At 70.4% G+C, this 57,357-nt stretch carries 48 protein-coding genes (2 of these 48 running past the window's edge); 29 read left to right on the forward strand and 19 right to left on the reverse strand.

Annotated elements, in window-relative coordinates; translation table 11 throughout:
• Both LXT21_RS36645 and LXT21_RS36650 read right to left on the reverse strand, forming a co-directional pair.
• Positions 1-608, reverse strand: the 5' portion of a protein-coding gene (locus LXT21_RS36645; protein ID WP_254042883.1) for a GNAT family N-acetyltransferase. 208 nt of this gene lie to the left of the window's left edge; only the first 608 of its 816 coding nucleotides appear in the window; its start codon is at positions 606-608; the stop codon falls past the left edge of the window.
• Positions 609-699: 91 nt separating this feature from the next.
• Positions 700-2,568 carry a vWA domain-containing protein gene (locus tag LXT21_RS36650; protein WP_254042884.1) on the reverse strand — a complete coding sequence of 623 codons (1,869 nt, stop codon included), beginning with the start codon at positions 2,566-2,568 and terminating at the stop codon, positions 700-702.
• 229 nt (positions 2,569-2,797) lie between these two features.
• Between LXT21_RS36650 and LXT21_RS36655 the strand changes: the two genes are divergently transcribed.
• From LXT21_RS36655 to udk, 4 genes are read left to right on the forward strand one after another with little or no spacing between them, the layout of a single operon-like run.
• Positions 2,798-4,651: a hypothetical protein gene (locus LXT21_RS36655; protein ID WP_254042885.1), complete on the forward strand. Its 1,854-nt coding sequence runs from the start codon at positions 2,798-2,800 to the stop codon at positions 4,649-4,651.
• 5 nt (positions 4,652-4,656) lie between these two features.
• The gene (locus LXT21_RS36660) at positions 4,657-5,520 is read left to right on the forward strand and encodes a phosphatase domain-containing protein (protein ID WP_254042886.1); all 864 of its coding nucleotides are present in this window, start codon (positions 4,657-4,659) and stop codon (positions 5,518-5,520) included.
• A 48-nt stretch (positions 5,521-5,568) separates the two neighbouring features.
• On the forward strand, positions 5,569-7,266 hold the full coding sequence (locus tag LXT21_RS36665; RefSeq protein WP_254042887.1) for a DUF692 domain-containing protein: 1,698 nt from the start codon (positions 5,569-5,571) through the stop codon (positions 7,264-7,266).
• An 11-nt stretch (positions 7,267-7,277) separates the two neighbouring features.
• Complete coding sequence (udk, locus tag LXT21_RS36670; protein WP_074956956.1) at positions 7,278-7,916, forward strand: uridine kinase; 639 nt, start codon at positions 7,278-7,280, stop codon at positions 7,914-7,916.
• 3 nt (positions 7,917-7,919) lie between these two features.
• Here udk and LXT21_RS36675 read toward each other — a convergent pair whose 3' ends face one another.
• Positions 7,920-8,954: an alpha/beta fold hydrolase gene (locus LXT21_RS36675; protein WP_254042888.1), complete on the reverse strand. Its 1,035-nt coding sequence runs from the start codon at positions 8,952-8,954 to the stop codon at positions 7,920-7,922.
• A gap of 51 nt (positions 8,955-9,005) precedes the next feature.
• Here LXT21_RS36675 and LXT21_RS36680 point away from each other — a divergent pair, with 51 nt between their 5' ends.
• The gene (locus tag LXT21_RS36680) at positions 9,006-9,920 is read left to right on the forward strand and encodes a hypothetical protein (protein WP_254042889.1); all 915 of its coding nucleotides are present in this window, start codon (positions 9,006-9,008) and stop codon (positions 9,918-9,920) included.
• 39 nt (positions 9,921-9,959) lie between these two features.
• Here the strand turns inward: LXT21_RS36680 and LXT21_RS36685 are convergent, their stop codons facing one another.
• Positions 9,960-12,161, reverse strand: a complete 2,202-nt coding sequence (locus LXT21_RS36685; RefSeq protein ID WP_254042890.1) for an outer membrane protein assembly factor BamB family protein — start codon at positions 12,159-12,161, stop codon at positions 9,960-9,962.
• Positions 12,162-12,259: 98 nt separating this feature from the next.
• Here LXT21_RS36685 and LXT21_RS36690 point away from each other — a divergent pair, with 98 nt between their 5' ends.
• The 6 genes from LXT21_RS36690 to LXT21_RS36715 all read left to right on the forward strand — a co-directional run bounded on the left by LXT21_RS36690 (position 12,260) and on the right by LXT21_RS36715 (position 19,074).
• Positions 12,260-14,389, forward strand: coding sequence for an HTH domain-containing protein (locus LXT21_RS36690; protein ID WP_254042891.1), 2,130 nt, complete (start codon positions 12,260-12,262; stop codon positions 14,387-14,389).
• A 67-nt stretch (positions 14,390-14,456) separates the two neighbouring features.
• Positions 14,457-15,371, forward strand: a complete 915-nt coding sequence (locus LXT21_RS36695; protein ID WP_254042892.1) for a HEAT repeat domain-containing protein — start codon at positions 14,457-14,459, stop codon at positions 15,369-15,371.
• On the forward strand, positions 15,349-15,999 hold the full coding sequence (locus LXT21_RS36700; protein WP_254042893.1) for a hypothetical protein: 651 nt from the start codon (positions 15,349-15,351) through the stop codon (positions 15,997-15,999). Before LXT21_RS36695 ends, LXT21_RS36700 begins: the two co-directional genes overlap by 23 nt.
• Positions 16,000-16,101: 102 nt before the next feature.
• On the forward strand, positions 16,102-17,133 hold the full coding sequence (locus tag LXT21_RS36705) for a biotin--[acetyl-CoA-carboxylase] ligase (protein WP_254042894.1): 1,032 nt from the start codon (positions 16,102-16,104) through the stop codon (positions 17,131-17,133).
• Between the two features lie 31 nt (positions 17,134-17,164).
• Positions 17,165-17,935, forward strand: a complete 771-nt coding sequence (locus LXT21_RS36710) for a type III pantothenate kinase (protein ID WP_254042895.1) — start codon at positions 17,165-17,167, stop codon at positions 17,933-17,935.
• The gene (locus LXT21_RS36715; RefSeq protein ID WP_254042896.1) at positions 17,932-19,074 is read left to right on the forward strand and encodes a hypothetical protein; all 1,143 of its coding nucleotides are present in this window, start codon (positions 17,932-17,934) and stop codon (positions 19,072-19,074) included. The genes LXT21_RS36710 and LXT21_RS36715 overlap by 4 nt, the downstream gene beginning before the upstream one ends.
• A 108-nt stretch (positions 19,075-19,182) precedes the next feature.
• Here the strand turns inward: LXT21_RS36715 and LXT21_RS36720 are convergent, their stop codons facing one another.
• From LXT21_RS36720 to ald, 4 genes are all read right to left on the reverse strand, one after another.
• The gene (locus LXT21_RS36720) at positions 19,183-20,946 is read right to left on the reverse strand and encodes a response regulator (RefSeq protein WP_254042897.1); all 1,764 of its coding nucleotides are present in this window, start codon (positions 20,944-20,946) and stop codon (positions 19,183-19,185) included.
• Positions 20,947-21,124: 178 nt separating this feature from the next.
• Complete coding sequence (locus LXT21_RS36725; RefSeq protein ID WP_267145439.1) at positions 21,125-22,006, reverse strand: anti-sigma factor family protein; 882 nt, start codon at positions 22,004-22,006, stop codon at positions 21,125-21,127.
• 22 nt (positions 22,007-22,028) lie between these two features.
• The gene (locus tag LXT21_RS36730) at positions 22,029-22,670 is read right to left on the reverse strand and encodes a sigma-70 family RNA polymerase sigma factor (protein ID WP_254042899.1); all 642 of its coding nucleotides are present in this window, start codon (positions 22,668-22,670) and stop codon (positions 22,029-22,031) included.
• Between the two features lie 244 nt (positions 22,671-22,914).
• Complete coding sequence (ald, locus tag LXT21_RS36735; RefSeq protein ID WP_223749974.1) at positions 22,915-24,039, reverse strand: alanine dehydrogenase; 1,125 nt, start codon at positions 24,037-24,039, stop codon at positions 22,915-22,917.
• Positions 24,040-24,243: 204 nt separating this feature from the next.
• Between ald and LXT21_RS36740 the strand changes: the two genes are divergently transcribed.
• Positions 24,244-25,548, forward strand: coding sequence for a radical SAM protein (locus LXT21_RS36740; protein ID WP_254042900.1), 1,305 nt, complete (start codon positions 24,244-24,246; stop codon positions 25,546-25,548).
• 74 nt (positions 25,549-25,622) lie between these two features.
• On the opposite strand, the gene LXT21_RS36745 is transcribed toward LXT21_RS36740, so the two are convergent.
• On the reverse strand, positions 25,623-26,483 hold the full coding sequence (locus LXT21_RS36745) for a response regulator (protein ID WP_254042901.1): 861 nt from the start codon (positions 26,481-26,483) through the stop codon (positions 25,623-25,625).
• A 170-nt stretch (positions 26,484-26,653) separates the two neighbouring features.
• On the opposite strand from LXT21_RS36745, the gene LXT21_RS36750 reads away from it, so the two are divergent.
• Genes LXT21_RS36750 through LXT21_RS36775 form a run of 6 tightly spaced genes read left to right on the forward strand, consistent with a single transcriptional unit; the run spans position 26,654 to position 33,923 of the window.
• A complete protein-coding gene (locus LXT21_RS36750; RefSeq protein ID WP_254042902.1) occupies positions 26,654-27,136 on the forward strand; it encodes a chemotaxis protein CheW in 483 nt (160 codons plus the stop codon).
• Positions 27,133-27,522: a Frizzy aggregation protein FrzB gene (locus LXT21_RS36755; protein WP_254042903.1), complete on the forward strand. Its 390-nt coding sequence runs from the start codon at positions 27,133-27,135 to the stop codon at positions 27,520-27,522. Before LXT21_RS36750 ends, LXT21_RS36755 begins: the two co-directional genes overlap by 4 nt.
• Before the next feature lie 5 nt (positions 27,523-27,527).
• Positions 27,528-28,784 carry a methyl-accepting chemotaxis protein gene (locus LXT21_RS36760; protein ID WP_254042904.1) on the forward strand — a complete coding sequence of 419 codons (1,257 nt, stop codon included), beginning with the start codon at positions 27,528-27,530 and terminating at the stop codon, positions 28,782-28,784.
• A gap of 39 nt (positions 28,785-28,823) precedes the next feature.
• Positions 28,824-31,100 carry a hybrid sensor histidine kinase/response regulator gene (locus LXT21_RS36765; protein WP_254042905.1) on the forward strand — a complete coding sequence of 759 codons (2,277 nt, stop codon included), beginning with the start codon at positions 28,824-28,826 and terminating at the stop codon, positions 31,098-31,100.
• 34 nt (positions 31,101-31,134) lie between these two features.
• On the forward strand, positions 31,135-32,139 hold the full coding sequence (locus LXT21_RS36770; RefSeq protein ID WP_254043001.1) for a chemotaxis protein CheB: 1,005 nt from the start codon (positions 31,135-31,137) through the stop codon (positions 32,137-32,139).
• Entirely contained in the window at positions 32,133-33,923 is a 1,791-nt protein-coding gene (locus tag LXT21_RS36775; RefSeq protein ID WP_254042906.1) for a CheR family methyltransferase, read from the forward strand. Before LXT21_RS36770 ends, LXT21_RS36775 begins: the two co-directional genes overlap by 7 nt.
• Positions 33,924-33,950: 27 nt before the next feature.
• Here the strand turns inward: LXT21_RS36775 and LXT21_RS36780 are convergent, their stop codons facing one another.
• Both LXT21_RS36780 and LXT21_RS36785 read right to left on the reverse strand, forming a co-directional pair.
• Positions 33,951-34,271, reverse strand: a complete 321-nt coding sequence (locus LXT21_RS36780) for a polyhydroxyalkanoic acid system family protein (protein WP_254042907.1) — start codon at positions 34,269-34,271, stop codon at positions 33,951-33,953.
• 107 nt (positions 34,272-34,378) lie between these two features.
• A complete protein-coding gene (locus LXT21_RS36785) occupies positions 34,379-35,842 on the reverse strand; it encodes a deoxyribodipyrimidine photo-lyase (RefSeq protein WP_254043002.1) in 1,464 nt (487 codons plus the stop codon).
• Positions 35,843-36,024: 182 nt separating this feature from the next.
• On the opposite strand from LXT21_RS36785, the gene LXT21_RS36790 reads away from it, so the two are divergent.
• On the forward strand, positions 36,025-37,257 hold the full coding sequence (locus tag LXT21_RS36790; protein WP_254042908.1) for a hypothetical protein: 1,233 nt from the start codon (positions 36,025-36,027) through the stop codon (positions 37,255-37,257).
• 69 nt (positions 37,258-37,326) lie between these two features.
• A complete protein-coding gene (locus LXT21_RS36795) occupies positions 37,327-38,472 on the forward strand; it encodes a DUF1015 family protein (RefSeq protein WP_254042909.1) in 1,146 nt (381 codons plus the stop codon).
• Positions 38,473-38,527: 55 nt separating this feature from the next.
• Here the strand turns inward: LXT21_RS36795 and LXT21_RS36800 are convergent, their stop codons facing one another.
• The 4 genes from LXT21_RS36800 to LXT21_RS36815 form a co-directional block, all read right to left on the reverse strand.
• Positions 38,528-41,794, reverse strand: coding sequence for a fused MFS/spermidine synthase (locus tag LXT21_RS36800; RefSeq protein WP_254042910.1), 3,267 nt, complete (start codon positions 41,792-41,794; stop codon positions 38,528-38,530).
• Between the two features lie 148 nt (positions 41,795-41,942).
• A complete protein-coding gene (locus LXT21_RS36805; protein ID WP_254042911.1) occupies positions 41,943-43,106 on the reverse strand; it encodes a hypothetical protein in 1,164 nt (387 codons plus the stop codon).
• Position 43,107: 1 nt separating this feature from the next.
• Positions 43,108-43,944, reverse strand: coding sequence for a hypothetical protein (locus LXT21_RS36810; RefSeq protein ID WP_254042912.1), 837 nt, complete (start codon positions 43,942-43,944; stop codon positions 43,108-43,110).
• Positions 43,941-44,885, reverse strand: coding sequence for an ABC transporter ATP-binding protein (locus LXT21_RS36815; RefSeq protein ID WP_254042913.1), 945 nt, complete (start codon positions 44,883-44,885; stop codon positions 43,941-43,943). The genes LXT21_RS36810 and LXT21_RS36815 overlap by 4 nt, the downstream gene beginning before the upstream one ends.
• Positions 44,886-45,134: 249 nt before the next feature.
• Here LXT21_RS36815 and LXT21_RS36820 point away from each other — a divergent pair, with 249 nt between their 5' ends.
• From LXT21_RS36820 to LXT21_RS36850, 7 genes are all read left to right on the forward strand, one after another.
• Positions 45,135-45,344, forward strand: coding sequence for a hypothetical protein (locus LXT21_RS36820; RefSeq protein WP_141331311.1), 210 nt, complete (start codon positions 45,135-45,137; stop codon positions 45,342-45,344).
• A 64-nt stretch (positions 45,345-45,408) separates the two neighbouring features.
• Positions 45,409-46,377, forward strand: coding sequence for a porphobilinogen synthase (gene hemB / locus LXT21_RS36825; protein ID WP_248545661.1), 969 nt, complete (start codon positions 45,409-45,411; stop codon positions 46,375-46,377).
• Positions 46,378-46,451: 74 nt separating this feature from the next.
• On the forward strand, positions 46,452-46,958 hold the full coding sequence (locus LXT21_RS36830; RefSeq protein WP_254042914.1) for a hypothetical protein: 507 nt from the start codon (positions 46,452-46,454) through the stop codon (positions 46,956-46,958).
• A complete protein-coding gene (locus LXT21_RS36835; protein ID WP_254042915.1) occupies positions 46,955-47,596 on the forward strand; it encodes an RDD family protein in 642 nt (213 codons plus the stop codon). The genes LXT21_RS36830 and LXT21_RS36835 overlap by 4 nt, the downstream gene beginning before the upstream one ends.
• Positions 47,581-49,821, forward strand: coding sequence for a D-alanine--D-alanine ligase family protein (locus LXT21_RS36840; protein ID WP_254042916.1), 2,241 nt, complete (start codon positions 47,581-47,583; stop codon positions 49,819-49,821). The genes LXT21_RS36835 and LXT21_RS36840 overlap by 16 nt, the downstream gene beginning before the upstream one ends.
• Positions 49,822-49,926: 105 nt before the next feature.
• On the forward strand, positions 49,927-51,306 hold the full coding sequence (locus LXT21_RS36845) for a DmpA family aminopeptidase (protein WP_254042917.1): 1,380 nt from the start codon (positions 49,927-49,929) through the stop codon (positions 51,304-51,306).
• Between the two features lie 43 nt (positions 51,307-51,349).
• Complete coding sequence (locus tag LXT21_RS36850) at positions 51,350-51,466, forward strand: hypothetical protein (RefSeq protein WP_046713536.1); 117 nt, start codon at positions 51,350-51,352, stop codon at positions 51,464-51,466.
• A 30-nt stretch (positions 51,467-51,496) separates the two neighbouring features.
• On the opposite strand, the gene LXT21_RS36855 is transcribed toward LXT21_RS36850, so the two are convergent.
• Entirely contained in the window at positions 51,497-51,982 is a 486-nt protein-coding gene (locus LXT21_RS36855; protein ID WP_254042918.1) for a hypothetical protein, read from the reverse strand.
• Between the two features lie 102 nt (positions 51,983-52,084).
• Between LXT21_RS36855 and LXT21_RS36860 the strand changes: the two genes are divergently transcribed.
• The gene (locus LXT21_RS36860) at positions 52,085-53,254 is read left to right on the forward strand and encodes an AI-2E family transporter (RefSeq protein WP_254042919.1); all 1,170 of its coding nucleotides are present in this window, start codon (positions 52,085-52,087) and stop codon (positions 53,252-53,254) included.
• Between the two features lie 61 nt (positions 53,255-53,315).
• On the forward strand, positions 53,316-55,082 hold the full coding sequence (locus tag LXT21_RS36865; RefSeq protein ID WP_254042920.1) for a hypothetical protein: 1,767 nt from the start codon (positions 53,316-53,318) through the stop codon (positions 55,080-55,082).
• A gap of 15 nt (positions 55,083-55,097) precedes the next feature.
• Here the strand turns inward: LXT21_RS36865 and LXT21_RS36870 are convergent, their stop codons facing one another.
• The 3 genes in view from LXT21_RS36870 to LXT21_RS36880 are tightly spaced (each overlapping or abutting the next) and all read right to left on the reverse strand, a layout consistent with a single transcriptional unit that may run on beyond the window.
• Complete coding sequence (locus tag LXT21_RS36870) at positions 55,098-55,898, reverse strand: nucleotidyl transferase AbiEii/AbiGii toxin family protein (protein WP_254042921.1); 801 nt, start codon at positions 55,896-55,898, stop codon at positions 55,098-55,100.
• Complete coding sequence (locus LXT21_RS36875) at positions 55,895-57,091, reverse strand: non-canonical purine NTP pyrophosphatase (RefSeq protein ID WP_254042922.1); 1,197 nt, start codon at positions 57,089-57,091, stop codon at positions 55,895-55,897. Before LXT21_RS36875 ends, LXT21_RS36870 begins: the two co-directional genes overlap by 4 nt.
• A protein-coding gene (locus LXT21_RS36880) for an RNA ligase family protein (protein ID WP_254042923.1) crosses the window boundary here: on the reverse strand, positions 57,088-57,357 show its end. 492 nt of this gene lie beyond the right edge of the window; only the last 270 of its 762 coding nucleotides appear in the window; the start codon falls outside the window, past its right edge; its stop codon occupies positions 57,088-57,090. Before LXT21_RS36880 ends, LXT21_RS36875 begins: the two co-directional genes overlap by 4 nt.

Below are 57,357 nucleotides of genomic sequence, written 5' to 3' on the forward strand. Positions count from 1 at the left end.
GCGATGTACGCGCGGCCGTCCACGCGCAACACCACGGTGCTGCTCGCGGGCGCGTCCTCGCGACAGGCCACGAAGCCTCGGCCCTCCTCGTCGTAGAGGGCCTCCGCGTCCAAGGCCTCGCGCCCCGACTCGCGGCTCACGTCGTAGGCGAGCGAGTTGATGTCGGCCACGGCCTGTCGTCCCCAGGCGTCCGTCACGGGGCGCACGTCGAGCGAGGGCAGGGCGCGCACGGGCTCCGAGAGCCGGTCACACACCATGCCGGTGACGGTGGTGAGCGGGCGGAGCTTGTACCAGGCGAGGATGGACTCGGCGCGCTCGCGCACCTGGGGCGCGAGCCAGTCATCGGAGACGACGAACGTCCAGGGATGACGGCCCGTGGAGAAGTAGCGGGCCGCGGACGCGACGGCGGCGGAGAGGGCCTGCTCCGTCGTGGCGGGCGCGCGCAGGAAGGCCGCGTTCATCATCGCCCAGGAGACGTGGCTCGACGCGATGAAGACCTCGGGACGCTCCAGCACCTCGCCCGACCTGCCGCCCAGGGCCATCTTCCGCCAGGCGCCTCGGAATTGCGCATGGGACTCGTCGATCTCGGCCTGCGTCGCGGAGTGCACGGGAGGGCTCCAGGGTTGAGGGGGAAGGATCGATTGTACCCCAGGTGCTCCGCATCGAAGCGCGGGGCCCCTGGAGCCTTTTGTTCCTGACTCAACGTGCGGCGACGTCGCGCAGCAGGTGATGCGCCTCACCCAACAGCGCGAGGAACTCCTCACGCTCCTCGTTGCCCGCGGGGGTCGCGGCGCGTGCGATCTCCCGCACCTGGTCCAGGCTCCACCTCTCCGCGTGAGGGCTGCGCCGCAGCATCTCCGCCGCGCCCATCACGGCGGTCGCGAAGCGCAGGTCGGAAGAGGCCTGCTTGAACGTGGACGAGAGCGCGCTGGCGGGGAAGGGGAAGGCGCGCTCGGAGGCCGTCTCGCCTCGGGGGCGCTTGGCGCGCACGCGCACCGTGGCGAGGCCCTCGCCCGCGCCGGGCTGGAGCTCCAGCTCGTACAGCGCGGTGACGGAGTGGCCCGAGCCCAGCTCTCCGGCGTCCACGCGGTCATTGCGGAAGTCCGCGTCCGCGATGTCGCGGTTCTCGTAGCCGATGAGGCGATAGCGGGACACCTGCTTGGGATCGAACTCCACCTGGAGCTTCACGTCCTTCGCGATGACCTCGAGCGTGCCTCCGAGCTGCTCCACGAAGATGCGCCGCGCGGCCATCAGCGAGTCCACGTAGTGGTGGTTGCCGTTCCCCTGGTCCGCGAGCTGTTCCATCATCGTGTCCTGGTAGTTGCCCATCCCGAAGCCCACGGTGGTGACGGTGATGCCTTCCTTCACGTGGCCTCGGATGGTCTTCAAGATGGCCTCGTGGGAGGTGCTCCCCACGTTCGCGTCGCCGTCGGACAGGATGACGACGCGTGAGATTGACTCACCATCGAGTGTCTTCATCGCCTCCTGGTAGGCCAGCTGGATGCCGGAGCCCATCGCGGTGCTCCCGCCCGCGGTCAGGTCCTCGATGGCGGTGTGGATGAGGGCCTTGTGCTCCATGCCCGTGGGCGGAAGGACGCGGCGCACCGCGCTCGCGTAGGTGACGAGCGCCACGGTGTCGCCGTCGCGCAGTTGGTCCACGAGCATCCGCAAGGCGCGCTTGGCCAGGGGCAGGCGGTCTGGCGACTGCATCGACCCGGAGACGTCCACGAGGAAGGTGAGGTGCGCGGGCTTGCGCTCGGAGACGCTCAGGCGCTTGCCCTGCACGCCGACGCGCAGCAGGTGGCGTCCGGGCGTGAAGGGGGAGGGCGCGGCGTCCAGATGCACGGCGAAGGGGCCGTCCTGGGGCGTGGGGGCGGGGTACGCGTAGCGGAAGTAGTTGAGCATCTCCTCCACGCGCACGGCCTCACGCGGCGGCAGGGTGCCTTCCTTGAGCTTGCGCCGCGCGAGGGTGTACGAGGCCGTGTCGACATCCGCCGCGAAGGTGGAGAGGCGGTCCTTCGCCGTGGAGACGAAGGGGTTCACGCCGTGGTCGCGGTAGCCCTCCTGGGTGGAGGCGGCGTCGGACTCCGGAGCGCGGGAGGTGCCGGTGGGGCGTCCGCGGCCGCGTCCCACGGTGCCGATGCCCGCGAGGCCGCCGCGCTTGCCTCCGAGGACCCCGATGCCACCGCCGCCGGAGCCGCTTCCCTTGAGTCCCAGTCCGCCGCTGCCCTGGCCATGGGCCGTGCCCGGCGGGCCGAGCAGGTTGTTGAGCGCGGAGCGCACCCGCTCGGGGTTTCCGGAGGGGGGAGGCGCCTCGCGTGGCGCCGGGGTGGGCTCCTCGCGAACGGCGGCGGCGGGGGAGGGCGACTCAGGGGCCGTGGCCCGGGCGGAGGGGGCGAGGGCCGTGTCTCCCTGCGCAGCGGGGGCCTTGGCGGCCCGCTGTCCCGCATGCGCGTCACGAGGGGCCTCGCCTTTCGTGTCCACGTCCGACGAACGGCACGAGAACAGCATCCCACTCAACGCGAGCGCACACACGACACCCGTGACGGCCTCGAGGTTCCGCCTCATTCACTGCCTCCCTGTTCCTGGATTCGCAGGGGCTCCGACAGCGGGGTCGTGGGAAAGGTTCCGCGGACTCCGTGGCTGTCTCACGTTGGCGTTCCCGTGGGACGCGAGGGCGTCACACCAGGACGCCAGGGGGCGTGGTTCTTCGGAGGAGGTCATCGTCCACCCCAGAAGCGTGAGGTGGCATGCGCCTTGCGATGCGCGCGCACCTCTTCCGCGAGGTCATGACACCTTGATTCTCTTCCTGCGGTCCAATGCCGAGGCGAACACTGTCATCACGACGCCTGTCGCCACCATTGTCGCCCCGAGAGCCACGGCGAAGTACGCGCAGTTGGCTCGCGCGGTTCGCGTCATCGTGCCCTGGTACGACCTCCAGGCGGACCCCGAGAAATTCGGTCAGCTGCTCCTCCAGGTGGCGGCGGGTGACCCTGTGTGTCTCGCGCTCCTCGAGCGGGCCGGGCAGGTCTGGGGGATGGACTTCAGCATTCATGCGGGGGCCTTCCGCGCGGCGAACGTCCAGAAGCACTATCTGAAGCAGCTCCAGATCTGGCTGAGTCCCCTGTCAGGGAACCTGGGGCACAAGGATGCGCATCGCCCCACGGTGGATGCGCAGTTCACGCGCTTGTGGGAGGGCTACGGGCTCAAGAAGGGGGACCTGAATGCCGTGGCCGCCTTGCCCTTCTTCAAGACGCTGAAGGTCGGGGGCCGGCGAGATCGCATCCAGTTCTACCGGAACGTGACGGAAGCGGCCCGAGCGCTCATCGGCGAGGTGACCTCCTGGCCGTCACGCACCATCGAGAAGATCTCGATGTTGTACCTCCTGGGCAGCCCGGGGTTGGTGACGTATCAGCGCGCGATGCTCGCCGCGGTGGTCCGCGCGATGGCCCAGGCCCAGGGGCCCCTCCAACTGAATTACGCGATGTGGGAGTACCTGCCGTACTACCTGCGAGGGAATCCAGGAGAGCTCACCGATGTGGGCACGGCGCGCCCCCGGGTCCTGGGCGCCATCCACCATTGTCTGTCGGAGTCCCCCGCCACGGTGGCGCTCGCCTCCGCGGAGACAATCGAGGCCTTCCGCGCGCTCGACGGAGGCAAGGAATTCAATCGCTGGCGTTTGTTGCCTCCCGTCGTGAGGTGCCAGGTATTGCTCAGCGATCTGGCGCGGATGTTCCCATGGCGGGGAAACAATGGTCGCCACCAACGGTTCGAGTTCCCGCAAGCGCGTCTTGACGGGCTGCCATCGCTGGCGGGGTTCGCCGCATGGGGCTCGACGATGGAGGCCCATGCGGAGCCGACGCCCCATGATCCAGGCAGAGACTTTCCCCACGCGGCGGGCTGGACGCGTCATGAGTTCTGTCCGAACGTGGTGTCGTCCAGGCTCATGCTCGCGCCGCTGTACGCGGGCACGTCGGGGCACACCCAGGGGCGCATCAGCGCGTGGTCCCAGTTCGCACAGCATCATCAGGGCCTCGCGGCGGTCCCGGTCGGAATGGTCATCTCCGTGGGGTATTCCGTCCTCTGGCGTCTGTATTACGACAAGCGGACGACGAGCTTCCATACCTTGTTCGAGGCCATCCAGGGCTCGCATGTGGACGCGGCCGCGCGTGACCTGAGGAACGTCGCGCGGATCGACGGTGACGTCCTCTGGAACACCGTCCTGGACAACGCGCCGACGGGGAAGATCGACGTGAGAGGCTTCTGGACCGCCTGTGTCAATCTCTTCAAGAAGCCGGGGCCGTTCCTCCCGAGGCACCTGAAGCTCGAGATTTCCAAGGCGCGCGCCTTCGTGACGAAGGCCTGCCCCGGCTCGGTCATCCCCCGGTGGAACAGGACGGAAGACGCGGACGTGACGGGGAGCGCTGTCGCCGTGTGGGACGGCGACCAGAACCTCGATGCCTTTCGTGAAGAGGAGGTCTGGAAGTTCCTCGTCGAGACCTTCAGTCCGCCGCCCGGCGCGAGCAGCGCGTCGACGGGGCTTCCCGCCGCGAGCAGCGCCGCGGTCGCGCCGTCGCCTGCCCTGCCGCCGGGGCAGCCGACCGCGAGTGATCTGGACAAGATCGCCAGCCTGATTGGTGATTTCCTCTAACGTCCATGCTCATCCCTCCGTTGGCACCCGATGCGACGTACGGCACGCTCGTGCTCGACGATGAGGGGGCCCAGGCGCGTCGCTTCCGGACGACGACGCGTCTGCCAGAAATGGGCGGGCTCGACTCGACGGGACTCGCCGAGCTGCGTTGCTCCGGGAGCGCGCAGCCGTCCATCGAGGGCTTCAGGGATGTGCTGCGACAGCTCGACGGCGTGCGCCCCGAGGCTCTTTACGTCGTGGACCTGCGGCAGGAGTCGCACGGCTTCCTGAACGGCGCCGCCGTGAGCTGGTATGCGGAGTCCAACTGGGGCGCGGCGGGGCTGTCGGACACGGAGGCCCTGGCGCTCGAGGCCGGGCGCCTGCGGCTGCTGGGCTTGTCGCCTCGCGTGCGCGTGGGGACCGTGGAGGCCGTGAAGGGCAAGGCGCCCGCGACCTTCACGGACTGGGAGCGGCGGTCGGTATCGGATGAGGCACAGGCCTTCGGACTGCCCGACGGGCACTGCGTCCGGTTCCCCGTCACGGACCACACCCGTCCGCTGGACGCCACGGTGCAGCGCTTCATCGATTGGGTGCGCGGGCTCCCCGAGGGAGCGCATCTGCACCTGCATTGCCGAGGAGGCAAGGGACGGACCGCCACGTTCATGTGTCTGCTGGACATGCTGCGCAACGCGCACCGCCTCGCGCTCGGCACCTTGCTGGACCGACAGGCGCTGCTCGGCGGATATGACCTGCGCAAGGCCGCGGACCCGTCCAGCCGCAAGGCGCCCTTCATCGCCGAGAGACAGGTCTTCATCGAGCGCTTCTACGCGTACGCGCGCGAGAATCCCGGCGGGGGGCCGCTCGGATGGACGGAGTGGCTCGCCCGGTAGTCCTCAACTCCGAGCACAAGACGCGAGCGGTGGACTAGGGTCCGCCGCATGACGCAGGCCGTATCCGACGCATGGACGTTGCCCTGGCGGGGTCTGGGGCTGAGCAGCAACCTGAGCACCTCGGATGTGCCGCAGCCGTACCGGCTGTTGGACGCATCGCCGGGGCTCTTCGACTTCGTCGAGTACAGTGCTCCGTTGGACCTGGAGGAGGCGCGAGCCCAGGCGTCGCTGTTCCCGGAGATGTGGCGCCGCCGCGCGGAAGTGCCCGTGCTCTTCCACCCCGTGCACCTCAACCTGTGGGGCCCGGAGCTGGAGCCCATCGCCACGCTGAAGGCCCTGGACGCGCACGCGCGCGCCGTGGGCAGTCCTTGGGTGGGCAATGACGTGGGGTGGTGGCACGTGCAGGGCCAGCCGTTCCCCGGCTACCTCTACATCACGCCCCCGTTCAACGAGGCCGGGCTCGCGGACTGCGCCGCGCACGCCCTCCATGTCCAATCACATCTCTCCATGCCGCTCGTGCTGGAGAACCCCGCGGTGCTGGCGCGTCGCGGCGAGCTGCACGCGCTCGACTTCCTCGCGAAGCTGCACCAGCGCACCGGCCTGCCGCTGCTCCTGGACCTGGGCCACCTGTTCAGCCACCAGCTCTCCGCCGGTCTGCCGCTGGAGGCGGGGTTGGATGGCTTCCCGCTGGAGCACGTCGTGGAGATCCACATCGCGGGCGGCGTGGTGACACGCCGGGGCTCGCGTCGGTTCTACGTCGACGACCACACGCAGCCGGTGCGCGAGGAGCTGTTCAATCTGTTGGAGTCCTTGCTACCCCGTTGTCCGTCCCTGCGCGCCGTCACCTTCGAGGGCGACGGTCATCCCCCCGAGGTGGCCCAGCGCTCCCTGCGTCGGCTGCGCACGCTCATCCCCCAGGGCCCTCGCGAGCCGCTGACCCTTCGCACCCCCGACCTGAGCGCGCCTCCGCGGCTCTCCGGTGACAGCCGCCCCTGGGAGCTGTTCGACGCGGGCCATGGCGTGTCGGCCCCGGACGCCAGTGAGGACCCGGAGGGCACCATCGCGGACCAGGACTTCCGCATCGCGGTGGTCGCGGAGACGTTGGACAAGGACTGGCCGCTGACGCGCCTGCTGCTGGCCGGCACGCGCGAGGCGCTGCTCGACTTCACCCGCTCGCGCGAGTACCGGAACCTCTTCGGCGGGGGAGGGCGCTCGCTGCCGCAGGTCTTCTCCGCCTGGGCGATGCGCAGGCTTCGGGAGCAGCCCGACGACGGCGCCTCCGCCGCGCTGAGCCTGGAGATGCTCGCGCCCACCACCTTCCTCAAGCCCGCCCCGGCCCCAGGCCCGGGCCAGGTGGGGCTCGCCGAGGACGTCCGGCCCGGCAGCTTCCCCGTGGACCTGTCCGAGCTCGTCTTCGCCGCGCGCGCCGTCCGCCGCCACCTCACCGCCCGTGCGTGGGCCTGTGGGGAGCTGGAGCTGTCCGGGCTGGAGGCGCTGGCCCAGGTGGCCCGACGGCCGGGGGGGACCCCCTGGAGCTTCGCCGTGCGCCGCAAGGCCCCGGGATTCGAGGTGTCGGGCGTGTCACGAGGCCTGGCGGTGCTGCTCCGGGAGCTGGGCTCCAGGCCCGCGCCGGTGGAGTCGGTGCCCCCGGAGGTCCTCGCGGAAGGTCTGAATCACCGGATGATCCGCCTGGGGGATGCTTCCGGGTTGGACCGAACCCTTGCGCCTGTGCGTCCGGTAGGGTAGGTCGCGCCGCAATGACGTCGTCACCCCTCGTTATCGGCATCGCGGGTGGCACCGCGTCCGGCAAGACCACCGTCGCCCGAAAGGTTCGTGAGGCGCTTGCCGACTGCCGCGTGGCCTTCATCGATCAGGACTCGTACTACCGAGACCTGAAGGACCTCCCCATCGCGGACCGCCGGGAGGTGAACTTCGACCATCCCGACGCGTTCGACACCGAATTGCTGGTGAGCCACCTCCGGGAGCTGAAGGCCGGTCGGCCCATCCAGAAGCCCGTCTATGACTTCGTCACCTCGTCGCGTCAGCCCCGCACCATGGGCGTGGACCCGGGGGACATCATCCTCATCGAGGGCATCCTCGTCCTGCACATGAAGGAAGTGCGCGAGTTGATGGACGTGAAGATCTACGTCGACGCGGACGATGACCTGCGCATCCTTCGTCGCCTCACCCGCGACATCAAGGACCGCGGCCGCGACTTCGACCACGTCGTCAGCCAGTACCTGCGCCACGTGCGCCCCATGCACATGGGCTTCGTCGAGCCGTCCAAGCACTTCGCGGACATCATCATCCCGCACGGCGGCAACAACGAGATCGCCATCAGCATGCTGGTGGGCGCGCTGCGCGGGAAGCTCTCCGCTCCGCAGCCGCGCGAGTAGCCATCAGCCCACGCGCCGCAGGAAGTCTCCGAGCGGCGCGCGCAGGCGCTCGGTCTCCGTCAGGAGCGCGCCATGGTCCCCCGGGCCGGGCAGCTCCACCAGCCGGGCGCTCACGCCCGCGGCGGACAGCAGATGGTACGTGTCCCGCACCCGGTTCACCGGCGCGAGCACGTCCGAGCTCCCCGCCACCAGCAGCACCCGCGCCCGAATCTGCGCGAAGCAGTCCGCCACGTCGCAGCCCGAGTAGGCCGAGCACAGCGTGGCCCACGACGACGCATCGAACGACTCGGAGAAGGCGTCCGCCTCCGCGTCCAACGCGAGCCTCGCCGCCTCGGCGTCGGCGAAGCGCCGCGACAGGTACTCGCGGCCGTAGAGCAGCTTCTGGAAGTCCAGTCGCAGCCGCCGCATCGTCTTGCGAGGCTGCGCGTCCGGCTCGTAGAGGCCCTCGCGGAAGTCCGGGTCCGCGCGCAACAGCTGCCACGCCAGGCCCAGCTTCTCGCGCACGCCCTCCGGCAGCGCGCGCGCCGAGCCGATGGCCACCACCGAATCCGACAGCTCCGGGAACAGCGCCGCCAGCCGCAGCGCCACCTGCGCGCCCAAGCCCACGCCCACCAGCGCGCGCACGTGGTTCAGCCCCCGGGCCCGCAAGAGCGCGGACACCCCGCGCGCCATGTCGAGCACCGTGAGGGGCGGCAGGCTCAGCCCCAGTCGCTCGCCCGTCTCCCGGTCCATCGACGCGTTCGACGTGCTGCCGAACGGACTGCCCATGAGCCCCGGGACGATGACCGGCATGATGTCCGGGTCCAACGGCAACCCCGGTCCCACCAGCTCACGCGCCCAACCCGAGGGCTGATACGCGGAGTCCTCCGCCGGCCCCACCGCCCGGTGCGAATGCGACAGGTCGTGCAGCAGCACCACCGCTTTGCCGTCGCACGGTTCTCCGTAGGCCTCCCACGCCACCTGGGGGTTGCGCAGCAGCTCGCCTTCCTCCAGAGGGAGCAGGGAGGTGAACAGGTGGGTGCCGGTGGCCTGGATCACGTTGGGGAATTTTCATATCACTGCCTGCTCCACCGCACAGGAGACTGCCGCTTGAAGCGCTATTTCGGAGTCATTGTCCTCGTCGCTGGTGTGCTGCTGGGCGCCATCATGAGCTACCGCAGCGCCAGTGCCCGCACCAAGGAGGCACAGCGCGAGGCGGACGCCCAGCGCATCCGCGCCGACTATCTGGAGCGCGTGGCCTGGCTCCGGGTCAATCCGGACGAGAACGCGTATCGCGAGGAGCTCAAGCCCTTCTTCAAGACGTACTTCGAGCAGGTGGATGGCCACCTGAAGTCGTTCAACGGGAACAAGAACTTCGACGCCTATCTCCAGGAGCTGGAGAAGCGCGCGGACAGCGGCAAGGACGAGCGCGCCGGGGACCGCAAGGCGTTCTACGACTACACGCGCAAGGTGTTCGACAGCCTGCGCGAGGGCCGCTACCGCCCGGTGTGGACGGCCACGGACAAGGGCATGCGCCTGGACGTGGTGTCCTCGGACACCCTGATGGTGATGGGCAAGCCGCAGGTGCGGTTGCAGCTCGCGCTGTGGGGCGCGCAGCGTCAGCTCAAGGATGAGGGCAAGGTCCTCAAGATGATGACCAGCGCCACGTTCGACACGGTGTGGAAGCTCACCGACGCGAAGGGGAAGCTGCTGGGGGAGATGCGCGGTGGGGACCCGTCGATGAAGATCGACCACCCGGAGCGCTTCATCGCGGAGTTCCCGCCGCAGCTGGTGCTGGGCCACTACGATTTGGACCTGATGCCCAACGAGGTGGCGAAGGTGGACATGACCATCACCGTCTCGTCGCGCTCGCCCTCGGGCGGGGACGCCACGGCCACGTACGTGTGGAAGCTGGACGTGCCCTCGGAGTGGAAGCTGGGCGCGGGTGAGACGTGGGAGGGCGCCACGCAGGAGGAGCGTCCCGAGGAGGAGATCGACCCGTCGAAGAAGGCCGCCGCGAACTAGCGGTGCTCCGGGTGGGGGAGGGCGAAGCGGTGTTCGCCCTCACTCCACCACGGTGAAGTGGGAGCCCAGCCGGTACGCGGACAGCGCGCCGGTGTCGTCCAGGAAGTAGAGGTTGAGGCGCACGTCCGCCTGGAGCGCGACGAGCCCCGCCCCCGCGCGCACCTCGGCCAGCACCTGGCCTCCTCGAGGGTCCACCGCGCGCACCCGCTCACCCGGGAGCAGGGTCACCCCGCGCGCGGTACGCGCCGGCAGCGCGCCGATGAGCGGCTCCCCCGAGGCGCCCACGCGCCAGTCCACGGTGCCCGACGAGGCCACGCGCGCCGCGGCCCCCGAGGCGCTGGTCACCACCACCGCGCGAGGCAGGGGCGAGAGCGCGTACGGTCCCGGCCCCAGGTTCAGCGGCCGCTCCCACACGCGCTGGCCCTTGGCGTCCAGGCACAAGAGCATGCCTTCGCGCTCGCGCTCCCCGGCGATGAAGACGCGCGAGCCCACCGGCAGCGGCGCCGACGGGTGGGTGAGGTCCGGCTCGTGCGTCCAGGCCGCCTCGCCCGTGTGCGCGTCCGCGAGCAGCAGGGCCCAGTGCGAGCCCCGGCCGAGCAGCGCCAGGAAGTGGCGGCCCCACGGCACCGGAGCGCCATGGAAGGGCAGGGGCGCGCGCATCCGATAGCGCACCTGTCCATCCTCCAGGTCGAGCCCGTAGACGTAGCCGGAGTCCGTGGTGACGAGGGCGCGGTGGCCCTGCGTCGTCAGCCAGCTTCGCTGCGTGCGCGGAGGGGCCAGGCGCCACACCTCGCGCCCGGTGGCCTCGGCGAAGGCCACCACGGTGCGGTCCTCCGACAGCGTGAGCAGGAGCCCGTCCTTGCGCAGGAGCAGCGGCCCCAGGGGGATGCCGTCATGGTCGTGCAGCCAGCGCGCCCCCGCGCCCCGGCCCGTGAAGCCGTACACGCGCGAGAGGTCCGCCGCCACCGCGTGGCCATCCGCCGACGCCGCCACGCCCAGCGCCGCCGCGCGCCGCCACAGCCGCGTCCCGTCCTTGCGCGAGAAGGCCACCGCCGCTTGAGGCGCGCAGCACACCGGCCCGTGTCGTCCGAGCAGCAGCCGTGACTCCTCCGCGTCCTCGAGTCCGCGTTGCTCCCACAGCCGCTCGAAGCGCAGCCGCCGCAGTCGGCCGGGGACCTTGAGCGGCTTGGAGGCGCTCTCCGTCGTCCGGGTGCGCTTCTCCCGCGCCGCGCCGGATTGCTCGGGGGGCTCCACGGGGCCGCGCAGATGGGACAGGCCCTCGCGGCAGCGCTCCGCGAGCTCCACCAGGTAGGGGTTGCCCACCTGCATCCGGTCCTCTTCCGCGAAGGTGGCCGCGAGCGCCTCGCCCAGGTGGAAGAGGCTCGCGGCCAGCTGCATGCCGGTGAGCGGGAAGGGCACGCCCGTGCGGCCCACCCGGGCCTTGCCGGCCTCCAGATCGAGCAGCAACGGCGCGCGGGTCCCCGCGGGCTCCAGTTGGAACCGGGCCTCCTTGAGCTCCACCGCCCGCGCCAGCTCCACCGCCTGGCGCGACAGCTCCAGCACCGTGAGGAACGGCGGCGCCTGGACCTTCCACGCCTCCGGCTTGCCGGGCAGGGCCAGCCACACCTCGCCTGGGCCCAGCAGGGGGGCCAGCGTCCCGGAGGGGCTCCGCTTGCCGCCGCCGCGGACGCCCCGGGCGCCGGCGTCCCGGAGCTCGAAGCCGAAGCCGGGCGTCTCGGGCGGCTCCACCCGCTTCACGGAGGGCTGGGTGGCCTCCTCATCCGGGGGCCGCGAAGGCCTCGCCAGCTGCTTGAGCGGCTCCGCCAGCGCCTGGGCGAGGGGGGCGGAGACGCTCCTGGGGGCCACCTGGGTGACGTCCGCGAGGAAGCGGGTGCCAGTGGCCTTGACGGCCTCGGTCAGCTCCTCGGCGTCCACCCTCACGGGGGGGCGCATCAGCCGGGCGGGGCGGGCCAGGCTCACCACGAGCAGCTCCACCACCTCGGCGCCCACCCGTCTCAGGACGAGCTCCAGGTGGGCCTCCGCCAGGGAGACCTGGGCCATGGGCCGGCCTCCCGTGCGAAGAGAGGCCACTGCGCGCACCAAAGCGGGCACCACTTCTGCTAAGGACTCCTCCACCGCTCCGGACAGCAGGTCCACGCCATCCAGTTCCAGTGCGATGGAATCCAGCGGGGAGGCCGATGGTTCGCGTTTCCAGCGCTGTCCGATGCGTATGCGGGTCATCTTCCGTTCGTTGACAAGCCAGTTTAGCGATGGCTAGCATCCGCCGCCCATACGGACCTACATTTTTGTAACCGTTCGGAATTCTTGGGGAATACTCGATGACATTTTACGAGGCCGCGCTCCGCATCCTGGAGAGCGAAGGACGTCCCCTCCACTTCCTTGAAATCACCGAGAAGTCCATCCAACAAAGCCTGCTCTCCCACGTCGGCAAGACGCCCGAGGTGACGATGCTCTCGCGCCTGGCCGCCATGGCGCGTCGCACGAGGGATCGCAAGGTGATTGTGACGGCGAAGGACACCTTCGCCCTGGTGGATTGGTCGATTCCCGAGGACGTGGAGGCGTTGGCGCAGACCGGCGTAATCGAGCCGAATCCGGAAGAGGACCTGCCGCCGCTCAGGCCGGCGGAGCGCCATCCGGAGCCGCGCACGGACAACGTGCGGGCGGCGGGCCGTGGCAGTGAGCGCAAGCGCCGCCGGGACGAGGACGAGGAGCGGGGTGGAAAGCGCAAGCGCTTCCCGCCGCTGCCGGAGGTGGTGTTCGAAATCCTCAGCGACGCCGACGGTGGGCTGCGCACCGAGGCCCTCATCGAGCGCGCCCGGAGCAAGGAGCTGTGCGCCGAGGACCTCACGGTGGAGGCGGTGCTCACGGCGCTGCTCGAGGACAACCAGCGTCGCATCGACGCGGGTCGCCGGCCGCAGTACGCGTTCAACAAGGACTCCGGCGAAGTGACGCTGGAGCGCGCGGGCTCGCCGAGCGAGGCGCCGTCGCTGGAGCTGCAGGCCGCGTTCGCGCAGGCGCTGGGGATTCCGCTGGAGGCGGGCCGGCCGGTGCTGGCGCGCTCCTCGGCCGCGGCGGTCGCGGGCGAGCCGGTGGTGGACGCGGCGCTGCTCACCACGCTGCGCACGTCGCTCAAGGACGCGCGCCGCGCGGTGGCGCGAGGGCTGCGCAAGCGCCTGGGCGACGCGGACGTGGGCACGTTCGAGAAGTCCGTCGTGAAGATGATGCACGGCCTGGGCTTCCGCGAGCTGAAGGTGGCCAAGCGGTCCAAGGAAGGCCCCCTGCTCACGGCGCGCAAGCGCGAGGGCAGCGTGGAGCTGCGCTACGCGGTGCGGATGCTCAAGGGCACGCCCGGCATCGACCGCAAGTGCGTGCAGGAGCTGCGGCGCGACCTGAGCCACTACTCGGCGCAGGTGGGTCTGCTGGTGAGCGCGGGCGATGTGCGTGGCGACGCGCGCACCGAGGCGCAGGCCAGCGGCTCGCTGGTGATGCTGTGGTGCGGCGACGCGCTGGGGGAGAAGTTCCTGGAGGCCGAGACGGCCGTCACCGTCACCCGGGTGGAGCTGTACGAGATCGACGAGCGCTTCTTCGAGGCCGCGAAGCTGGACGCCGAGGAGGCCCAGAAGCGCCGCGAGGAGCGTCAGCGCGAGAAGCAGTCCCGCGAGGACGAGTCTCCCGAGGTCGCCGCGTCGTCGGAGCGCCCGCGCGAGAAGCGTCGCCGGGAGCGCGGCGAGAAGCGCGCGTCGTCTTCGTCCGACGAGGTGGAGGTCTCCTCCGAGGGCGGCGAGGCTCGCGCCCAGGGCGACGTCGCCGTCGAGGCCGCTCCCGTCGTGTCCGCGCCCGCGCCCCAGAACACGGGCTCCGAGGACGAGGAGGGCGAGGACGACGACGAGGGTGATGACGATGACCTGGAGGCCGCGAGCGCCTTCGTGGGGGCCCGTCCGGAGGGCGCCGATGCCAATGGCGAGGCGGGCCAGGGCGACCGCAAGCGCCGCCGCCGCCGTCGTCGTGGACGTCGCGGGCGTGGGAACCGGGGCGCCGAGGCTGGCGCCACGCCGGCCGCGGGTTCGCCGACGGAGGCCGCTCCCACGGGCGAGGCCGTGAGCGCGCCCGAGCCCCAGGCGGAGGGCACTCCCGCTCCCGAAGGTGAGGCGAGCATCGCCGCGCCCCTGGACCCGGCTGCCGCGCCCGAGGTCGGCGTCAGTGAGGCCCCCACCGCGCCGAGCCCGGAGGCCGTCCCCGTGGCGGGCTCCCTGGCCGAGGCACTGGAGGCCAGCACGCTGGCCGAGGTCGTCACCGCGTCCGAGCCCGAGGCGGCGCCGGTCAGCGAGGCGCAGGCCCCGGCGGAGGCGGTCATCCCGTCCGCGTCCGGGCCGGAAGCGGAGTCGCACGAGGTGCGAGAGGATGCGCACCGTCCCGCGAAGAGCCCGTCCGAAGGGGGAGAGGGCTGACACGGTCTGGCGCGGAGGGTGGGAATGGCCGGCGCGGGCTCGCTTCGGGTGTTACCCTGAGGGAGCGATGAAGCCGGCCCTGATTCTCGCCTTCTGCGCCGTCCTCCTCGGCGCCTGCCGCTCGCAGGCGCCGCGCTACCCCGTCTCTCCGGTGGATGTCTCCGGCGCGACGGTGAAGGACAACGCCCTGCTGGGCCTGGCGCCCGAGGGCGTGGCGACGTTGTTCACCCAGTCCCTGCGGTCCTCCGGCCGCTTCGAGTTGAAGGGCGACGAGGCCACGAAGGACGTCCGGCCCTGGCGTCTGACGTTGGACGTGCCCTTCACGCGCGAGGTCCTGAAGGACGGGGATCCGCGCAGCTTCGCCGAGGTGGGCGCCAACCTGGTGTTGGAGCGCTTCGGCGGGGAGCTGCCCCAGCACTACGAGGTGGTGGGGTTGGGCGAGGCGCCGGTGATGGAGGACTCGCCCTCGGGGCGGCAGGCCGCCATGCGCGCCGCGCTGGACGCGGTGCTCAAGCAGGTGACCGACTCGGCGGTGATGCAGCTCAACGCGCTGGAGCGCTCGGATGACGTGCTGGTGCAGGAGCTGCGCGCGGACGATGCGCGGCTGCGTGAGTTCGCGCTGCGCACGCTGGCCGAACGACAGCATCCCGCCGCGGCGCCGCTGCTCATCGAGCGGCTCAAGGAGTCCTCGGACGGGGAGGTGCTGCGCAAGACGATGGGCGCGCTGGTGGAGATGAAGGCGCGCGTGGCGGTGCCGGCGCTCATCGACCTGGCGCGCGGCAAGGACAACGGCTTCGTGCAGGAGCTCGTCTTCGCGGTGGGCGAGATTGGTGGCCCCGAGGCGGAGGCGTACCTGTATACGGTGGCCCAGGGGCATGACGCGCCCGCCGTGCAGGCCGCGGCGCAGCAGGCCCTGGAGACGCTCTACGCTTCACGCAAGCACATCACCGCGGAGGCGCGTGGCCGGGACCACGCGGACTGACATCGAGATGAACCGTTCGTTCGGAGTGGGCGGCGTCGCCCTGCTGGCCACGATGATGCTGGGGAGCGGCTGCTCCAAGCGCGTGGAGTCGGAGTCGCAGCAGTCGGCCGTCGCCGGCAGTGTGGCGGACTACTACCCGCTCGCGGTGGGCAACAGCTGGACGTACCGGCTGAACGGCCGCGCCGACAAGCAGGTCACCGTGGAGATCCTCAAGCAGGAGGAGGGTTTCTTCCACGACAACCAGGGCGGCCAGCTCGCCGTGGATGCCTACGGATTGAGGGATCCCAAGCGCTACCTGCTGCGGGGCCCGCTGGAGACCGGGCACGCGTGGACGAACGTGGTGTCGGTGTCCTCCACCGAGCGCTATCGCATCATCCAGGCGGGCAGCGCGTGTGACACCCCCGCGGGCACCTTCCCGTCCTGCGTGCAGGTGGAGGGGCGCAACCGGGTGGATGCCCAGGCCACGCTCGTCAACGCGATGACGTTCGCCCCCGGCGTCGGCATGGTGCGCATGGAGATCTTCCTGGAGACGAACCAGCAGCGCATCCCCCAGACGCACCTGGAGCTCACCGCCTACCAGGTGGGTGGGAGTCGGGCTCCCGGGGCAAGCACCCCACCGGCCGGCTGAAGGCTGGGACGGAGGGCGAGGAGGGGCCAAGGAGGGCGCGGGCCCGGCGAGTTGAAAGCCCGGCCGCCGCTCCGTACCCTTGCGCTCTCGTGAGGTGTCGCCGTGGCCCTGGAATCGACCGAGCAGACGCAGGAGGAACTCATCCTCGGGTTCCTCTCCGAGAGTGGTGAGGACTACACCTCCGGGGAGGCCCTGTCGGGCAAGCTGGGGCTGTCACGCACGGCCGTCTGGAAGCGGGTGGAGGCCCTGCGCACCAAGGGCTACCGCATCGAGGCCGTCCCCGCGCGGGGCTACCGGCTGGTGGAGGTGCCGGACCGGCTCACCTCGCTGGAGGTGGCGCCGCTCCTGGACACCCATGACCTGGGCCGGACCCTCCATCACCACGCGGTGCTGGGCTCCACCAACGAGGTGGCCTTCCGGCTGGCGCAGGATGGCGCCGAGCACGGCGAGGTGGTGGTGGCCGAGCAGCAGACCTCCGGCAAGGGCCGGCGGGGCCGCGCCTGGGTGTCGCCGCCGGGGTTGAACCTGTACTTCTCCGCCATCCTCCGCCCGGAGCTGCCGCCCCAGCGCGCGCCGGAGCTGACGCTGGTGGCCGCCGTCGCGCTGGCGGAGACGCTGCTCGAGTGCGGGGTCGAGGCCGCCATCAAGTGGCCCAACGACGTGCACATCGATGGCCGCAAGGTGGCGGGCATCCTCACGGAGCTGTCGGCGGAGCCGGAGCGGGTGCACTTCGTCATCGTCGGGGTGGGGGTCAACCTCAACTGCCAGGCCGAGCACTTCCCCGAGGAGCTGCGCCAGGTGGCCACGTCACTGTCGCTGGCCCGGGGGGAGCGGGTGCACCGCGCCCGGTTCGCCGCCTCCCTGTGGACGCGCATGGAGGAGTGGCTGGATTTGTACCTGGAGACGGGCTTCGACGCGGTGCGCGCCCGCTGGAAGGAGCTGTCGTCCACCCTGGGGCAGGACGTGCTGGTGCGCACGGACCGCAGCGAGCTGCGCGGCCTGGCGGAGGACATCGACCCGTCCGGCGCGCTGCTGGTGCGCACGGAGGGCGGACAGCTGGAGCGCGTGCTGGCCGGAGACGTGGAGCAGCTTCGCCCCAGGCAGTCGCCGCGCTCCCGCCAGACGCCCCGCTGAGCGGCGCCTTCGGAGTAGAGTGCGCGGGGTGATGCTCCTGGCCATCGACGTCGGCAACACCAACACCGTCCTCGGGGTGTTCGACGGCCGGCGGCTGCTCGACCACTGGCGCGTGGAGACGAGCACCCGGCGCACCTCGGACGAGTACGGCATCCTGGTGCGCCAGCTCTTCTCGCACAGCGGCATCGACGCGGCGAAGGTGGGCGCGGTGGCGGTGTCCAGCGTGGTGCCGCCGCTCCAGTTCAGCCTGGAGAAGATGAGCGAGCGCTACTTCCGAATGCGGCCGATGTTCGTGGGGCCCGGCGTGAAGACGGGGATGCCCATCCTCTACGACAACCCCCGCGAGGTGGGCGCGGACCGCATCGTCAACGCGGTGTCCGCGTACGAGAAGCACCGCTCGGCGCTCATCGTCGTGGACTTCGGCACCGCCACCACGTTCGACGCGGTGTCCGCGCGCGGCGAGTACCTGGGCGGCTGCATCTGCCCGGGCATCAACATCTCCATGGAGGCCCTGTTCCAGAACGCCTCCAAGCTGCCGCGCGTGGAGTTCGCGCGGCCGCCGCATGTCATCGGCCGCAACACGGTGCACTCGATGCAGTCGGGGCTCGTGTACGGCTACGTCGGGATGGTGGACGGCATCTGCGCGCGCATGCAGGCCGACCTGGGCCACCCCGTGAGGGTCGTCGCCACCGGAGGGCTCGCGCCGCTGGTGGCCAGTGAATCCAAGGCCATCCACGAAGTGGACGAGTTCCTCACGCTCGAGGGCCTGCGCATCATCTACGGAAGGAACCACGCGACATGACCACCGCCGCCCCCAGCAACGTCCCGGCGCCGCCTCCGGGCTGCCCCTTCAACGCGGAGTTCCTGCCGCCCAACCTGCGCAAGCACGTGGACCCGGCCGCGCCGGTGCCGCTGCGGATGATGGCCGCCAAGTCGCTCGTCCCGCTCAGCCCATCCGACATGCTCGGCGCGCTGTACATGCTGACGTACGACCCGGACGCGGCCGTGCGCGAGACGGCGGCGAAGACGTCCGGTGGCCTGCCGGAGAAGATCCTCGGCTCCGCGCTGCGCGACGAGGAGGTGCAGCCCCAGGTGCTGGGCTACTTCCTCGGGTTGCTCAAGGACAAGGACGCCTACGCGGAGATGCTCGTCCTCAACTCGAACACGCCCGATGAGGCCGTGGCCCATGTGGCGCGCGAGTGTGGACCGAAGCTGGCGGAGATCATCGGCCAGAACCAGCTGCGCCTGTTGCGCTACGAGGACATCCTGCGCGGCCTGTGTGCCAACGCCCAGGCGCCCGTGTCCCTCATCGACAGCGTCTGTGACTTCGCGGTGCGCAGCGGCATGCTGCTCGCGGACGTGCCGCAGATGAAGGCCGCGCGCGTGCGCCTGTTCGGCCCCGAGGCCGCCGAGGCGCCGCCGGACCCCGGCCCCACCGCGCAGGAGGTGCTCCAGGAGATGGGCACCGAGGTGGCGGACGAGAACGCCGCGCCGATGGAGGAGGGCAAGCGCCTGACGCTGTCCCAGCGGCTGATGAAGATGTCCATCGCGGAGAAGATCAAGCTGGCGACGCTGGGCAACAAGGAGGCCCGCAGCGCGCTCATCCGCGAGACGAACAAGCTGGTCGCCGTGGCCGTCATCCGCAGCCCGCGAATCACGGACGGCGAGGTGCTCGCGTGCGCCGCCAACCGCGCGATGATGGATGACGTCCTGCGTGTCATCTACAACAACCGCGAGTGGACCAAGAACATGAAGGTGAAGCTGGCCCTGGTGAAGAACCCCAAGGTGCCGCTCACCGTCACCATGAAGTTCCTCAACGCCCTGCGCGACGGCGAGCTCAAGGACCTGAGCCGCGACAAGAACGTGCCGGCCGCGGTGCAGACGTTCGCCAAGAAGCTGCTGGAGAAGAAGACCGCCCCGAAGAAGACCGACGACAAGTAGTCGGGGCGGGGTGGGGGAGCCCTCTCTCGAAGAGGGCTTCGACCCCGGGGTTCCACCGCCGCTCCAGCTCGTCGCGATGGGCGACTGGCGGAGCGGCGTGAGGCTCGTTCAGGCCGCCGCTTCGTCGGCGTCGTCGGCCACGGAGGAAGCGTTCTCCTCGAGCAGCTGCTGGGCGATGGCGAGCGCCTTCTTCGTCTTCTCGCGCAGCTTCTCGTCGTTCTTGATGCGCGCGTAGAGCTTGGTGACGCGCTCCTCGTTGCGCACGGCGGTGGCCTCCAGCTCGCCGATGCGGCGGCGCAGCTCGTCGGCCTCCTCGGCCGCGCGGGTGCCCTGCTCGGACAGCTCCGTCTGCGTCTGCTCCAGCTGGGCGCGCAGCTCCTCCGCCTCGCGCTGGGCGCTTTCCACCTGGCCGCGCAGCGCGTCGGCCTCCTCGCGGGCCGTCTGCACGTCGACCTCGAGCTGGCCGGTGCGGTTGCGCAGCTCCTCCAGCTCCGCGTTGAGGCCCGCCGTCTGGGCGGCATGCTGCTCCAGCTCCTCCTGCAGCGTCGTCACCTGGGCGGTGGCGCCACGCGCCTCCTCCTTGGAGGCGGCGAGCTGCTGGTCCACGCGCTTGCGCTCCGCCGCCAGCGTGTCCGCGCGGGTGGTGAGCGTCTTGATCTGCGCGTCGCGCCGGGCCATCTCCGACTCGGCCGTGCTGGACGCCTGCTCGAGCTCCAGGTGCTGGTCCTTGAGCTCGACGATCTCCTGGTCCTTCTGGTTCAGCTCCGACTTGAGGCGGAGGATCTCCTTGTCGCGCTTGTTGACGGCGTCGCGCAGCGCGAAGGTGTCCTTGTCATTCTTCCCGGTGGCGGCGCGGGCCGTCTCCAGCTCCGTGGCCTTGCCCTCCAGCTCGGCCTCCAGCTCACGCACCCGGTCCTCCGTCTGGGAGGCCGTGCCGCGCGAGTCCTCGAGCGCCGACTGCAGCTCGGCCACCTTCGCGCGCAGGTTGCGCAGCTCGGCGGCGTCCGCGGCGGAGGTGACGGGCGCGGCCACGGGCGCGCTGGTGGCCACCGCGGGCGTGCGCGCGGGCGGCGTCGGCGTGCGCGTGGGGGGCGGGGTGGTGGCCTTGGGCGGCTCGATGACCTTCAGCGGGGCGGGCGCCACCGGAGCGGCCACGGGCATGAAGCCCACCACCGTCTTCTCCGAGTCGTCCAGCGAGTCCAGGGCGTCGTCGGCGTCCGAGCCGAGCGCGTCCAGGCCGGAGAAGTCCTCCTCCACGCCCTCGACGACGGCGTCGGGCGGGGCCTCCACGGGCTCCTCGACGATGGCGGCGGGCTCCGGGTCCGGCGACGACATGTCGCTGAAGGCCGCGTCCAGGTCCAGCTCCTCGCCGGCCACCGCGGGCTCCTCGTCGCCGGTGTCGACGGAGATCTCCTCACCGAAGTCCGCCGTCATCGGCTCGTCGCCGAGCGCGTCCAGCGTGAGGCTCTCGTCGACCACGTCCTCGGAGACGGCCACTTCGGGGAAGCCGATGATGGCGCCCACGCGCTCGGTGAGCAGGTTGGCGTCCACCGGCATGGGCACGTACTCGTCCGCGTGCGCCTTCAGCTTGCGGTGCTGCGCGAAGCCATCCGGGTTGCCGACGATGACGATGGGGACGTTCTTGAGGTCGTCGTCCTTCTTCAGCTTGCCGCAGATGAGGTAGCCGTTCTGTCCGGCGGAGAGCTCCACGGCGAGCACGACGAGGTCGGGCCTGTCGCGGCGAATCTGCTCCACGCTGCCCTTGCCATCCGCGGTGTCCTCCACGGTGAAGCCCCGCCCCTCGAGGACGGGCCTCAGGGTGGCTGCGAGGGCGGTGTCGCTCTTTTCGACGATCAGGATTTTCTTGGACATGTAGGAACGGCCCGACCTGGGTGCGGCGCGCGCGGGCGCCACGAGTGACGGTGGCGCGCGAGGAAAGAAGCGCCGTCGAGGCTATCGGCCATGTCAGGGACCGTCAAATGTTCGGGCCGTACGAAACTCCGCCCGCAGGGCAGTCGGGCAGGCGCCACGGCGCGAGCAACATCACGCTTCAGGGATACGACGCGGGCTCGACGGAGACGGCGGGGCGCGAGCGCACGGGCATCGGGAGTGTCTGGTACGAGTAATTCCCGTCCGCGGACTCCATCGCCCGGGGCGTGCTGGCCAGCGTGGCGCCGTGCTCGCGCTCCTCGAGCATGCGCAGGATGTCACGCTCGTCCATGTCGGTGACCATCTCGTAGACGACCTCGTGGTCCCGCCAGGTCACGATGTTGAAGCCCTGCGCGGAGTCCACCTCCACCGCGGGCAGCGCCTGAGGACGCGGGCTCGCCTCGTCCGGCACCACGAACACGCCGAGCCGACGGCTGGGGCCTCCCTCGTCGGGGAGCGTCTCGTAGCTGATGTAAGCGACTTCGCGGCCATTCAGGATGGAGATGCGCCCGCCCAGCGGCTTCGCGCGAGGCAGCTGCGGCAGCGCGACGCGAGGATCCACCGTGCCCTTGAACCACGTCTCCAGCTGCTCGGAGTTGGACGCCGTGACTTCGTAAGGCAGCGAACGCTTGAAGCGCAAGACCAGCTCGTCCTTCGCCAGCCGCTCGCGCTTGCCCGCCTGATACGCGGACCAGCCGCTGGTCACCGTCACCACCACCAGCGCGACGGCGCCCGCGCGCAGCCAGACCCCATATTGCGCGCGGCGGTGCTCCTGGTGGAGCCCCCGGGCGATGCCCGCGCGGAGCGAGGCCGGGGCCTGCATCCGCTGGACGGAGTGTCTCGCGGCTCGCCGGAGGGCGAGCTGCATGTGCTGCTCTTCCTCCACGCGGCGCTGACATCCAGCGCACGCGGAGAGGTGGGATTCGAGGTCGACCCGCTCCTCCGGCTGAAATTCGCCGTCGAGGTACGGATACAGAAGCCGTTCGAGTTCCTGGCAGGTCATGGCGCGCGGTAGGAACCTGTTTCTACCCTGTCTTCTTCCTTTGACGATACTCTTCGAGGTTCGCCGGCGTATCGACGCCGTCGCCCTCGTGGCGGAAGACACCCTGGCCCACCGCGTACTCGCGCAGCGTCTTCTGCAGGAGCTTGCGGCCTCGGAACAGGCGGCTCATCACGGTGCCAACAGGGCACTCGAGGATCTCGGCGATCTCCTTGTAGGAGAACTCCTGCAGGTCCGCGAGGATGACCACCAGCCTGAAGTCGATGGGCAGGGAGTCGATGGCGCGCAGCACGTCGTCCGACAGGAGCCGGTCGAAGAAGTACTGCTCGGGGTTGGCCGCGAAGTCCGTGGCGTCCCGGCTCACGAAGCGCTCGTGCACCGCCTCGCGCTCCACACCCTCCACCACCGTGCGCTCCTTCACCTTTCGCCGGTAGCGGTTGATGAACGTGTTGGTGAGGATCTTGAAGAGCCAGGCCTTGATGTTGGTGCCCCGCTCGAACTTGTCGAAGAAGCGGTAGGCCCTCATGCAGGTGTCCTGCACCAGGTCCTCGGCATCGCGCTCGTTCTTCGTCAGGCGCAGGGCCGCCGAATAGAGCGGGTCCAGGTGGGCCAGCGCCAGCTCCTCGAATTCCTGCTTCGTCCGGTTGGGTTGTCTGAAATCCAACATGTCCCGCCTTCCAGAGGCCCGAAACAATTGGGGAATGAGTTGTCGCCTGCCCATCAATGTATGCACGGGAACAGAACTGGCAACAGCTACTTCCCAGTCACACCCGCCCGTCCGGTCGCTTCGGGTACGCCAGACTCCCGACGGGGAACTTTATTCCCCATTTTCAATAACGAAGGGGAGACGGGATGTCGCCATCCACGCCTCCCCTTCGGGAAGAGCCCTGCCTGTCAGGCTGCTGGGCGGGCTACTTGCGCGCGAGCGCCTCGGAGATGGAGAGGTACTCGTACCCCAGGTCCTTGGCGACGGCCTCGTAGGTGACGTGGCCGTTGTAGGTGTTCATCGCACGGGCCAGGGCGCGGTCCGACTTCACGGCCTCCACCAGGCCCATGTCGGCGATCTTCCGCGAGTAGGGACGGGTGGTGTTGGTGAGGGCGTACGTGGACGTCTGAGGGACGGCGCCGGGCATGTTGGCGACGCAGTAGTGCACGACGCCGTGGACCTCGAACGTCGGGTTGTCGTGCGTGGTGGGCTTGCAGGTCTCGATGCAGCCGCCCTGGTCCACCGCGACGTCGACGACGACGGAGCCCGGGGTCATCTCGGAGATGAGCGACTCGGAGACGAGCTTGGGGGCCTTGCCGCCGGGGATGAGCACCGCGCCCACGACGAGGTCGGCCTCGCGCACGGAGGCGGCGATGCTCTCCGTGTCGGAGGCGAGCACGCTGACGCGGCCGAGGAACACGTCGTCCAGGTAGGTGAGGCGCTCCAGGTTGACGTCGAGGATGGTGACCTCGGCGCCCATGCCCACGGCGACCTTCGCGGCGCACAGGCCGACGACGCCGCCACCGATGACGGTGACGCGGCCGCGGCGCACGCCGGGCACGCCGCCCAGCAGGATGCCCTTGCCACCGTGCGCCTTCTCCAGGCACGCGGCGCCCACCTGGATGGCCATCTTCCCGGCCACCTCGGACATGGGCTTGAGCAAGGGCAAGCTGCCGTCATCCAGCTGCAGCGTCTCGTACGCGACGGCCGCCGCCTTCTTCTTCACCAGCGTCTTCGTCAGCTCCGGGTCCACGCCGGCCAGATGGAAGTACGTGTAGATGATCTGCCCGGGCTGGATGCGCTCGTACTCCGGCGCGATGGGCTCCTTCACCTTGACGATCATCTCCGCGCGCTTCCAGACCTCGTCCGCGCTGGCGACGAGCGTCGCGCCCACGCGCTGGTACTCCGAGTCGGGGATGCCAGAGCCGACGCCGGCGTTCGTCTCGACCAACACCGTGTGGCCCGCGCTCGTGAGCGCGCGCACGCCCGCAGGCACCATGCCGACGCGGTACTCACGGGTTTTGATCTCCTTGGGAACTCCGACGATCACGACTTGCCTCCGAGAGGGGGACTGAAAAAGCGCGCGGACCCTAACGGGGCCCCTAGAGGGAATCAAGGCGTCCGCCCAAGCGGTGCACATGTCACCGGTGAGCCTTTGTTACCTCGGAGGGATGACGCGCGGCGTTGAATGCAGTGCGTCCCATGATGGATGGCCATCGAAACAGAAGGGGGGCCGGTGGTAGTTAGCGTCCCCATGACGTCCGCGCCGAAGCTGCTGTTCGCCGACCCCAAGGGCCGGGTGATGGAGCATCCCTACCTGCTGGCCACGCTGCGCAGCGGTGAGGAGCTCGTTCCTCCCCAGGACAAGCCCATCCCGCTGCCGTCCGCCGGCAGGCTGGTGCACCTGCCGGGCAGGCTGCCCGTCGGCCTGCACCCCGACACGGGCGAGCTGGAGCTGGTGCGGCAGATGAACGTGGGGGGCAAGTCGTTCGTCCCCAACGCGGTGGGCGCGCTGTTGCCGCCGGGCTACACGCGCACGTTCCTGCCGGGCGAGGTGAAGGGCGACGGGCCGGTGTTGCCGCAGTGGGCATACACGGCGGCGGCGTGGGGGAAGGACGGGCCGGTGGCGTGGGCCATCCACACGGACCGCCGCTCGCATTGGGATCCGGAGCGCTACTCCACGCCGGACATGAAGGCGCTGGTGGACGCGCACCTGAAGCGCTTCCCGGACAACCGCGTGCTCAAGCAGCTCAAGACGTGCGCGCTCCTGTACCGGTGCTTCACGTCGCAGAACACGTTCTACGTCCGCGACGAGGCGGCCATCCCCGCGTCCGTCATGTGCAACGCGCGCTGCGTGGGCTGCATCTCCGACCAGCCGGCGGACGGTCCTCCCGCGTCGCACGAGCGCATGGATGACGGGCCCACCGCGGAGGAGATGGGCGCCATCGGCCTGTTCCATCTGGAGAACGCGCAGGGGCGCACCATGGTGAGCTTCGGCCAGGGCTGCGAGGGTGAGCCGCTCACGCGCTGGAAGTTCATCGCGGAGTCCATCCGCTACATGCGCGCGCGCACGCAGAAGGGCTCCATCAACATCAACACCAACGCCAGCCTCACGAAGGGGCTGGAGGCGTTGCTCGATGCGGGCCTGGATGCCGTGCGCGTGTCGCTCAACGCGGCGAGCAAGGGGCTCTACGAGGCGTACTACAAGCCGGTGAAGTACGGCTGGGAGGACGTGGAGGCGTCCATCGCCCTCGCGCGTGAGCGCGGCGCGTACCTGGCGCTCAACCTGCTCCTGTTCCCCGGCGTCACGGACCGCGAGGGTGAGGTGAAGGCGCTCGAGCGGCTGGTGAAGAAGTACCGCGTGGACCAGGTGCAGACGCGCTCCTTGGCCATCGACCCGCTCCAGTACCTGGAGGCCGCGCGCGACGTGGGCGCGGGCGGGGAGCCGGTGGGCGTGCGCACGCTGCTGCAGCGGCTGAAGGCGGCCCGGCCCGGCATCATCATCGGCAACTTCGCGCGGGGACTCGAGGAGCGCGAGAACGCCGCGGGACGCGGGTAGGGCGCTCGACCCGGGAGGAGGGGGCCCGGAAGCGGAGGGCCCTTCATCCTTGGGGAGACGACGTGGGCGGCCGACTACTCGCCGCCCTGGGGCATCAGCTCCTTGGCCACCAGGTTGCCCATCACGGCGTCCTTGGGGATGTATCCGTCGGCGCCAGCCTCGCGGCAGATGCGCTGGAGCTCCTCGACATTCTCGCCAGAGCACAAGAGCACCTTGATGCCCTTGAAGAGGCTGTTGCTCTTGATGAAGCGGCAGAACTGCTCGCCGTTCACGTTGGGCATGCGCACGTCCAGCAGCACCAGGTCCGGACGCGTCTGCTTCTTGAGGATGATCTTCGTGGCCTTGTCCGCGGTGTCCGCGACGTGGACCTCGAAGCCCTTGGCGACCAGGTCCGCCTCGATGATCCGCGCGGTCATCTCACTGTCGTCGACGATGAGGATGCGCGGCTTGCGGCCGCCCGTGCTGGGCGCGGCCTTGAGGCCCGTGGAGGCGATGGGGGCGGGCGCGGCGGGGGCCGCCTGGGGGGCCTCCGTGGGAGCGGGCGCGGGGACGGCCGCGGGGACACCCAGGGCGGGGGCGCCGATGAGGTTCATCACGCCGCTGATGACGGCCTCCAGGCCGCCGCTCTTGAGGATGTAGCCGTCCGCGCCGGAGGCCTTCGTCTTGCCAGCCAGCTCCGCCTCCGAGATGTCCGAGTAGAGGACGAGCTTGGAGGTGACCTTCTTCTGACTCCGGAGGTACTCGACGACGTCGTCGCCGAACATCTCCGGCATGTTCACGTCCATGAGGATGAGCGCGAACGGCCCCTCGGCGAGCTTCTGGTTGAGGCTCGTCAGGTCCTGGGCCCCGCTCACCTGATAGCCTGCGGCGGTGAGGGCCCGGACGGTGAGCTCCACCAGCATCGGGCTGTCATCAATGACCAGTACGCGCGACATCGTCCTCCTCAAAGGATTCGGGGTGGAACCCTACACCTTTGGTTCAGCGCGGACCATCGAAACGGCGAGCGGGCGGCCAGCTTGCTGCCGACACTTGACCGGTTTTCGTCCCCTCCGGATACTCGGACGCCTTGACCACGACCTCGACTCCCCTCCAGCGAGCACTCCGGATGGCTCCGGACCGCGCCGTGGCCGTCCAAGCCCGACCGGAGCAGGAGTTCTTCTGCTTCCGGGTGGGAGACCTTCGGCTCGGCGTGCCCAGCGAGAACGTCCTCGAGGTGTTCCGCGCCGGCCTGCTCACCCCCCTGCCGAGGACGCCCTCCTTCATCATGGGCGTGACCGGCCACCGCGGCGAGGTGCTGCCCGTGGTGGACCTGTTGCGCTTCCTGTCGAAGGGCGAGGCGCGCATCGGTCCCCGCACGCGCCTGTTCATCGGCATCACCGGCAGCATCGTCGCCGGGGTCGTCGCCGACACGGTGCTGGGCCTGCGCCGCTTCCCCGTGGCGGACATCCTCCCACCGCCGCTGGGCGGTGACGCGGCGGCCGAGCACCTGATGGGCGTGGTGCCGGGCGCCACGCCGCAGGACAGCATCAACCTGCTCAACTTCTCCAAGCTGCTGCAGACGGCGCGGCAGCGGGCGGTGGCTCGATGAACGACGAGTCGCTCGACGTGGAGGAGAAGACGGAGGAGGTGGACATCCTCTTCTTCGAGGTGGGCGCCGGCGTGTTCGGCACCGACGCGTCGCAGGTGCTGCGGATCGATCGCTCGTTGCCGGAGGACATCACCCTGCCGGAGCTGGGCCAGCTGCACCGCGGCAACCGCGCGCTGGTGTTCGACACGCCGGAGGGCGAGGGCCACCTGAAGGTGGACACCGTCCGGGGCGTGCGCCCCATCCCCGTGACCCAACTTCGCCGCATGCCCCCCACGGCGGGCGCGGCCGCTTATGCCGTCGGTGTGTGCCTGGAAGAAGCCCGCACCGTGTTGCTGATTGACCTGGTGGAGACCGCCAGGACCCGAGGAACTCAAGGAAGGCACTGACCGCAATGTCCCTGGACACCCCCAACGAGAAGCCCACGTCCAAGGCCCGTTCCGCCCGGAAGGCCCCTGCCTCCAAGGCGGCCGGTGCCGCCGCGCCCGCGGCCCCCATCCCCCACAAGGCCTTCACCGACACGCTGCTGACGGTGCTCGCCGGAAACCTCCAGGCCCGCGTCCCCAAGGAGCTGGTGGGCGCCGGCGGCGAGGAGCTGGCCCACCTGCTCAACCAGGTGCTGGACAACTTCGCCAGCTCCGAGCACCGCAAGCACGTGGCGGCGCAGGAGATCGACCAGGCCCTGGACGCGCTCATCAGCCTGGTGCGCGAGGGTGACCTGTCGCGGTGGAACACCACCACCGAGGACCCCCAGCTGGGGCCGCTGCTCGAGGGCTTCGGCAAGGTCATCGAGACGCTGCGCACCTTCGTGCGGGAGATCAACGAGGCGGCGCTGAGGCTGTCCTCGTCCGCCAACCAGGTGCTCGCGGCGTCCACGCAGCACGAGACGTCCTCCACGGAGCAGGCCGCCGCCATCCACGAGACGACGGCGACCATGGAGGAGCTCAAGCACGCCTCCGCGCAGATCGCCGAGAACGCGGGCAGCGTGGCGCGCGTGGCGGAGGAGACGCTGGGCGCGGCGCGCGCGGGTCGTGGCGCCATCGGTGAGTTCATCCAGGCCATGCAGCAGATCCGCAGCGACGGCGTCGCGGTGGCGGACTCCATCGCCAAGCTGTCCAAGCGCGTGGAGCGCATCGGCACCGTGGTGGAGGTCATCGACGAGATCGCCGACCGCTCGGACCTGCTCGCGCTGAACGCGGCGCTCGAGGGCAGCCGCGCCGGTGAGGCGGGCAAGGGCTTCTCCATCGTCGCGGCGGAGATGCGCCGGCTGGCGGAGAACGTCCTGGACTCCACCAAGGAGATCAAGAACCTCATCACGGAGATCCGCGAGGCCACCGCCGCGGCCGCGGGCGCCGCCGAGGCGTCCAAGTCCGCCACCGAGTCCGGCGAGAAGCTGGGCGCCGTCGCCGCGCAGGCCGTCGAGGGCATCCTCGCCGGCGTGCAGGAGACGAGCGACGCCGCTCGCGTCATCAACCTCGCCACGCAGCAGCAGCGCACGGCCACCGAGCAGGTGGTGGCGTCCATGGCGGAGATCGAGGACGTGACGCGTCAGACGACGCAGGCTTCGAAGCAGGCGACGGGCGCGGCCGCGGAACTCACGCAGCTGGCCGCGCGTCTCGCGGAGCTCATCAAGCGCTTCAAGGCCGACTAGCTCTTCCGGGAAGGGGAGGGTGCGCAGCACTCACCGCCCATGGACACCGAGGCTCTCAAGAAATCCCTCCTGAAGAAGTTCCAGGAGGTCACGGCCGACCGCCTGCAGAAGATTCAGCTGGGCGTGTTGGACCTGGAGAAGGAAACCGCGGATCAGGCCGCGGACGACGTCGCGCGCGAGCTGCACACGATGAAGGGAGAGGCCCGCATGCTGGGGCTCGCCGCCATCGGTCAGCTCGCCCACGCGGCGGAGGACGTCCTGCGCGCCGAGCGCGAGGGGCGTACGGCCACGGAGATCGCCACGGACGTCATGCTCCGTGCCTGCGACGTCCTGTCGGACCTCATCGAGGACCTGTCCGGCGCCAACACCGGCACGGCCGCCAGTGAGGACATGGTGCGCGCGCTGGCCGAGGTCTCCGGTCAGGCCGCGCCCGCCATCCCTGGCGCCAAGCCCGCACCGCCCGCTCCGGCGCCCGCCCCCGTGGTGGCCGCTCCGGTGCAGGCGCCCGTGGTCCGGGCTCCGGTGGTGGAGGCGCCCGTCGCCGCCGCGCCCGTGGCCCATGCGCCCGCGTCGGGCCGCGCGGAGGACGAGGCTCCGAGCGCCGCCAAGTCGGCCATCGCCGACCGCTCCATCCGCGTCAACGTGGAGGTGCTGGACTCGTTGGGCCTGCTCGCCGGCGACCTGCTGGTGGAGAGCGCCCGAGGGCGGCTGCGCAGCTCCGAGACGGAGGAGCTGTTCGAGCGCTTCAGCCGCATGGGCGACCGGTTCCTGCGCCTGGCGGAGGCGCTGGAGATCCCGGTGGAGGTGCGCGCGCAGCTGGACCGGGTCGAGAGCGACTTGCACATGCTGCGCGACGATGCGTTCCGCTTCGTGCGGCGCAACGACGACGGCATCAACACGCTGCACGGCAACCTGTCGAAGATGGCGGACCACGTGGCCGAGGCCCGGCTGGTGCCGCTGTCCACGGTGTTCGACGCCTTCCCGCGCGCGGTGCGCGACATGGCGCGCACGCAGACGAAGGAAGTGGACCTGCTCATCGAGAACGCCGACATCGGCGTGGACCGGTCCATGCTGGGCGACGTGCGCGACGCGCTGGTGCACCTGCTGCGCAACTCGGTGGACCACGGCCTGGAGTCCCCGGACACGCGCCAGGCGCTGGGCAAGCCGCAGACGGGCCGCATCCGCATCCGCGTGCGCGTGGACGGCGACATGCTGCACATCGAGGTGGAGGACGACGGGCGCGGCATCGACCCGGAGCGCCTGCGCCAGGTGGCCATCAACAAGCGCCTCATCACCGCGGTGCAGGCCGCCTCGCTGTCGGAGCGCGAGGCCATCGAGCTCATCTTCCGTCCCGGCTTCTCCACCCGCGAGCAGGTCAGCGAGCTGTCCGGCCGCGGCGTGGGCATGGACGTGGTGAAGCGCAAGGTGGAGACGCTCGGCGGCTCCGTCGGCGTCAACAGCCGCATCGGCCGCGGCACCACCATCACCCTGCGGCTGCCCCAGTCGCTCGCGTTGATGAAGGTGCTGCTGGTGCGTCTGGGCGACGACGTCTACGGCATGCCCGCCGCGGACGTCGAGGCCGTGATGCGCGTCAAGCCGGATGACCGGCTCGAGATCTTCGGCACCCTCGCCGTGCGTCACCGCGGCAAGCCCACGGCGCTCGTCGCGCTGGGGCCGCTGCTCGGCCTCAATGGCGGCAACCGCTTCGACAAGCCTCCGGCCGTCGTCGTCCGTCACGGCGAGGACCACGCGGCGCTCGTCGTCGACGGCTTCGTGGACGAGCGCGAGGTGGCGGTGAAGCCGTGCGGCGGCGAGTTCCTCAAGGGCGCGCCCTTCATCGCGGGCACCGCCGCGCTGGAGGACGGCCGCATCGCCGTGCTGCTGCACGTCCCGGACATCATGACGGAGGTGCGCCGCATGGCGCGGCCCGTCACCCAGGCTCCGGCCGCCAAGCGGCTCCGGGTCTTGCTGGTGGACGACTCGCCCATCGCCCGCGCCACCGAGGGCGCGCTCGTCAAGGCGCTGGGGCACATGGTGGAGGAGGCGCAGGACGGCGAGGAGGCCTACGGCAAGGTGCAGAACAACACCTACGACCTCATCCTCACCGACGTGCAGATGCCGAAGATGGACGGCTTCTCGCTCGCGCGCAGGCTGAAGTCGACTCCCGCCGTGGCACGCATCCCCGTCATCATCCTGTCGTCGCTCGCCTCGCCCGAGGACAAGCGGCGCGGCCTGGACGCGGGCGCGGATGCGTACCTCGTCAAGGGAGAGCTGGGCGTGGAAGTGCTCGCGCAGGCCATCGATCGGCTGACCTGAGGAGCGACGTTTGGGCGGACCGGTCGCGGCGGTGATGGCGTTCAGGGTGCTCATGGTGGGCAAGGGGCTGCGCGCGCTCGCGGCCCGGGGCCTGTTCGACGGCGAGTCGCTCGTGCCGGTGGGGCCCGCCGAGGTCGACTTCCCCGGCGCGCTCGTCGCCGTGCAGCGCCACTTCCCGGATGTGGCGCTGGTGGACCTCACCGGCCTGGATGCGCTGGAGGCCATCGAGCAGGTGATGGCGGGGCGGCCCGTGCCCGTGCTGGCGCTCCACCCCGGGGCCCTCACCGGACAAGAGGCCTTCCAGGCCATGGCCCTGGGCGCGCTGGACGTCATGGAGCGCCCGGCGAATCCCGGCCCGGAGTTCTGGGCCCACGTGTCGCGCAAGCTGGTGATGCTGGCCCAGGTGAAGGCCGTCCGGCAGACCCAGACGCGCCCCTCGGCGAAGCTGCCCAAGGAGGAACTGCCCGCGCCGCCCTATCCCCTGGTGGCGATTGCGGCCTCCCTGGGGGGGCCCAAGGCGGTCGCACAGGTACTGCGGAAGATTCCACGAGACTTTCCCGCGCCCATCGCCTACTGCCAGCACATCAGCGAGGGCTTCACGGAGGGCCTCGCGCATTGGCTGACGATGGAGACGGCGCTGGGTGTGACGGAGGCGGAGCACGGCATGGTGATGGTGCCCGGGACGGTGTACATCGCCCCGTCGGGCAGTCACCTGTTGGTGCGACCGGAGGGCAGGTTGGAGTTGGACTCGGGGCCCGCGCTCCGCGGATTCCGGCCCTCGTGTGACATGTTGCTCACTTCGGCCGGGGAGTCCTTCGGCTCGCGCTGCGTCGGAGTCATCCTGACGGGAATGGGGCGGGACGGGGCTCGGGGGATGAAGGAGATCAGGGACAGGGGAGGGCGGACCATCGCCCAGGACGAGGGCACGTCCACGGTGTGGGGCATGCCTCGCGAGGCGGTGTTGCTCGGGGCGGCGCAGGAAGTGCTGCCGCTGGAGCGCATCGGCCCCACGTTGGTGCAGTGGGTGGAAGCGTGCTGAACGTGAGCAACAAAGTGCTTCAGCAGCTCGCGGCGCTCCTCCTGGAGCGCGTGGGGCTGAAGATCACCCCGGACGGGTTCCACAGCTTGCGGCTGGCGCTGTCCACCCGCATGCCCGTGCTCGGCATCGAGGAGCCGGAGCGCTACCTCCAGCGCCTGACGGGCGTGGGGGGCGAGGAGGAGCTGCGCTCGCTGCTGCCCCTGGTGACGGTGGGGCACACGGAGTTCTTCCGCGACGCCAAGCAGTTCCGCGCGCTGGAGAAGAGCGTGCTGCCGGACCTGCTCGCCCGCGCGCGTCGGGAGATGCGCAAGGTGTCCATCTGGTCCGCCGGCTGCGCCACGGGTGAAGAGCCCTACAGCATGGCCATGGTGCTGGCGGAGCTGGGCGCGCTGTCCGTGGAGGTGGACCTGTGGGCCACGGACCTGAACCTGGCCGCGGTGGAGGCCGCGCGTCAGGGGCGCTTCTCCACGCGTCGGAGCATCAGCATCCAGCAGGAGCGGCTGGCCCGCTTCTTCCGGCCCGTCGAGGATGGCCACGAGGCCCTGCCCGCGCTGCGTGAGTACATCCGCTTCGACGGACAGAACCTGGCGGTCCCCGTCTTCGACAAGGTCGCGCTGAACTCGCTGGACCTCATCCTCTGCCGCAACGTCATCATCTACTTCGACCTGCCCACCATCCGCGGGCTGATGGACCGCTTCCTGAGCGCGCTCAGGCCCGGGGGGCTCTTGTTCCTCGGGTACTCGGAGAGCCTCTTCAAGGTCTATGACCGCTTCGAGATGATCGAGGTTGACGGCGCCTTCGTGTACCGGCGTCCGCCCAGCGACAAGGGCTACCGTCCGCCTCCGCTGCGCATCCACCCGTATCCTGGCGCTTCTTCCGAGCAGCAGGCTCGCGCGTCGGAGCCCGAGCCGTTCTCCCCGGCCGTCTACGCGCGCCCCGCGGTGGAGCTGGCCCAGGGGGCCCGCCCTCGCGCGAGCACCGCGGACAGCGCGGCCACCCGTGGGGCCGGCGCGCTCTCCAGTGCGTTCCCCGCGGTGCGCCCGCTGCCCGCCGCGTCCACCCCGGCTCAAGCGTCCGGTGCGCAGCCTCCCGCGACGACGAAGACCCATGACCTGGGCCGTCCCCGCGTCACCGTGGAGCTGCCCGCCGTGAGCCTCGCGGACGCCGTCCGCACGCGGCCCACCGTGGAGCTGCCGGCGGTGTCCGCGCCCGCGCGCACCGTCACCGGTGAGATTCCCGCGGCCACCGCGTGGCCCAAGCTGCTGCCTCCGGCGGAGCGGCTGGCCATGGCGGTGCGGAAGATGACGCAGGGGGATTTCCCCGCCGCCATCCAGGGCGTGCAGCGCCTGCTGGTGGACGAGCCGAGTGATCTGGACGCGCTGCTGACGTTGGGCAACCTCTACTCGCTCACCGGCCGCATCACCGAGGCGCGCGAGGCGTTCGCCCAGGCCATCCAGCGCGAGCCGCTGTGCGTGGAGGCGCGCGTGTTCGGTGGCGTGGCCGCGCTGCAGGCCGGGGAGCTGAGGGAGGCGCGCTCGGAGCTGGGCAAGGCGCTCTTCCTGGAGCCCACGCTCGCCATCGGCCACTACCTGCTGGCGCAGGTGCAGGAGCGCAGCCAGGACGCGGAGGCGGCCCGTCGCAGCTACCGCAACGCGATTGCGCAGCTGCGCTTCCCCCAGCGCACGCTGGCGGGGCACTACCCGGAGATGCTGGACTCGGCCGAGGCCATCTCCCGCGCGGCGCGCTATGCGCTCGCCGCGCTGGAGGAGCAGCCTCCGCACTGAGCGGCGCGGAGGCTGGGGCCTGGGTCCTCAGTCCAGCGAGGTCTTCACCTGGTCCAGCGACTTGCTGGGGTCCAGCACGGCGCCGAACTTCTTCTGGAGGTAGGACTTGGCCTGCCCGCGCAGGAGCATGCCCGGGTCCGTGCCCTCGCCCTCGACGGCCTTGTCGGTGATGACGAACGAGGCGTCCAACTGGATGCCCATCACCTTGCCGACAATCTTGGCGCCCTCGCCCTGCCAGTCGGCCTTCACCCCGTACTTGCCACCCCAGTACCGGAGGAGCTCCTCGACGCGCTGCTTCACCTGGTCCTTCGGCAGGGAGTGGGGGATATCGAACTTCAGCGTTCCCATGGCACGACTCCTGATTTCAGTGTCCTGGCCATTCGTTTATCGACGCCGGGCCGAGAAGGGAACCGCCGAGTCGTCCGCGGACGCACGAATGTCAACGTCCCGGCGCATCACTCCGCGACGCGGCGCGAGCGCTTGAGCTTCACCGGCGGATCCCCGGGCCGCCCCCAGCGCGTCATGTAGGGCGCCAGGTTGAACTTCTCCGCGGTGCGCGGCGAGCTCATCGGGCGCACCTTGCCCAGCACCTTGCGCTCCTGGAACGGCCTGTCGTGCAGCCCCAGGACCCACATGAAGTTGGCCACGCTCGCGGGATCTCTCCCGTCCACCGCGTACTTGTCGTTGAGGTGCGCGATGCGCTTGAGGCCCTCGTCGGGCGTGGCGCTCCACTCGAGGATCTTCTTGCCCCAGAGCATGCGCAGGTAGTTGTGGATGCGGCCGCGCTCCAGCAGCTCGCGCTGCGCCGCGTTCCACAGGCCGTCCGCCGTGCGCGCGTGCTCCAACTGCTCCAGCGAGTACAGGTGCTCGCGCGCATCCTTCTGGTGCGTGGACAGCGTCTCGCGCGCCCAGCCGGGCAGGGACTGCACCGAGAGCTGCCTGTCCTCGGGCGTGTGGAAGCAGAAGTTGAAGCCCAGCTCGCGCCGCACCAGCAGCTCCTCGAGGAAGCTCCTCACCGCGGGGTGGTCCGTGCCGCGCGCGCGGATGGCCGCCCGGGCCGCCTCGCCCGCGAAGAGGTTTCCCCAGTGGAAGAAGGGGGACAGGCCGGACTGGTGCGCGCGGCCTGGATCATTGCGCTCGGTGTCGTAGCCCTCGAGCTTGCCGTGGAGGAAGGCCTCCAGCGTCTTGAGCGCCGCCTTGCGTCCACCGCGCTCCTCGAGCGCCGCCACCTTGTGGTCGATGTGGAAGGCGGACAGCTCCTGCCGGGCCTGCTTCGCGTCGGCCAGCTCGAAGTCCGGCTCCAGGGCCCGTCCCGCGGCCGCGGCCTTCACCGGACGTGAGCGCAACGTTCGTCCAAGGTATTCGGGCCACAGCTTCTGGAGCTTGGGGCGCAGCGTGTAGGCGCCGGCCTGCGCCGTGGCGATGCGCTGCATGGGCACCACGCACGAGGCATCCACCGCGAACAACGGCACGTCCAATGCGCGGGCCGCGCCTCGCAGGTGGCCGGGGATGATGTACGTGGGGAAGAAGTCGGACACCACCGCCGCCGCGCGCTTGCCCAGCTCCGCCAGGCGGGGACGATGCTGCTTCGTCGTGTGCGGCAGCTCCAGCCAGTAGGGCAGGCCGCGCGACGCGAAGGCCGACGCGAGATCCGCCATGCCTTCCAGCGCCCACGCATGGAGCCGGTCCGACGCATGGGGATAGTCCGGACGCAGCGCTTGATACACGACGACGGGCAGCCCCAGCTGATTGCCCAGGGCGATGGCCGCATCGAGCGCGTGGTTCTCCTCGGCGCGATGGTTGACCATGCACCAATACAGGACGAAGTCCCGACGTGCGGAGGGCAGGGGGACATCCTTGATGACGACCACACGAGCGGAGTCGACATCGAGCTCGGACCACGAGAACCCGTTGGGCATGATGCGCACGGATGCCCGAGCTCGCGCCGGGTCGCGAGGGAATTGAAGCATCCGTGCACGAATGCCGTGCCCGTGACGCTTCGAGCCAGGAAGGCACACCTCCACCTGCCCAGGTGCGCGCAAAAAACACCACCCGGGCCTGGGTTGTGGTCTTGTGTCGTTTGGACCCAAGGAGTCCTTGCGTGTCACCTCTGAGAAACTGGCTCTGTCTCTGCTCCGTCTTCACGCTCCTGCTCGGGTCGCCCGAAGGCGCGCGCGCCCAGGTGGGTTCGTCGTATCCGTCGGAGCCGGCTCCGGCGCAGCCCTCGTATCCTCCGCAGGACACCGCGCCCTCGACGCCGCCGGAGCCGTCGCCGCTGCCGCCCGCGGACCCGTACGTCGATCCTCGGATGGCCCAGCCGCCGCCGTCGAACACCGTGCCGGCCTCTCCGGACCCGGCGGCGATGCCTCGGGTGGACAACCCTCCACAAACGTCCGACGTGCCCCGCGCGGAGGAGCCGGACCCACGCCGGGGGCAGTCGCCGCTGACGCAGGACGGTACGCCCGCTTCGCTGACGCCGTCGGCCTCGGCCACGCCGCCTCCGTATGTGGACAGCGGCGCCATCCTGGATGGACGTCAGCGCCTGGGGCCCTTCCTGTCGGGGCCGGGCAGCTTCCGGTTCATCGCGCACCACACCGCGCTGGGCGCGATGGGCGGCTTCTTCACGCAGGCGTTCGCCAACGACTTCAGCTTCGACCAGAGCTCGCGCGAGGCGATGCTGGCCGGCACGTTGATTGGCGCGGGCCTGGGCTTCGGCGCCTCCTCCTGGTGGCAATTCAACAACTGGGTGGACAAACCCATGTCGTCCTTCACCATCATCAACTCGGGGGTGGGCGGCGCGTTCATGGCCGGCTTCATGGACCTGTTCACTCAAGACGCGGGCGTGCTCACCTGGTCCGCGTTCCTGGGCGCGGAGCTGGGCGCGTGGCTGACGGCGGGGCTCGGCGGTGGGCAGCTCCCGCTGAACGACGGCCTGTTGATCTCCTCCGGCGCGGGGTGGGGCGCGGCCTACGCGGCGTTGCTGCTGGCCGTCATCCACTTCTCCGGAACGGACATCTCGTCGAAGACGTGGCGGGACGCGCTGCTGCTCGCGCCGGGCATCGGGGCGGGCGCGCTGGCGCTGGCCACCATGCGCTACAACCCGACGCCGTCGCAGATTCTCCGCGCGGACCTGTTCGGCGGGGGCGTGGGCGCGGCGGTGCTGCTCATCTCCGGTCTGGTGCTGGGCGGCTTCGACCAGTCCACGCCGTACGTGCTGTCCTTCCTCGGCTCCGCGGGCGCCATCACCACGGTGAGCCTGCTGTGGGAGGAGAGCGTGGACCGCTCCGCGCTGAAGTCCGCCAAGGACCGGCCCTACCGCAACGTCTGGTGGTAGACGGCCCGGAGGGCGGGCGAGCATGCGTCGTGGCACCGAGGAGAGGCAGGCACCACCTTTTCTCGCGACATGGCGCGCGTCCATCCCTTCACGGCCCTGCTGACCCCGCTGGCTCGGACCCTCGAGTCCAGCGGCTACGTGCCGCGCAGCAACGCGGTGCCCCAACCCTCCCACGTCCGGCCCCTGTTGGAGGCCGCCAACCCCTCGGCGGAGCTGCGACGCCAGCGGGAGTCGGGCACGTTGCTGCGCGACGCCCGGCCCGCGCTCTACGTGGTGGAGGTCCACAGCCCGGCGGGCAAGCTGGGCGGCCCCCCGGTCCGCTACCTGCTGTGCTCGCTGCGTCAGGACGCGGGCACCCCGCTGGAGGATGACCCGTACCGGCCTCGCGCCTGGGAGGCCGAGCCCGCCGTCACGCTCACCGCGGACGACCATGGTGTCTTCCGGGGGCTGCTGGCCGAGGCGAGCGAGCGCTCCACCCTGGTGTGGGAAGGCGACTACGACGGCCACCGGCTGTCGCTGCGCCGCATCGAGCCTTCACCTGTCTCCAAGCGCATCCAGGCGGTGCTGGACGAAGCCCCGATGCGGCCGCTCAGCGCGCTGTCCGAGGGCGGGCCCACGCTGGCCGCGGTGGTGCCGCTGTCGGACCCGGGCCTGGAGGTGCTCCCCATCCACCGCGCGCTCAAGGGCGTGGAGACGTTCAACGAGGAGACCTTCCTCACCCTCGTCACGGCGTACGCGCGGGTGTACGAGCTGGATGAACCGCTCGACACACCGCGAGGGCTCATCGCCGCGAGGGAGCGACTGGCGACGCTCATCACCGGGCACCACGCGGTGCTGCTGGTGTTGCCGGGCGGGCGGGGGCGCATCCTCCGCTTCCGGCAGGGGTTGGACCTGGCGCACCTGAAGGGCGCCCCGCGCAACCCGACGCTGCGCAGCCTGGACCTGGCCCTGCTCAACGCGCTGGTGTTGAGGACGGTGCTGGGTATCCGCGAGCCCGAGGCCGCGGGACATCCCCAGGTCTTCCCGGTGCAGGGGTTGGAGACGCTGGTGCAGGGGGTGGAGTCCGGCACGTTCCAGGTGGGGTTCGCGCTCAATCCGCCGCCCATCTGGGAGGTGCGTGCGGTGATGGAGGCCCAGGCCACGCTGCCGCCGAGGACGCTCCGCGTGGAGCCGTTGCCTCCGGCGGGCCTGCTGTTCCTCGACACGGAGGCCTAGTCCGCCCGCGTGTGTGAGGGCGGCCCGGTGTGAGCCGCCCTCACGGAGTTGTGCGCTACGGCGCTGTCCCGGTGGCCTGACCCGGGGCGGTGGCGTCCGGCGCGGCCGGGGTGGGCGCGGCGTCCGAGGCCTGCTGCACGGGCGACTCCATCGTCTGGCTCATGAACACGGCCGGGGCCTGGGAGATGAGTCGCTCCAGGTCCGCCTCCGCGCGGAGGGCCAGGGGGTGGCCGTGGTGCTCGTAGCAGCGGCGGCGCTCATCCAGCATCTTGCTGTCCCAGACCGTGAAGGGCTCGATGGGCTCCAGCACGGAGACGCACAGGCCCATCCAGTCCACGAGCTTCGCGAGCTCGACGCGGGTCTCCTCGCGCGCCACGGTCAGCGAATCCGCCGCGAACGGCTCGGCCAGCACGTCCACCAGCTTCCGGCCCAGGGCCTTGTCCGCTCGCGCGATGACGGCCAACTCCGGGAAGATGGAGGAGGTCACCTCGCGCGCTGGCCACGGATTCGTGCGCAGGGCGACGAGCCCGCGCTCGAACAGGGCGGCGGCCTCGGGCAGCTTGCGCTGTCGCATCCGCAGCACGCCTTCGAGCAGGTCCGCCTCCACGGGAAGCGTCGCGCGCAGGGGTTCGAGATACTTCAGGGCCTCCTCGTCACCGACACTCGCGAGCACCCGCGCCAGCACCAACTGCTCACGCGGGCCCACCGGCTCCCATCGCGCCTTCTTCCAATGCGCGTGGATGGCGCCAAGCTGCCCCTTGTTGAACGCGTCGATGATGGGAACCTGGCTCTTCACGATGGCGCGACTGGCCTCCTCGCGTGACAGCGGGATGGTGTACCAGGCGCGGTTGATGGCCACCCGGTCCCAATCCACCTGCCCCTTGATGTCCGGACGGCCCGTGCCCAGCACGTTCGTCATGGACCACAGCGTCTGGATGGAGAAGCCGGTGTCACGTCCCAGGCTGCGCGCGAAGGCGAACTCCATGAAGGAGACGTCGTCCGTGTTGATGAACTCCTGGCTCTCCTCCGCCACCTTGGCGGTGAAGGCGGGCCCGGCCACGAAGCGCGCGAGCACACCTTCCACCTCGTCCGTGCGCCAGGTGGCGCGCAGCGCGCTGCGGTAGGGCTCCTCGGCGATGCGGGTCCGCATCCTGTCGACGTCGTGGACCAGCGGCTTGCGCGTCGCGACGAGCAGCAGGTCTCCGGAGTGGACCTGCCACGTCTCCACGGCCTCGAACTCCGAGGCGAGCGTGGCATAGGCGCTCTGCACCGTGAGCGCGTCCACTTCATAGGCCTGGAGCCACTGGATGAAGATGCCGCCCTCGGCCAGGCGCTCCTTCACGGCCTGATAGAAGTCGCGCGTGAAGAGGCTGGAGATGCCCGCGCGGTAGGGGTTGGAGGGCTCCGAGAAGATGATGTCGTAGCGCTGTCGCGTGGTGAGCAGCACCTCGCGCGCGTCGGCGATGAACGTGTGGACCTTGGGGTTGTCCATCACCTTCTGGTTGACCACCTCGCAGCGCCGCGCGACGTCGAGGATGGCGGGTTCGATCTCCACCACGTCCACGCGCTCCATGCTCGGCACGGCGCCCATCCAGCCCGCGGTGCTGCCGGTCCCCAGGCCGATGATGAGCGAGTTGCGGGCCTCCTGGTGGAACAGCGCGCCCAGCAAGCCGCTCATCACCTGCGTCGGCGCATCTCCGATGGCGTTGCCGTCCGACTTGCCGTTGACGATGAAGGACAGCCCGTTGTCGGAGTTGAGCGCGACGCTGCTCTCGACGCCGTCCTTCTCCCAGACGACGCCGCGCGACTTGCTGCGCACCCACGCGTCGATGTGGTTGAGCGTCGGGTTGGTGAGCGCGGCGCGTCCAGCGCCCACGCTGCCGTGCCGCCACGCCGCGGTGGGGCCCTGGGTCGACAGCAGCAGCAGCGCGAGCACGGCGATGGCGCTGGGAACGAACAGCGCCGGCACCCGGCGCTCCAGCTTCAGCGACAGCGCCGCGGAGGCCAGGCCCAGCACGGCGAGGATGCCGGCGACGAGCTGCCAGGTGACGGGGGCCGTCAGCAGCGGAATCACGCCGAATCCGCCCGCGAGCGAGCCCACGATGGAGCCCACCGTGTTCCAGGCATAGACCTGGCCCACCTGCCTGCCCACGTCCTGGCCGCCCTTGCCCACGAGCGCGAGCAGCAGCGGGAACTGCACGCCGGAGATGAACGCGGCGGGGAGGATGACCACCGCGCCCACCAGGGCCCAGCCCAACATCATCCCGCCGAAGCCGACACCGCCCAGCGGACGCAGCAGCGCGGCGAACACCGCGAGCCGGTCGCCGAGCGCGAAGGGCAGGGCGATGAACGCGGCCTCCGCGGCGCACGTCAGCGCGAAGCCCGACAGGGTGGCGGGCCGGTGCCGGAAGACGATGGAGTAGGCCGCGCCGCCCAGGCCGATGCCGAGCAGTGCCACGGCCAGGATGAGGCCGAACGTGAAGGTGGTGCCGCCCAGGATGGGACCCAGCATCCGGTACCACACGAGCTCCATCAGCAGGAACGAGAAGCCGACGAGCAGGGCCGCCACCAGCGCGAACAGGGACGTGGGCGTCGCTCGCGCCACCGGCACGGAGGCCGTCACCGGCGCGGGCACCCCGGCCTGGGCCTCCGTGGACTGAGGCTCCGTGGAGGCCTGGGGCTTCGCGGCGGTGGGCTCGGGCTCCATGGAGCGGCTCACGCTGCGCGCGCAGATGGCGACGGCGGCGTTGAGGAGACAGGCGATCCACAGCGTGGTGCGGTTGCCGTACACCTCCAGCATGAAGAAGGTGGACAGCGTCGCGCCCGTGACGGCGCCCAGCGTGTTGACGCCGTAGAGGATGGCGAGGTGTCGACGCGCGGGGTCCTCATCCGACTGCACCGCGCGGGCGGCGGCCGGCAGCGTGCCTCCCATCAGCACCGTGGGCACGGCGAGCACGAGCGTGGAGAGCACCAACCGCGCCACGCTTCCACCCACCAGTCCCAGGCTGGGCGTGCCGCCGACGCCGATGTAGGCCGCGCGCGCCAGCTCCACCAGGAACGGGCTCAGGCCCGCGCTGACGGCGATGAGCAGCTCCAGGTTGGCGTAGTAGTTCAGCGGGCGTGGATTCCGGTCCGCGCGCGCACCGAGGAGCACGCCGCCCAAGCCCAGACCCGCCATGAACATGGCCAGCACGGCCGCCGACGCCGCGGTGCTGGCGCCGAAGATGAGGCGGAACTCCCGCAGCCACACCGTCTGGTAGACAAGGGCGCAGAGCCCCGAGCCGAACAGCAACGGGGCGACCCTCGACACACGTGAAATCATCAATCGGTTCTCTCGTCGGGGGACTGTCTCGAGGGGGGAGACAGGTCTTACGGCACGAGAGTGTCGCAGAGATCCACGCGCCTTGGCCATGGCGCTCGGTCCTCCGTCCGCTCGGAGAGCATGCGCCCTCCGGGCGTCCGGACGTGGCTCAGGGCGCTGGGGCCTGCTCGACCCCTGCCTTGGCCTCGCCCTCCGAGGGCGGAGCGGCCTCGGCGGCGCGGCGCTCCTCCTTGCAGAAGGCCAGTCGCTCCTGGATGACGGCCAGGGGGACGGCCATCTCCAAGGTGAAGGAGTTGCCGTCCGGCTTCACCTTGGCGAAGTCGAGCAGCTGGGCCAGGTCCTTGTCCTCGCCCGCCTGGGCCTTGATGCGGGCCAGTGACAGCGCGGCGCCCAGGGACTTGCCCAGGTCCGTCACGTCGTCCGCGTTCGGACCCTGGATCTCCGCCACCAGCGCCACGTCGGAGCTCGCGTCCAGGTGCAGTTCCACGTTCTGGGCCACGTCACGCAGCCGTTGCGCGAGCGCCGCCTGCTCCTTCGGCAGCAGCCGGGCGATGTGCTCCACCGACAGCACCCCGTACATCTCGCCGTACGTGCTGTTCTCGGAGATGGCGGGAGGCTCGTCCGGTCCGCGCCCCTCCACGCGGTCGATGGCCGCCTTCACCTCGTCCGGGTTCCTGCCCATGACCAGCAGCTGGTTGTTCCACGTCCCGATGGAGGGCCCGCCCCGGCGCGTGACGGTGGTGCCGTCCTTCATCGTGTCGGTGGACTCGCCCGCCTCGTACACGCGCGCGCCCTGGCCGTAGTCCGCGGACACCCGGTCGCCCAGGAGCTCCTGGTAGCGCGCGTTGCTGAAGTTGCCCGACAGCATCATCCCCTCGTCGGTGATGACCAGCCGGTCCAGGTCCTGGAGCGGATCCACGCCGCTCTTCTGTCGGAACTGTTCCAACTGCTTGCCACCGTCGCGCATCATGCAGTCCAGCAGCAGCGCGCCGATGGGCGAGTGCCTCAGCGCGTTGGCCTCGATGACCACCGCCGTCTTGCCCGGGCCCCGCGGCAGCGCCGCGAGCAGCGGATCCCGAGGCTTCGCGGGCGTGGCGGCCTGCTCGCCCGCGTCCGGCGCGACGGGCGTCGGCTGCGTCCTGCGTCGCTCCGCCCGCTCCCGCTCCGGCGCGCGCATCCGCCGGGGGAACTCCACCTTCGGCTCCTCGGTCTCGGTCTTGTCGCCCTGACCCAGGAACATCAATACCGCCGCGGCCACGAACAACAGCGCCGCCATCACCAACCACGCCCCTCGCTTCTGGCGCCTCTCCATCTCAGTAGTCCTTTCCCTCGAACCGCCAGAATCCCACCACGAGCGCCGCCATCCCGAACACGAACACCCCCAGGAGCAGCGTCCCGAGCGAGCTCACCTCCAGGGGCAGTGACGCGGCCAGGTCTCCGGCGGCCTCCGCCAGCGCGGACAGCCGGGGGAGCAGCAGCGTCACGCCCAGGAACGCGTCGCGGCTCAGCCCCTCCTCGAAGAACCGGGCGATCTGCTGCCGGTTGCCCGCGATGATACCGCCCACCATGAAGGCGAAGCCCGACGCCGCGCACAACGCCGCGCTGCGCACCAGCGTCGCCGTGGTCAACATCACCGCGTACACCGCCGCGAAGCCCACGCACGCCATCAACCCCGCGACGAGCGGCCCCACCGTCCAGTACCCCGCCTTCACCCCGAAGATGAGCACCAGCCCCGTGGTGCCATACAGCGTCCCGCCCAGCGCCAGCGTCATCACCCCCAGGAACGTCCCCGCGAGCAGGTGCCAGCGCTGGATGGGCAGCGCGAGCAGGTGCTCGATGCGCCCCGGTGACATCAAGCTGGGCGCGAAGTCCGAGCACGCGACGATGCCGAACAGGATGCCGCCGTAGAACACGATGAACGCCGCCGCCTGGTACACCGGCCGCAACGCCACGTCGACGGACTGGATGTTCGCGCGGATGTCCTGACCGAACAGCCGCGACGCCGCCAGCGCCCCGTCGATGACCTCCAGCCGCAGGCTGAGCGCCACCACCGTCAGCACCAGGGTGATGCCCACCATGAAGGCGAGGATGAACTTGCGCGACACCGCCTCGCGCAGCACGTAACCCGCGATTCCCACCACCGGCCTCATGCCGCCACCTCCGCCCGCGCCGCGCCGGCGCCCATGGTCCCCAGCAGCACCGACTCCAAGTCCATCCCGTCCCGCCGCAGCTCCACCAGCAGCGCCCCCGCCGCCCGCGCCCGGTCCAACGCGCCGTTGAGCGCCGCCGCGTCCTCGGCCTCCACGTGGTACACGCCGTCCGCTCGCGCCGGGGTGAAGCCCGCGAGCGCCAGCGCCTCGGCGCTCGTGCCCGGCGCGAAGCGCGCCACCCACCGCGAGCCGCCGCGCACCAATTCGTCCAACCGCCCTTCGCGCACCACGCGGCCGTCCGCGAGGATGGCCACCCTGTCACAGACGCGCTCCGTCTCCGCCAGCAGGTGCGAGTTCAGGAAGAGCGTCGTGCCCCGCCGCACCTCGTCCTGGAGGATGCGCCGCACCTCCATGCGCCCCATCGGGTCGATGCCGTCCGTGGGCTCGTCCAGGATGAGCAGCTCCGGCTCCCCGACGAGCGCCGCCGCCAGCCCCAACCGCTGGCGCATTCCCTTGGAGTACCCACCAATCTTCCGTCCCACGGCGTCCGCCAGGCCCACGCGCTCGAGCAGCTTCAGGTGGCCCGGCGCGTCCGGCTTCAGGCCCTTGAGCTGGCGCACCGTCGCGAGGAACGCGGTGGGCGTCCACGAGCCGGGCAGGTGCAGGCGCTCGGGCAGGTAGCCGATGCGCGCGCGGATGCGGGCGTCCTCGGGCGTGCCACCCAGGACGCGCACGGTGCCCTCGGTGGGCTGGACGATGCCGAGCAGGCTCTTGATGAACGTCGTCTTCCCCGCGCCGTTGGGGCCGATGAGCCCGAAGGCGCTCCCCTGGGGAACCGACAGGTCCATGCCCCTGAGGGCGATGTTCCCCGTCCTGCGGAAGGCGCGCTGGTACGTCTTGCGCAGGTTCGTCACTTCGATGGCGGGCGTCTGGGATGTCACGGTCGAAACTGTAGACGAGCCAGCCGTGCGGCGATTGCCTGTGTCGGCCCTCCGGGGGAGGGGCGGGCGGCCGTGCGCGCGCTCTGAATCCCCGCGACCTCGTTTTCGCGGCCCTGGGAAATCGGTTTCGCACGCCCGAGGTCGCTGCCGCGCCGCGACACCTCGTCGTTTCGCCCCCTTGCGATGTGGCCCTTCGCTGGTCCGTCCCGTGCAATCCACGCCGGCACACCCCAAGGCAGGAGGAAGTGGATGACGTACGCGGAACGCGTCGAGCAGCAGCGTGAAGAGGCCCGTCGGGAGCTGGCGGCCGCCGAGCAGGAGCTGGCGTCTGGCGGGGAGGCGGCGCGCGTGCGCTACGCCCGGGCGCTGCACGAGGCGGACCTCGCCGAGGCCCGGGCCCAGCGTCACGCCCGGGAAGGCCGGCGCCATCAGCACAGCTGGAGGCTCGTCGCAGGGTGAGCGGGCGGGCGCCCGGACGGAAACGATGAAGGCGTGGGCGCGCCGGTTTATACCGGCGAGCACCATGGCCCATCCCGTCCATCGCCCCCGTCGCCTCCGTCGTTCGCCCGTCCTGCGCGAGATGGTGCGCGAGACGCGCCTCGACCCGGGGAACTTCATCTACCCCCTCTTCGTCGTGGAAGGCCGGGACGTGCGCCGTCCCATCGCGTCCATGCCGGGCATCTTCAACCTGTCGCTCGAGCACGCCGTGGCCGAGGCCCGCCTGGCGAAGTCCCTGGGCGTCCCCTCGGTCATCCTCTTCGGCATCCCCGACCACAAGGACGGCCAGGGCACCCAGGGCTACGCGCGCGACGGAATCGTCCAGCGCGCCATCCGCGAAATCAAGGCGGCCGAGCCCGACCTCCAGGTCATCGCCGACGTGTGCCTGTGCGAGTACACGGACCACGGCCACTGCGGGGTGCTGGAGGACGGCCACGTGGTCAACGACGCCACGCTGCCGCTGCTCGCGCAGATGGCCGTCACCTGCGCCCAGGCGGGCGCGGACATCATCGCGCCCTCGGACATGATGGACGGCCGCGTGGGCGCCATCCGCAAGGCGCTGGACGAGGTGCGCCTCATCGACGTCCCCATCATGTCCTACGCGGTGAAGTACGCCTCCGGCTACTACGGCCCCTTCCGCGAGGCCGCCCAGAGCACGCCCAAGTCCGGAGACCGCCGCGGCTACCAGATGGACCCGGGCAACGTGCGCGAGGCCCTCAAGGAGGCGGCGCTGGACGTGGAGGAGGGCGCCGACATGCTGATGGTGAAGCCCGCCCTGGCCTACCTGGACGTCATCCGCGCCGTGCGCGAGCGCTTCGACCTGCCGCTGGCCGCCTACAACGTCTCCGGCGAGTACGCCATGCTCAAGGCCGCCGGCCAGAATGGTTGGATTGACTACGAACGGGTGATGCTGGAGACGCTCACCGGAATCAAGCGCGCGGGCGCCGACCTCATCATCACCTACCACGCGCTGGAAGCCGCGAAGCTCCTGTAGCCAACACCCCCGAGCCCCGCGCGCGGGTTGCCCTTGATCCGCCGCGGGCGTTGCGTCCAAATAGCCGGCGCACGATGCCCACCAAGAAGAAGCGTCCCAGACGCAGGTCGGAGAAGCCCCCGCCCCCACGCCGGCGCGGTCCGGCGAAGTCGAAGCCGCGCTCCAGCACCCGGCGCGCTCCCGTGATTCGTACCGGGGCTTCGTTGCAGTACAAAGTGGTCGAGCTGTCCACGGTGGACGAGGGCGCGCTGGAGCGCACCCTGAACGAGTGGACGGCGAAGGGCTGGAACCTGGACGGCGTGCAGTTCGCGATGCGCGAGTCCTCCAAGCGGCCAGCCATGGCGTTCATCCTCTTCACCCGTGAAGGTGTGGCGGAGGCGCCGGACGAGGACGCGGCGCGGGCGAAGCTCCTGCGCCTGTCCGAGTCGGGTCCGACGTCCGCGGGGAATGCGTGGACGCCGGGCGAGGGTTCCCATCCTCCGTTCCATCCCTTGAGCGCGCATGAGCGGCTGGCGCGGCTCGCGGGGTTGGACGAGCCGGAGCCCCCCGAGGAGGGTCTCACGTTGGAGCCCGAGGAGTGAGTGCACCCCGAGAGCGCGTCCTGATGGCGGCCAGCCGTGGCGGTGGCCGTGCGCTGAGGCTCGTGGTGGAGGACGCCGCGCCAGGCTCTCCGTACCCGAAGGCGTCCTTGTGGCTGCGCCTGGGCGCGCGCGTGGTGGACGTGGCGGTGGCGTGGGGCCTGTATGTCGTGTGTGGACGCGCGGGCTCCGTCGTGGCGCTGCTGTTCCTCTTGCTCGCGGACGGGATGATTCAAGGCCAGAGCGTGGGCAAGCGCATCTTCGGCGTGAAGGTGATGCACCTGCCCACGCGCTCGGCGGCGCGCCACCGTGACAGCACGCTTCGCAACGCGCCGCTGTCGCTCATCGTCCTGTTGGGGATGATGCCGGAGCCGTTGGGGCCGGTGGCCGCGGTGGCGGGGCTGGTCGTCATCGGCGGCATCGAGGCGTGGCGCGTGGTGAGGGATCCGCTCGGCTGGCGGCTCGGCGATACCTGGGCGCAGACGCAGGTGGTGGACGGGAAGGTTGTGGCGGGCGCAACCGTTGCAGCCCGCGACCCGGTGGCGCATCAGCGCGCGCCGGGCAGACTCATGTCCGCGGCGAAGATGCGCCGCGGTCGCTCGCTCAAGAAGAGAAGGGGGCTACCGTGCGCATCGCGCTGACCCACAATCTCAGGTTGTCTGATTCGGAAGAGGAAGCGGAGTTCGACACCCAGGAGACGGTCAACGCGCTGGCCGCGGCCATCGAGCGGCTGGGCCACCGGCTGGAGCGCTTCGAGGTCAGCGGTCCCGCCTCGCGCACCGTGGCGCGGCTGGAGGCGTACAGCCCCGACCTCATCTTCAACACCGCCGAGGGACGACGCGGCCGCTTCCGCGAGGCGTTCTATCCCGCGCTCTTCGACGAGCTGGGCTTCCCGTACACGGGCTCGGACGCGTACGCGCTGGCGGTGACGCTGGACAAGCAGCTCACCAAGCTCGTGTTGTCCAAGCAGGGCATCCGCACGCCGGGCTGGCAGTACGTGGAGAAGCTCAGCGAATTGACGGCGGAGAACCTGCGCTTCCCCGTCATCGTGAAGCCGAACTTCGAAGGCTCCTCCAAGGGCATCACCCAGGACTCCATCGCGGAGACGCTGGACGAGGTGCGCGCGAAGGTGTCCATCGCGCTGGAGAAGTATCCCGCCGGCGTGCTGGTGGAGGAGTACATCCCGGGCCGCGATTTGACGGTGCCGTTCCTGGCCGCGGTGGACAACGACTACGACGGCGTGCTCACGCCCGTGGAGTACGTGGTGGACCCGGCGGTGACGGCGGGTCGGCGCTACGCCATCTACGACTACGAGCTGAAGACGAAGAAGGAGAGCGCCGTCTCGGTGCTCGCGCCCGCGCGGATTCCCGCGCGCACCGCCGAGGACGTGCGGAAGATGGCGCAGAAGATCTACCAGGCGCTCGACTGCCGCGACCTGGGCCGCATCGACTTCCGCCTGAGCGACGCGGGCGTGCCGTACTTCCTGGAGATCAACGCGCTGCCCAGCCTGGAGCCGGGCGCGGGCATCTACGCCTCCGCGGAGCTGGACGGCCTGCACCTGGACGGGGTCATCAACTCCATCATCCAGAGCGCGGCCAGGCGCTACAAGATCAAGGACTCCTCCCGGCGCCAGGGCAAGCCCGCGCGCAAGACGGGCCCCTTGCGCGTCGGCTTCACGTACAACGTCAAGCGCGTCAAGCCGAGCGCCCACGGCGAGGCGGTGGAGGACAGCGAGGCCGAGTACGACTCGCCCAACACGCTGCAGGCCATCCGCGAGGCGATTGCGTCCTGGGGCCACGAGGTCATCGACCTGGAGGCCACCGCGGAGCTGCCCACGGTGCTGTCGAGCACGCCGCTCGACATCGTCTTCAACATCGCGGAGGGCTTCAAGGGCCGCAACCGCGAGAGCCAGGTGCCGGCCATGCTGGAGCTGCTGGACATCCCGTACACGGGAAGTGATCCGGCCACGCTCTCGATTGCCTTGGACAAGGCGCTGGCGAAGAAGATCGTCCGTCAGGCGGGCATCCTCACGCCCAACTTCCAGCTGATGGCCACGGGCAAGGAGCGGCTCAACAAGGAGTTCACCTCCTTCCCGCTCATCGTGAAGCCGGTGGCGGAGGGCAGCTCCAAGGGCGTCGTCACCAAGAGCGTCTGCCACAGCGAGGCGGAGCTGCGCGAGGTGGTGCGCGAAATCGCGAGCAAGTACCAGCAGCCCGCGCTCATCGAGGAGTACATCGGCGGGCGTGAGTTCACCGTGGGCCTGCTCGGCGAGCGGCGCCCGCGCGTGCTGCCGCCCATGGAGATCGTCTTCCTGGACAAGGGGGAGAAGAACCCCGTGTACAGCTTCCAGCACAAGCTGGATTGGACCGACCGCATCCGCTACGACGCGCCCGCCAAGCTGGAGCCCGCGCTGCTGGAGAAGCTGCGCACGGCGGCGCGCAGCTCGTTCATGGCGCTGGGGTGCCGCGACGTCGCGCGCATCGACTTCCGCATGGACGACAAGGGGCGCATCTACTTCATCGAGTGCAACCCGCTGCCCGGCCTCACGCCTGGGTGGAGTGACCTGGTGCTCATCGCGCAGGGCGCGGGCATGGACTACCGCGCGCTCATCGGTGAGATCATGGCTCCCGCCATCCGCCGCTACAAGGAGCGCGAGGCCCGCCGCGCCGCCAGCGAGCATCCGCATCCCGCCGCGCAGCCGGGGCTGCACAAGGGCCCCTCGTTGGACGAGCACCCGCACGCCGCGCCCGTCGTCTCGTCGGCTCCGGCCACCGCGCCGACGGCGGGGACCAGCGCTCCGACGAACGGCTCCAGCACGGCGCCCGCGTCGACGGATGGCGTGCCGCGCATCGAAGCCAAGGCCTGACGCTCAGTCTCGGGGGGCCCTCTCGAGGAGGGCCTTCCGAGCGCCTGAAGATATTACGCCCTCGGAGTGGTTGACGGTGGGTGATGGTCCGCTAGTGTGGCCGGCATGGTGCACATCCCCGAGTATTTGGGACCGCGGGTTCGCGCCCGCGAGCTGGGACTTCCGTTGGGCCGGTTCAAGCCCGGCAAGTACAACGCCATCACCGACGTGGAGGGCGTGCTCGTCGGCCACTGCACGCTCATCAAGGGCGACGGCCCGCTGAGGCCGGGGCACGGCCCGGTGCGCACGGGCGTGACGGCCATCATGCCCAACATGGGCAACATCTTCATGGAGCGGATGACGGGCGGCGGCTTCGTGCTCAACGGCGCGGGCGAGGTCTCCGGCATGACGCAGCTCATGGAGTGGGGCCTCATCGAGACGCCCATCCTGCTCACCAACACCATGGCGGTGGGCGCGGTGTCCGACGGCGTGGCCCGCCACCTGGTGGAGCGCTACCCGGGCATCGGTGACGAGCACGACGTCATCATCCCCGTCGTCGGTGAGTGCGACGACTCGTGGCTCAACGACATCTCCGGCCGGCACGTGCGCGAGGAGCACGTCTTCGAGGCCATCCGCAACGCGGCGTCCGGCCCGGTGGCCGAAGGCAACGTGGGCGGCGGCACCGGCATGGTGACGTGCGACTTCAAGGGCGGCATCGGCACGTCCTCGCGCAAGCTCCCGGAGGTCCTGGGCGGCTACACGCTGGGCGTGCTGGTGATGTCCAACTTCGGGAAGATGCACAACCTGCGCGTGGGCGGCCTGCCCATGGGCGAGGTGCTGGCGGAGAAGTTCAAGGGCGCCCCCAAGCGCGGCACCACCTACGGCTCCATCATCGCCGTGGTCGCCACCGACGCGCCGCTCTTGAGCCATCAGATCAACCGCCTGTGCAAGCGCGTGGGCCTGGGCATCGGCCGGGTGGGCAGCTACGCGGCGCACGGCTCGGGCGAAATCGTGGTGGGCTTCTCCACCGCGAACATCATCCCGCGCCGCACGCAGAAGATGGTCTACAAGCTGAAGCTCCTGTTGGACCAGCGCCTGGACCCGCTCTACGAGGCGGTGATGGAGGCCACCGAGGAGGCCATCCTCAACGCCATGTGCATGGCCACCTCCATGACGGGCGCCAACGGCAACCACTGCCCGGCGCTCCCCCTGGACGAGGTCCGGCGCTTCCTGGACGCGTTCAAGCCCATCTTCGCCTCGGTGAAGAAGCGCCCCCAGCAGAGCAGCGCCCCCGCCTCCCGGGAGAAGCCCACGGACGAGGACCGGGAGGGGGAGGTGACTGTGTCGGCCGCCCGGCCCACCCAGGTCCGGGGGGCGGAGGGCATTCCCTACCCGACGCGCCCCGCTCCCGAGGTGGACGAGGGGGCGTCCACCGCCCCGGAAACCGCCTCCGGACCCCCTCCGGAGGGTTCCTCTTCCGGGAGCCCTTCAGGTTCTGATAGTTAAGCGCCTCTTTTCACGTCTCCGTCATGGAGCACAGGAGTCAACGATGGCCCGCAGCAAGAGCAAGCACCGCCGCGTGCAGATGAAGATCAAGCAGGCCTGGAAGAAGCGGGCCAAGAAGAACAAGGCGGAGGCCAAGGCCGCCGCCGAGAAGAAGAAGTAGGCAGGTCCGCCCCGTTGGCGGCCCGTGGCGCTATTCCCGGGTCGCCGAGAACGGAGTGACGAAGCTGCACCGCTGGGGAGGTTCGACGCCCGAGCGGGAGAAGTTCCCCGTAAACGTCCCGTCGAGTCGCGCCGTGCCGCCGTCCCCCTCGGGGGACGTGTAGCGACCGGCGAGGCTCAGCGTGTCCATCCTCCCGCCGTCCTGTCCCGGGCCCGTGCCGGCCATGGAGAAGGAGCCCTCGGCGGAGATGTTCCCCAACAGTCCCACGCCCTCCAGGTTTCCGATGAGACGGTCCGCCGAGCGGGTGACGTCCAGGGGCCTGTTGCGCGGCAGGTCCACGCCCAGATTGAGGCACTCGGCGGGGACACCCGCGTCGCCGAAGGCCATGCGGTAGCGGCCCTCCATCGCCGGACAGTCGGTGCAGGGCGTGGCGGAGTCTCCGCAGCCGGGAGCGCCGAGTCCCAGGGCCGTGGCCAGTATCGCGAGGCCCGTCAGCGTGAAACGTCCAGTAGTCATGGGTGATGTCCTCATGTGGGGGATGTCGGACTTCCCGGCGGGAAGCGCGATTCCTAGGTTGGGGGCGGGCAGTGGGCTCGTCGGGCGGGGTGGGGTGGGGCGGTGGCTGATTCGCGGCGGTGGTCGAACTACGTGTTCGCGGCGCTGTTTGCGCTGGCGTTGATTCTCTTCTCCAGGATTCTGTTGCCGTTCCTGATGCCGGTGTTGCTGGGCGGCTTCCTGGTCGTCCTGTTCATGCCGGTGCAGGACTACCTGTGTCAGAAGCTGCGGGGCCGCAAGCCCTTGTGCGCCGGGTTGTCCACCCTCACGGTATTCCTCCTCATCCTCGCGCCGCTGGCCCTCGTCGGGTGGATGGTGGCGCGTGAGGTGTTCCAGTTCGTCGGTCAGGCGCAGGACCTGCTCGAGCGGGTGGACCTGCGACACCAGTTCGCCTCCAGCCTGCCCCGCGGCCTGAGCCGCTACGTCCGCTTCGACCTGGAGAGCGCGCAGACCGAGCGCTCGCTGATGGCGGCGGTGACGGGCGGCGCGGCCCTGCTCAAGGACCTGGTGGGCGCGGGCACGGAGCTGGTCATCAACATGTTCCTGATGACGGTGGCCATGTACTACTTCTTCCTCGACGGCCGCCGGCTCGTCGCGGAGGTGACGCGGCTGATTCCGTTGGACCGCCGCTACTTCGAGGCCTTCTCGCGCGAGTTCACCGACGTCGCGTACGCCATCGTCTACGGCAACACCGTCACGGCGCTCATCCAGGGCGCGGTGGGCTTCGTGGGGTTGCTCATCGCCGGGGTGCCGCACGCCGGCGTGTGGGGCGCGGCCATGGTGCTGGTGGCGCTGGTGCCGGTGGGCGGGACGGCGCTGGTGTGGGGGCCCATCGGCGTGGTGTTCATCGCCATGGGCAAGGTGAGCGAGGGCGTCTTCCTGCTCGCGTGGGGCACCTTCCTGGTGGGGACCATCGACAACGTCATCCGTCCCCGGCTGTGTGGCTCGCGCATGGCGCTGCACCCGCTGCTCGTCTTCCTGTCCATGTTCGGCGGGCTGGCGGTGTTCGGGATGATGGGGCTGCTCGTGGGGCCGCTCATCGCGTCCATCTTCATGGCGATGGTGCGCATCTACCGTCGCGACTTCCTGGGCATCGGCCGCGCGGCCTACGTGGCGGAGGCCACCGGGTCGGCCCCGGACGCCACCGACGAGGAAGGGAGCGAGCCTGAGTCGGAGGGGCGGCGCGTGTCCTCTCCCTCGGTGGTGGGAGCCCCGGCGCACCTGAACGCCTGAGGGCGGACCGCCGGGCAAGCCTGGACATCGCGTGCGGGCTGGGTGAACCTTCCAGTCCCGAATGATGAACTCCCAACACGCGATGGTTCGCTGGGGCCTGGTGCTCTTCGTGGCGGTGACGCTGGCCTCCCCGGGAGCGCTGGCGCAGGTCGTCAAGAAGAAGCGCGCGGTGCCCGCGCAGGTGGTGGCGCCCAAGCCGAAAGCGAAGGCGAAGACGGCCAAGGCGCGGGAGGCGAAGCCCAAGAAGACCGTCACGCCCAAGGAGGCCCCCAAGCAGCTCGTCGTGTTGACGGTGGAGGGAGATCGCGGCGGCAAGGTCCGGGCACAGGTCGAGTCGGCCCTGCGCCGCGCGAAGCCGGTGAAGGTGGCGTCGCTGAAGCAGTACGCCACCCTCGGCAAGAAGGAAGGCCTGAAGGGCAACGCCCTGTTCACCGACGCGCCCCTGGCCCAGGTGGCGCCGAAGATGAAGCTGGACGCGGCCGTCACGGGCACCGTGAGCGGCTCGAGCCTGACGGTGCGCGTATTGGACGCGAGCGGCGCGGTGCTGGGTGAGCAGGACGTGAAGCTGACGCGCGGCAAGCTCGCGCCCGCGGACGTGAAGCTGGCCGTGGCCGCGGTGGTCGACGCGCTGAGCGGCGCGGCGCGTCCGTTCGAGGAGCCCGTCACTCCGTCCGAGCCGCTCGCTCCCGCCGAGCCCGTGACGCCCCCGACGCCCGTCGCCGAGGCGCCTCGCACGCCTCCGCCTCCGCCCCCCACCGAGAAGCCGCTGGAGACGCCGAAGCCGCTGGAGCCCGTGGCGGAGCGTCCCGTGGAGCGCCCGAAGCCGCTGGAGCCCGCGACGCCCACGCCTCCGAAGACGCCCGACATGGTGGCCATCGGCCCCCAGCCGAAGGACGGGCCTCCGCCGATGGATGAGGAGCCGGAGTCGCACACGACGACGGACCCGTTCCTCGAGGTGGGGTTGGACACGGGCTCGGGTGGCACGGTGGGCGAGGAGCCGCTGCGTCCGCCGCTGGCCCGGCTCACGTTGGGGGGCACGACGACGTGGCGGAAGTACTGCACGCGTCCGGGCGTGAAGTCCTGCGGCGAGTTCGACCGCAAGCCCGAGGAGGAGCAGGTCGGAGATCGCTCGGATTACGAGTCGTCCGTGCCGTACCTGGGCATCTCCGCGGAGCTGGAGCTGTTGCCCTTCGCGCGGCGTCCCTCGGCGGTGCGCGGGCTGGGCGTGGTGCTGGGCTACCGGCGTGGGTACGCGTCCACCAACGTGACGCTGTTCAACGACGTGGGCCAGTCCGCGACGCGTGAAGTGGTGGCCACCGACTCGGTGCTCACCGCGCAGGCGATGTACCGCTACTTCTTCGGCTTCGGCTCGTCGCGCCAGCTCCTGGGCTACGCCGGGGTGAAGGCGGGCCTGCTCTCGCGCGCATTCGATGTCGAAGAGGACGCGGAGAGTCCCCTGTCCAGCACGCATCGCCTGTATCCCTCGGTGGGCCTGGAGGTCTCCGTGCCGCTCTTGCGTCAGGTGCGTCTGGAGGCCGCGGGGCAGCTCTTCATCAGCCCGAAGCCCGGCCAGGGTTTCAATGACGAGGGCGGCGCGCTGAACCTGGAAGTGAGTGACTACGGTACGTCGGTGTCGTCGTTCGGCTGGGAAGCGGAGCTGGGCGTCGCCGGCGAGCTGTGGGGCCCGTTCGGCTACCAGGTGCGCTTCAAGCTGTCGCACTACAAGGACACCTTCAGTGGTCCGGGCGCGCGCATCGGCTGGGACAATGGAGGCGTGGCCGAGGACACGTACTCCAGCATCCACTGGGGACTCACGGCGTCGTACTGACGCGCGGGTGTTTCATCAGGGTCGCGAGGGTGGAAGCGCTCGCGCCGCGGCCCACACGGGACGGATGGCGACGGACACCGCCGTCACCACCTCCGAGAGTTGCTCCGGACGCCCCTCCGGTTCACTGGCCCGGTAGCGCGCCCACTTCTCCAGGCTCCACGGGCTCTGTCCGAGCTCACCGGACACCAGTCGCTCCATCACGTCGAGCGAGTCTCCGCGCGAATCGAAGGCGAGCCGCAGCGCTCCGGGCAACAGCGACGGCTCCAGCGGCGCGTGACGGGTGAGCAGGTACACGTCGAAGAGGTCCTTGGGGCGGAAGCGTCCCTTGCCTCGCTCGAAGAGGCTGTGGAGCTTCCACGCGAGCAACGTCTCGGGTCGACACGCGAGCACGCGCGCGGTGGTGCCATCGTCCGTCGCGTAATCGAACCAGGCGGGCGGCGGATTCATCGGGTCGCCGAAGCCGGTGTCGATGCGCAGCAGGTGCGGGGACTCCGCGCCGGGCAGACAGGTCTCCACGTGGATGCGCACGCCGGGGAACGGTGTCTCCGCCCAGATGACCTCCGAGCGAATGGCGCCGAAGACGAAGCCGTCTGCGACGTCCACGCCCAGCAGGTCCACGAACCGGTCCACCGTGTCGCCTTCGTGGAACGGGAAGGCCGCGAGGAAGTCCAGGTCCTCCACGGAGCGGGGGACGGGGCCGCTCCACAGCCGCATCATCATCCCGCCTCGCAGGATGAAGTCGGCGGCCTGGGACGTGCGCGCGAGCCGACGGAGCGCGGCGGCGCTGGCTCGGAGCGGGAAGGGCAGCGGGCTCATGTCGAGGTCTCCAGCCAGCCCCGGTCCAGCGCGTGGTTGGAGTCGTAGACGGTGTACTCGCGCAGCCGCTGCGTCAGCGGCAGGCCCAGCTCCGCGAGGTCCTCGAGCAGCGCAGTGAAGCGCGCGTCCGCCTTCACCTTGCCCAGGCCGTGGACGCGGAGCGTGACGAAGCGCTCGGAGGCGCCGTCCTCGCGCACCTTGCGCGCATTGCGAGACAGGTGGGCACCGTGGCGCGCGCAGCGGGCCTGCAGGGTCTCCATGTCCGCGCCTTGCGCGGGGAGCAGGACCTTCACGTGGAACTCGAAGTAGTTGGATGGCTGGGCGAGCGCCGCGGCGTCGTCCTCGGGCATGTCGCGGTTCTTGCCCAGGGCTTCCAGCTTCATGCGCGTCACGTCGAAGCCGTCGCTGGCGAGCGCGCGCGCCATGTTCCTGACCTCCTCCAGCGCATGGCGGAGCGTGCCGTGGTGGTACGAGGCCGTCATGGGTTGGAAGGGCTCCGCGCCTCGGCCCAGCTCGATGAAGATGCACTTCACGGAAGACGCGTCGCAGAACGCGCGGAAGCGCAGCAGGTCCTCCTCCGAGCGGGCGGAGACGGTGAGGTGGGCCTCGTAGGCGCCACCCGGGGACGCGGGGCGCAGCAGGTCGGACAGCTCCAGGTAGGGCCGGTGGCGCATGTTGAGGAAGAACTTGTTGCGCTCCATCTCCGCGAGCGTGCGTTGGTAGCCATCCGGCCGCCACGCGTTGTCCCAGCCGAAGCCGCCGCTGCCACGGGGCTCGGTGAGCAGGGTGCCCTCGATGGCGTCCTCGAAGACGCGGACGCGGTCCGGATGCCCGTCCTCGCTGAAGGCCACGGCCACGCGCGTGCGCCCACGACGACCACCGTGCTCGGTGAGGAAGTCCTGCATCCCCCGCTCGAGCAGCTCCTTCTTGAACCGCGCGCCGGTGAAGCAGGTGCCGTCATCCAGCTCCAGGGCGGTGGTCTCCACGAAGCACGGCGTGCCGAGCACCGCGTGGGCCGCGAGCACCTTGCGCCTCGCGATGCTCGCGAGGTCCAACGGGCTGGGGCCCTGGAGCTCCGCGTCGGAGAAGCCGGGCAGGGCGAGCTTCTTCGGCGAGACGTCGAGTCCCGCCAGCAGTCGGCCGACCTCGTCGGCCTTGTAGCGGTTCCCGGTGACGAAGATGGCCCGGCTCATGGAAGCACTTCCCGCGCAGAGGGCGCTGACGGGCGCCAGTTCCAGTGGGCGGGTCGCCCGGTGTTCTCGGGCAGGAGGCTCCCGTCCACCTTGTCGCGACGGACATACTTCGTCAGCAGCTCCACCCTGACACCCTTGCCGACCTGTCGCTCCAGGCGCCACACCGCGCCCTCCACGGAGTCCTCGGCCCCATGGAAACCACCGGACGCGAGGCGCCCCATGGCCGAGTCGATGTCGAGCGGGCCCCCCTCGTGGACGAGCCCCGG

Origin of the sequence: Myxococcus guangdongensis (assembly GCF_024198255.1) — a bacterium.
GTDB lineage: Bacteria > Myxococcota > Myxococcia > Myxococcales > Myxococcaceae > Myxococcus > Myxococcus guangdongensis.

Coding starts and splice junctions, on each gene's coding strand:
- LXT21_RS36800 (WP_254042910.1), bottom strand. CDS start 41,794: ATGATTTCACGTGTGTCGAGGGTCGCCCCGTTGCTGTTCGGCTCGGGG.
- LXT21_RS36850 (WP_046713536.1), top strand. CDS start 51,350: ATGGCCCGCAGCAAGAGCAAGCACCGCCGCGTGCAGATGAAGATCAAG.
- LXT21_RS36770 (WP_254043001.1), top strand. CDS start 31,135: ATGGCGTTCAGGGTGCTCATGGTGGGCAAGGGGCTGCGCGCGCTCGCG.
- LXT21_RS36755 (WP_254042903.1), top strand. CDS start 27,133: ATGAACGACGAGTCGCTCGACGTGGAGGAGAAGACGGAGGAGGTGGAC.
- LXT21_RS36820 (WP_141331311.1), top strand. CDS start 45,135: ATGACGTACGCGGAACGCGTCGAGCAGCAGCGTGAAGAGGCCCGTCGG.
- LXT21_RS36720 (WP_254042897.1), bottom strand. CDS start 20,946: ATGTCCAAGAAAATCCTGATCGTCGAAAAGAGCGACACCGCCCTCGCA.
- LXT21_RS36795 (WP_254042909.1), top strand. CDS start 37,327: ATGGCGCGCGTCCATCCCTTCACGGCCCTGCTGACCCCGCTGGCTCGG.
- LXT21_RS36725 (WP_267145439.1), bottom strand. CDS start 22,006: ATGACCTGCCAGGAACTCGAACGGCTTCTGTATCCGTACCTCGACGGC.
- LXT21_RS36730 (WP_254042899.1), bottom strand. CDS start 22,670: ATGTTGGATTTCAGACAACCCAACCGGACGAAGCAGGAATTCGAGGAG.
- LXT21_RS36870 (WP_254042921.1), bottom strand. CDS start 55,898: ATGAGCCCGCTGCCCTTCCCGCTCCGAGCCAGCGCCGCCGCGCTCCGT.
- LXT21_RS36845 (WP_254042917.1), top strand. CDS start 49,927: ATGGTGCACATCCCCGAGTATTTGGGACCGCGGGTTCGCGCCCGCGAG.
- LXT21_RS36740 (WP_254042900.1), top strand. CDS start 24,244: ATGACGTCCGCGCCGAAGCTGCTGTTCGCCGACCCCAAGGGCCGGGTG.
- LXT21_RS36875 (WP_254042922.1), bottom strand. CDS start 57,091: ATGAGCCGGGCCATCTTCGTCACCGGGAACCGCTACAAGGCCGACGAG.
- LXT21_RS36715 (WP_254042896.1), top strand. CDS start 17,932: ATGACCACCGCCGCCCCCAGCAACGTCCCGGCGCCGCCTCCGGGCTGC.
- LXT21_RS36830 (WP_254042914.1), top strand. CDS start 46,452: ATGCCCACCAAGAAGAAGCGTCCCAGACGCAGGTCGGAGAAGCCCCCG.
- LXT21_RS36780 (WP_254042907.1), bottom strand. CDS start 34,271: ATGGGAACGCTGAAGTTCGATATCCCCCACTCCCTGCCGAAGGACCAG.
- LXT21_RS36855 (WP_254042918.1), bottom strand. CDS start 51,982: ATGACTACTGGACGTTTCACGCTGACGGGCCTCGCGATACTGGCCACG.
- udk (WP_074956956.1), top strand. CDS start 7,278: ATGACGTCGTCACCCCTCGTTATCGGCATCGCGGGTGGCACCGCGTCC.
- LXT21_RS36695 (WP_254042892.1), top strand. CDS start 14,457: ATGAAGCCGGCCCTGATTCTCGCCTTCTGCGCCGTCCTCCTCGGCGCC.
- LXT21_RS36750 (WP_254042902.1), top strand. CDS start 26,654: ATGGCTCCGGACCGCGCCGTGGCCGTCCAAGCCCGACCGGAGCAGGAG.
- LXT21_RS36785 (WP_254043002.1), bottom strand. CDS start 35,842: ATGCCCAACGGGTTCTCGTGGTCCGAGCTCGATGTCGACTCCGCTCGT.
- LXT21_RS36650 (WP_254042884.1), bottom strand. CDS start 2,568: ATGAGGCGGAACCTCGAGGCCGTCACGGGTGTCGTGTGTGCGCTCGCG.
- LXT21_RS36710 (WP_254042895.1), top strand. CDS start 17,165: ATGCTCCTGGCCATCGACGTCGGCAACACCAACACCGTCCTCGGGGTG.
- LXT21_RS36805 (WP_254042911.1), bottom strand. CDS start 43,106: ATGGAGAGGCGCCAGAAGCGAGGGGCGTGGTTGGTGATGGCGGCGCTG.
- LXT21_RS36660 (WP_254042886.1), top strand. CDS start 4,657: ATGCTCATCCCTCCGTTGGCACCCGATGCGACGTACGGCACGCTCGTG.
- hemB (WP_248545661.1), top strand. CDS start 45,409: ATGGCCCATCCCGTCCATCGCCCCCGTCGCCTCCGTCGTTCGCCCGTC.
- LXT21_RS36665 (WP_254042887.1), top strand. CDS start 5,569: ATGACGCAGGCCGTATCCGACGCATGGACGTTGCCCTGGCGGGGTCTG.
- LXT21_RS36745 (WP_254042901.1), bottom strand. CDS start 26,483: ATGTCGCGCGTACTGGTCATTGATGACAGCCCGATGCTGGTGGAGCTC.
- LXT21_RS36865 (WP_254042920.1), top strand. CDS start 53,316: ATGATGAACTCCCAACACGCGATGGTTCGCTGGGGCCTGGTGCTCTTC.
- LXT21_RS36765 (WP_254042905.1), top strand. CDS start 28,824: ATGGACACCGAGGCTCTCAAGAAATCCCTCCTGAAGAAGTTCCAGGAG.
- LXT21_RS36685 (WP_254042890.1), bottom strand. CDS start 12,161: ATGACCCGCATACGCATCGGACAGCGCTGGAAACGCGAACCATCGGCC.
- LXT21_RS36810 (WP_254042912.1), bottom strand. CDS start 43,944: ATGAGGCCGGTGGTGGGAATCGCGGGTTACGTGCTGCGCGAGGCGGTG.
- LXT21_RS36760 (WP_254042904.1), top strand. CDS start 27,528: ATGTCCCTGGACACCCCCAACGAGAAGCCCACGTCCAAGGCCCGTTCC.
- LXT21_RS36690 (WP_254042891.1), top strand. CDS start 12,260: ATGACATTTTACGAGGCCGCGCTCCGCATCCTGGAGAGCGAAGGACGT.